We start from the raw sequence: 56,367 nt of genomic DNA, 5'->3' as shown, positions 1-56,367 counted from the left end.
GCGTCCTTGCCCTGGAACATGTCGGCGGCGGTCAGCCCGCCGGACGACATCATGAACATGAGGCGGGGGGATTGGCTGATCTCCCCCCTTGTGGGGGAGATGCCCGGCAGGGCAGAGGGGGGCGTGACAGAACGAGGCGTCGGCGGGACAGCGCCCCCCTCTGTCGGCTTCGCCGACATCTCCCCCACAAGGGGGGAGATTGGCGCCGCGCCCAACTCTCCCGCCACCCTCCGTACATATCTCGACAGGATCGGCGACAGATAGGCGTCGACCACCGTGGTGTCACCGCGGCCGACCAGCTTGATCAGCGGCGAGACCTCATGGCTGACCGAGACCTGGGCGAAACCAAGTTTGCGGCAGACTTTTGCCACCGCCTTCTCGTGGTCGGGATATTTCCAGGCATGCATGAAGACAATAGCCACGGCATCGATGCCATCGGCTTTCGCCTGTTCGATCGCCGGCCGGCAGGCGCCGATGTCGAGCAATTGTTCGACGCGGCCATCGGCGCGCACACGCTCGTTGACCTCGATGGCGCGCTCGTAGAGCTGTTCGGGAAGGATGATCTCCTTGGCGAAGATGTCCGGGCGCGCCTGATAGGCGATCTTCAGCGCATCGCGAAAACCCTTGGTGATGAGCAAAAGCACGCGGTCGCCCTTGCGCTCCAGCAGCGCATTGGTGGCGACCGTGGTGCCCATCTTGATGTCGCCGATCAGACCGGGCGGAATCGCGTCGCCGGAGGACAGGCCGAGAAGGTCGCGAATGCCCTGGATGGCGGCATCGGTATAGGCCTCGGGATTTTCGGAGAGAAGCTTGCGGGGATGCAGGCCGCCTTGCGGGTCGCGGCCGATGACATCGGTGAACGTGCCGCCGCGGTCGATCCAGAAATCCCATTTTTCAGTCATGACAGCCCTGGCACTTTTCTGCTCGATCCGTGGTTCAGCACATTCTGTTAGTTCGCCATCGCCCGGCCGGCAATCGCAAATGGACCAGACGATGTTACATGCGGAAACGCAACGTTACGAAACTCATGGCCATCTGATGCATTTCCCCTTCGACCGTTCACGGCAACGTGAGCGTGTGTTGAAGGAGAGATTAAGATGAAAAAGCTCATTCTTGCGTCCGTTTCCGCGTTGGCCTTGCTTGGCGTCGCCGCCTGCAGTGACAGCGGCACGGATAATACCACCACCCAGAGCACCAACCCACCGGCCGAACAGCCGATGAAGCCGGCCACGCCGGAAGCAACGCCGCCGGCCGCAACGCCTCCGGCTACCGACAATTCGACCACGAAGAGCATCACACCCGAGAAGCCTGCCGAGCCGGCTCCGGCAACACCAGCTCCTGCGCCCGCGCAGTAGTCAGTAACGCAGTACTTCGTGTGATGAATGAGAAAGGCCGACTCACGTCGGCCTTTTTCATACTGTCCGAGCGCCGGGGCGACATCGCGCGTCAGCGCCGGACCGATTTGTCGTGCAAAGCCTGCGGCACTGTCCCGGCTTGATAGCAGGGGGCGGTGGCACTAAGAAGCAGGCCATGTCGATTTGGGATCGCCTCGGCGAATTCATCACTCGTGTTTCATCTTCAGCCTCGTCGGGTGTCGCCGACGTCGTCGAGGCCGTGCGCACGGTTTTCTCAGGCGATGCGGATCTGCGCCGGCGTGTCGCCTTCTCGGTGGCGATGATCGCGCTGTCGGCCAAGATGGCCAAGGCCGATGGCATCGTCACCCAGGACGAGGTGCGCGCCTTCCAGCAAATCTTCGACGTGCCGCCGAAGGAGACGCGCAATGTGGCGCGGCTGTTCCATCTCGCCCAGCGCGACGTGGCCGGTTTCGAGACCTATGCCGAGCGGATGGCGCAGATGTGCGGCTCGGGGCATTCCAACTGCGCGATGCTGGAAGACATACTCGACGGCTTGTTCCACATCGCCAAGGCCGACGGGCTGGTGCATGAGCGCGAAGGCCTGTTCCTGCATCGCATCGCCGAGATTTTCCGCATCGACGAGGCACATTACGAAAGCATCATGGCGCGGCACGTCAATCTGGGCGCCGGGGATCCCTATGTCGTGCTCGGCATCGAACGCGGTAAGCCGTTCGAAGAGGTCAGGAAGCGCTATCGAAAGCTGGTTTCCGACAATCATCCGGACCGGCTGATCGCGCGCGGCCTGCCGCAGGAATTCATCAAGATCGCGACCACCAGGGTGGCGGCGATCAATGCCGCTTATGAGATGATCGAGCGGGGCCTTCGCCACGCATGAGCGGTTTCCTGCCCGACGAGCCACGTGCCGAGGTCAGGGTATCGCCGAATTTCGGTCCGCGGCGCGAGCCACTCAAGCCTGAAATGATCGTGCTGCACTACACCGGCATGGCGACCGGCATCGGGGCCGAGGCGTGGCTGTGCGACCCGGCCAGCGAGGTGTCGTCGCATTATCTCGTCCACGAGAATGGCCACATCGTGCAAATGGTCAGGGAGAGCGACCGCGCCTGGCACGCCGGCAAGAGTTCGTGGTTCGGACGCGCCGACATCAATTCCTGTTCGGTCGGCATCGAGATCGTCAATCCGGGACATTCGCTGGGCTATCCCGGTTTTCCCAAGCGGCAGATCGACGCGGTGATCGGGCTGTGCAGGGGGATCGCCGGGCGGCATTCGATTGCCGCCGGGCGGGTGCTCGCGCATTCCGACGTGGCGCCGGGACGCAAAATTGATCCGGGCGAGAAGTTCCCCTGGCGGACGCTGTTCGAGGCCGGTGTCGGCCATCTGGTGGCGGCCGCACCCATCCGTCGAGGAGCCGTGCTCAGGCTCGGCGATACCGGCGGTGATGTCGAGGCGTTGCAGTCGATGTTGGCGCTCTACGGCTATGGCGTCGAGATATCGGGCATTTTCGACCTTCAGACGGAGGTCGTCGTCGAGGCGTTTCAGAGGCATTTCCGGCCGCGTAGAGTGGACGGCATTGCCGATGGCTCGACACTGCGGACGCTGCAAAACCTGCTTGCTTCCGTGAGGCGCTGACCTCCGGCAAGCCGCTCCCAAGCAACCCCTACCAATCTTTAAATTACAAGCTGTCACTCAAAGTGACTTGCCTGGCCTTGTTTGACACCAATTCGAGCGTCAAACGGCTGACGTGCAAGTTGTCGGACCCCCAAACCCCCGGATGTTCCGATATTGATTAAGCGATGCTGCGTGAACATCTTCACGCGGTTCAGACAGAACAGGATCACATGCAGAAATCGACCGTTTTAACGGCAGCTCTTGCTGCCGGCGTAATGACCTTTGCCTTCAGCGCGGCGCATGCCGCGCCATTCAGCCCGCGGGCCGATCAAGGGTTTGCCTCGGTACCCGCAAAAAGCGGCAAGACCACCCTGGCCAAAAGCGACAAGGCAAGCCACGACGCCAAGGCAACGAAGCGGGTTTCCGCCAAAGTGGAAAAAGCAAGCTGGTCCAAGCCCAAGAAGTCCACCGCCAAAAGGACGAAGCGCGGCCGCAAGACCGTCGACATGACGACAACGGCGTCGGTTGGTGTGAGGAAGGCGGCGGCATCGACGGCCGCGGTGGCCAGCAGCGGCCAGTATTCCGCAATCGTTGCCCGCTATGCGGCGATCGAAGGCGTGCCGGTGTCGCTCGCCACGGCGGTCATCAAGATCGAAAGCAACTACCGGCCCAACATCGTCGGCAGCGCCGGCGAGATCGGCCTGATGCAGATCAAGCCGGCAACAGCGCGGATGATGGGCTATAGCGGTTCCGCCAAGGGCCTGTTCGATCCCGATACCAACATCAAATACGGCATGAAATACCTCGCCATGGCGCGGAATCTCGGCGGTGGCACGACCTGTGGTACGATTCTGAAATACAACGCCGGGCACGCCGCAACGCGAATGAACCCGGTGTCGGCCGCCTATTGCGGCAAGGTCAAGGTGCAGATGGCCGCGCTTGGATCGCCCGCATAAGTCTGCTTTTTCGTTTGCGTTTTCGGACGTGAACCCCTTTATACGCCTTGCCAGCTGGCCGGGCGGCCGCACCCGCAAACGCCGAAAGGCCGCGGGTGAGGAAAGTCCGGGCTCCATGGAAACACGGTGCCGGTTAATGGCCGGCGGGGGCGACCCCAGGGAAAGTGCCACAGAAAGCAAACCGCCACGGTTCGGCTTTGCCGGATTCGGGGCAAGGGTGAAAGGGTGGGGTAAGAGCCCACCGCGCGACTGGCAACAGGAGCGGCACGGTAAACCCCACCGGGAGCAAGACCGAATAGGGGCGGTGCGAGGGGAAACCCTCGAGGGCTGTTTCCGGCCCACCGTCCGGGTAGGTTGCGTGAGGCGCATGGCAACATGCGCCCAAGATGAATGGCCGCCACGTTCTCGCACCGAAAGGGGCGAGGGCCATACAAAACCCGGCTTACAGGCCAGCTGGCAATTCTCTCCATGATATCGAAGAGAAGTCTTTGAGATCAGCAGGTTGCGCCCTCGGGCGCGCCTGGTGATTCAGGTTTGTTCGACGATCCGCCATGCAAGCCTGGACCGGCGATTGCTTGAAATTGGTGCGATTAAATCGTACCATGGATCGGCAAAATATATCGGGAGCCATCATGGGACAGGTCGATAAACGCAGCATAACGCTGTCGCCGGAATTGGCGCAGGCGGTGGACGATGTGGTCGCCGCCGGCGAATACGCATCGGCGAGCGAGGTAATCCGTGATGCGCTCAGGCAATGGAAAGACCGGCGCGACCTGCATGGCTACACCGTCGAGGAATTGCGCAAGCTGGTGCAGGAAGGGATCGACAGCGGCCCCGGTCGATTTGCGTCGATGGATGACATCAAGGCTGAAGCGCGGAGGCGCTGGCGATCCGACGACGGAGCATGAATTTGCTCCCCATCGTCCGGAACGCGCGCGCAGAAGACGATCTGATCGCGATCTGGCTTCATGTTGCACGCGACAGCGAGGCCGCAGCCGACCGGTTGCTCGATCGCATCGAGGCACGGTGGCAGCAACTGGCCACTTATCCCTTCTCAGGTGCGCCGCGTGACGATATTGCACCCGGCATCCGTCATCTGGTCGTTGGCGACTATCTCACCTTGTATCGCGTCGGTGACGGCGCGATCGAGATCATCCGCGTGCTGCACGGCCATCGCAACATAGAAGCCGATGATCTCGGCCAGTGAACGATTCGGTCAGCCGCTGATCTTGTCCAGCGATGTCTCGATCGCCTTCCAAAGCTCTTCCACTGGCTCGCAGCCGACCGAGAGGCGCACGAAACCGGCGGAAACCGCATCGCCTCGCTTCAAGCGCCGCTCGGCGGAGGTATGGACGCCGCCGAAGGATGTCGCGGCCTGGATCAGGTCGCAATTGTTGATGAAATCCTCGGCCTTGTCCTCCGAGGCGAGTTCGAAAGAGATCAGAAAGCCGAAGCGCTCCATCTGGGCGCGCGCGAGGTTGTGCGACGGATCGCTTTCCAGTCCGGGGAACCGCAGGCCGTTGATCGCCCGGTGGCCTTTCAGCCGCCGCGCGATCACTTCCGCCGAGGAACACATGCGATCGAAGCGCACGTCCAGTGTCTCCAGGCCGCGATGCACCAGCCAGGCTTCGAACGGACCGGGAATGCTGCCGGAAACCTCGCGCCAGCCGGTCACGGCGGCAATGATTTCGGCATTGCGGCTGGCGACATGGCCGAACAGCACATCGGAATGGCCATTGGGTGCCTTGGTGTCGGCGGCAACGACGATATCGGCGCCATGGTCGAGTGGGCGCTGGCCGAAGGGTGTCATCGTCGTGTTGTCGACCACCAGCAGCGCGCCGGCTTTGTGAACAGCGCCGGCTACGGCCGCGATGTCGCAGATATCCAGCCCCGGATTGGCAGGGGTTTCGACAAAGGCAAGGCGATATCCATCGAAGCCGCCATCGAGGAAGGTCGAGGTCGGCCTGACATCGTAGGTGATGCCAAGGGGCTTCAGGAAGCGTTCGGCCAAAGCCCGTGTCGTGTGATAGCCGTCCGAAGGCAGCAGGATGCGATCGCCGGCCTTGAGCACGGCAAAAAATGCTGCCGAGATCGCCGCCATTCCCGAAGGAAAGGCGACGCAGGGCGCGTCCTCCAGATGGGCCAGTATATGTTCGACCGCATCCCAGGTCGGGTTGCTGAAGCGGCCGTACTGGTTGAAACCGGTGGCGTCGCCGGGCGCGTGAAAAATGGCGGCCATGGTCAGGGGCAGAGGGATGGAATCGCCCGTGGCAAGCCCGCTGCTACGCAGATGGGATAGTGCCGCAGCGCGACTGTTCGCTGTTTCAGACATCGATTCTCAAACCCTTTGGTGACCGACCGGATGCGGCGAAACGCTATGCCGGGTAGCGCCTCGCGGCAAGGCGCGTCCGGTTGGGCCAGGCGGCTCTAAACGCTTCGTTAGGCTTAATAGAGCATAAACACGAGACGTGCCGTCAGGGCTGCTCTCATTGGTCGCGGCGTGCGTGTTTGTGAAGCCATCCCGTTGACGCCCATAGTACCCCATGATATCCCATTTAGACATCAAAGCCTTCGTTCCGCGTCAGGGTAAAGCGTACGCCAATCGGGCAGCCGCGGCGGCTGCGCGTTTGCCGTTTCTTGCCCGCGCGAACGGGGTTGGTACGGGGCGGGGAACGCGCCGCGGCGGCGCGTGCGAGACGATGAAGAGGGGTGCGGCGGCGCAAGCGGCTGTAGCGTTTAATGGACCGGTTTCTCTCGAACACGGTGAGCAGGATCGATGCGAAGGGACGGGTATCCGTTCCGGCGCATTTCCGTGCCGTTGTGCAGAAGCGCGGCTATTCGGAACTCTATGCCCTGCGCTGCCTCGATCTGCCGGCGATGGATGTCGGCGGGCTCGACCTGCTCGACCGCTACGAGCAGCGCATCGCACTCGAAGATCCCTTCCTGCAGACGGCGGACGATATGTCGTTCTTTTGCCATGGCGACGGAACATTCTTGAAACTCGATCAGGACGGCCGCATCACGATGAGCGATTTCATTCGCGAACACACCGGCATTTCGGCGGAAGTGACCTTTGTCGGACGCGGCAATTTCTTTCAGATCTGGGAGCCGGGACGACTTGCTTCCTATGGGGCGCAGGCGCGGGCCCGGCTTTTGCAGCTTCGGCAGGGGACGAAGGCTGGGGAGCGACCGGAATGACGGTGGGCCACGGCGATGACCTTTCTCACGCCGTAGATGGGCACGCCGTTGGCGGACCGGCCCGCCACATTCCGGTCCTCCTTGGCGAAGTGCTGGAAGCGCTGGCGCCGGCGGAGGGCGACACGATCATCGACGGCACGTTCGGCGCCGGCGGCTACGCCAGGGCCATCCTGGCGACGGGCGCCTCCGTGGTGGCGATCGACCGCGATCCGGATGCCATCGCCGCCGGGCGCGATCTCGAGGCGCGGTCGGGCGGTCGGCTGCGGCTGGTGCAGGCGCCGTTCTCCACGCTGGACGAACATGTCGAGAGTGCCGACGGCGTCGTGCTCGACATTGGTGTGTCCTCAATGCAGATCGATCAGGCCGAGCGTGGGTTTTCGTTCCGCGCCGACGGGCCGCTCGACATGCGCATGGCGCAGGCCGGTTTGAGCGCCGCCGACGTCGTCAACAGCTTCAAGCCGGGCGACCTTGCCCGCATCTTCGGCTTTCTCGGCGAAGAGCGTCATGCCGGGCGCATTGCCCGCATGATCGAGGCTCGCCGCGAAAAGCGCCCGTTCGAACGGACGCTGGAACTCGCCGACGCCATCGAGACGCATATCGGTCGTGCGCCGAAGGACAAGATCCATCCGGCCACGCGCGTCTTCCAGGCGCTGCGCATCTTCGTCAATGACGAGCTTGGCGAACTGGCCAAGGCCCTGTTCGCGGCCGAACGCGCGCTGAAGCCGGGCGGACGGCTCGCCGTGGTGACGTTCCATTCGCTGGAAGACCGCATCGTCAAGCGTTTCATCGCCGACCGGGCCGACGTCGCGACCGGCTCGCGTCACCTGCCCGAGGCTCATGCGCGCACCGCGACCTTCCGCAAGGCGGGTGGCGGCGTGACCGCCGGCGACGCCGAGGTGGCGGCCAATCCGCGCGCCCGTTCGGCTAGGCTGCGCGCGGCAATCCGCACCGAGGCGCCGGCGCGCGGCAGCGACTTTTCGATTTTCGGCCTTCCAAAGCTTCCCGGCATCGACCGTCCGGGGGAGAGGTAAGCACGTGTTTCGTACCAGCGACATCGTCCTGATAGCCGTCATGGTTGCGGCGGCTGCCCTTACCTACAAGGCCAAGCGCGAGGCCGAGGAACAATTGGCTTCAGTGCAGAAGATCCATGCGCAGATCCGCTATGAGGAGGACACGATCGACCTGCTCAAGGCCGACTGGAGCCTGCTCACCCAGCCATCGCGGCTGCAGAAGCTGGCCGAACTCTACAAGTCGCAGCTCGAACTCGAGCCGGTCAGCGCTCGCCAGATCGTCGGCATCGGCGACCTGCCGGCCAAATCCCTGGACATTCAGGACATCCTGTCCGGACGCCAGGGCGGCATGGCCGACAATTCCGACCAAGTACCTCCGGGCAGCAGGGATCCCGTGGTGACCGGAGGCATCGCCCAATGATCGGCAAACTGCTGAAGCGTCACGTCAGGACGGGTGAAGACGGATCGATCGTCGTCGAGGGCGCCCGCAAGGCGACCGGCGGCAAGGGCAGGACGCGCATCGTGATGACGATGGCGGTGTTCTTCGGTATCTTCTCGACCATTTCGGGACGCCTGGTCTATCTCGGCTTCCAGACCCCTGACATGTCGGGCGGCCCGCAAAGCCGGGTGACGGCATCGCGGCCCGACATTGTCGATCGCAACGGTGAAGTGCTGGCGACGGACATCAAGACGGCGTCGCTGTTTGCCGAACCGCGCCGCATCGTCGACGCCGACGAGGCGATCGAGAAGCTGTCGACGGTGCTTCCGGACATCGACTACGAGCAGACTTATCGCAAGCTGAAGAGCGGCGCCGGCTTTGTCTGGCTGCAGCGGCAGCTGACGCCCAAGCAACAGTCCGACATCATGCAGCTCGGCATTCCCGGCTTCGGTTTCCGCACCGAGAAGCGCCGCTTCTATCCGAGCGGCGAGACCTCGTCCTACATTGTCGGGCTTACCAACATCGACAACCAGGGCATCTCCGGCATGGAGAAATATGTCGATGAGCAGGGCTTGAGCGACCTGCAGGCATCGGGCCTCGCGGTTGCCAAGGATCTCAAGCCGGTGAAACTTTCGATCGATCTGCGCGTCCAGCACGTGGTGCGCGACGAGATTGCCGCCGGCCTGGAGCGCTATCGCGCCATGGGCGCTGGCGCCGTTGTGCTCAACGTCAAGACCGGCGAAGTAGTGGCCATGGCCTCGGTGCCGGATTTTGATCCGAACAATCCTTACAATGCACAGGACAAGGACAGGCTGAATCGGATGTCGGCGGGCCTCTACGAGATGGGCTCGACCTTCAAGAGCTTCACCTCCGCCATGGCGCTCGATTCGGGCAGGGCGACGATGGCGAGCCGCTTCGATGCTTCGCATCCAATCCGGGTCGGCCATCAGGCCATTCACGATTTCCACGGCAAGAACCGTGTGCTGTCGTTGCCGGAGGTGTTCCTCTATTCGTCCAACATCGGGTCGGCCAGGGAGGCCGAAATGGTCGGCATCGCGGGGCATCGCGAATTCCTGCATCGCCTTGGAATTTTGGACAAGATGCAGACCGAACTGCCGGAAGTCGCCCGCCCGACTGAACCGAAGGTCTGGAAACAGGTCAATTCGTTCACCATCGCCTTCGGTCATGGCGTGTCGACGACGCCGCTGCAAGCGGCTGTCGGCTGCGCCGCGCTGATGAATGGCGGCTTCCTCATGAACCCCACCTTCCTGATCCGTACACAGGAAGAAGCGATGGCGGTGGCCAAGAAAGTGGTCAGCGACAAGACGGTCGACGGCATGCGCTATCTCTATACGCTCAACGCCGAGAAGGGCTCGGCCAGAAACGCCAGAGTGCCCGGCTATCGCGTTGGCGGTAAGACCGGAACGGCCGAGAAGGTCATCAATGGCCGCTACTCGAAGGAATTGAATTTCAATACATTCGTCGCCGCCTTTCCGATGGACGATCCACAATACCTGGTGTTTACGATCGCCGACGCCCCGCACCCTGAAAAGCCTGGCATGACAGACGTCGCGGCCTCGAATGCGGGCGTTATGGCGGGCAACATTATCCGGCGTGCGGCTGCCATGCTTGGCGTGAAGCCAGATTTCAGCCATGAAAATGGTGCAACGCTGGTTTCCTATCAGTGATTCTTAGGGCGCGCCGGTAACTGCGCGCTATTTTGTTGCGGTGAACGGGACTCGATGAAGCTCAGAGATCTAGCCGGTATCCTGCCAGTCGAAGGAACAACTTCCGCCGATCTGGAGGTCATCGGGATTTCGTCGGATTCCCGCCAGGTAAAACCGGGCGTTGTCTTTTTTGCGCTCGCCGGAACTAAGGCCGATGGTGCCGTTTATGCCGCCGACGCCGCCGCGCGTGGTGCGGCGGCGATCGTGACGGGCAAGGGCGCCACCATTGCCGGGCTGTCGGTTCCGGTGCTGGCGGTCGGTGATCCGCGCCTGGCGCTGGCGCTGAGTGCGGCCCGCTATTTCGGCAAGCAGCCGCAGACCATGGTCGCGGTGACCGGCACCAGCGGCAAGACGTCGGTCGCCGCCTTCACCAGGCAGATCTGGGAGCAGGCGGGTTATGCCGCCGCTTCGATCGGCACCACCGGGGTGGTGGCGCCTGGCCGCAACGACTATGGCTCGCTGACGACGCCCGATCCGGTTGCCTTGCACCAGTTGCTGCGGGAATTGGCCGATGCCGGCGTCACCCACGCCTCGATGGAAGCCTCCAGCCATGGGCTCGACCAGCGCCGCCTCGACGGCGTGAAGCTGGCGGCCGGCGGTTTCACCAATCTCGGCCGCGACCATATGGATTATCATCCGACCATCGAGGACTATCACCGCGCCAAATTGCGCCTGTTCGACACGCTGCTGCCGAAGGGCGCGCCGGCTGTGATCTTTGCCGACGATCCATGGGCGGCACCGACGATCGAGGCGGCCCGGGCCGCCGGGCTCGAGGTGCTGACGGTCGGTCGCCATGGCGATTTCCTCAGGCTGAAGCGGGTCGAGCACGAGCGCCACCGCCAGCGCGCCGAGGTCGAGGCCGACGGCGTGCTCTACGAGATCGACCTGCCGCTGGCCGGCGACTTCCAGATATCGAACGCGCTGGTTTCGGCGGGGCTTGCCATTTCCACGGGAACACCCGTCGCCAAAGTCTTGATGGCATTGGAGAAACTGAAGGGCGCGCCGGGCCGCCTCGACCTCGTTGGCACCGCTACCAATGGCGCGCCGGTCTATGTCGACTATGCCCACAAACCCGACGCGCTGGAAAACGTGCTGGCCTCGGTGCGCCCATTCACCACCGGCCGCGTCATCGTCGTGTTTGGCTGCGGCGGTGACCGAGACAGAGGAAAAAGGCCGATCATGGGCGAAATCGCGACGCGGCTTGCCGATGTCGTCATCGTCACCGACGACAATCCGCGCTCGGAAGTGCCGGAAACGATCCGCGCCGCCATTCTCGCGGCTGCTCCCGGCGCCATCGAGATCGGTGACCGGCGCCAGGCGATCCACGAGGCGGTCGCCATGCTGCATGCCGGCGACACGCTGATCGTGGCCGGCAAGGGCCATGAAGAGGGCCAGACGATCGGCTCCGAGACCTTGCATTTCTCCGATCATGAGGAAGTTCGCGCAGCACTCGCGGAGCGCGCCGCATGAGCTTGCTGTGGACCACCGAGACGCTGGTTGCCGCCATGGACGGGCGGCCGCTCGGGCCGATGCCGGACGGCATATCGGGCATTTCGATCGACAGCCGCAGCCTGCAGCCGGGCGACGCTTTCTTCGCCATCAAGGGCGAGGCGATGGACGGCCATGACTTCGCGACCGCTGCCATCAAAGCCGGCGCCGGGGTGCTGGTGGTGGCCGAAGGCAAGCTGCCGTCGCTCGGCCGGCTGACGGCGCCGATCATCGTCGTCGAGGATGTGCTGGTCGCGCTGGAAAAGCTCGGGGTTGCGTCGCGCGCCCGCTCGAGCGCGAAAATCATCGCCGTGACCGGTTCAGCCGGCAAGACCACCACCAAGGAGGCGCTGCGCCACGTGCTGCAGGCCGTCGGCAAGGTGCATGCCTCGGCGCAGTCGTTCAACAACCATTGGGGCGTGCCGCTGACATTGGCGCGCATGCCCGCCGATTGCGATTACGCCGTGTTCGAAATCGGCATGAACCATCCCGGCGAGATACGGCCGCTGGTAAAGATGGTGAGGCCGCATGTCGCCATCGTCACCATGATCGCGGCCGCCCACCTTGGCTTCTTCCGCAACCTGGACGAGATCGCCAAGGCCAAGGCCGAGATTTTCGAAGGGCTGGAGCCTGAGGGCGCCGCCATTCTCAACCGGGACGATGCGCGCTTCAAGCTTCTCGACAAGATGGCGCAAGCCGCCGGTGTCGAGCACGTCTACGGTTTCGGCGAGAATGCGCGTTCGACCTTCAAGCTGGTCAAATGCGAACTGCATGCGGATCATTCCGACATCGCCGCCAGGATCAGCGGCCATGAGGTGACGGCGCGGATCGGTGCGCCCGGCCGCCACATGGTGCAGAACGTGTTGGCGGTGCTGGGTGCGGCGCATCTGGTCGGTGCAGATCTCGACAGAGTGGCACTCGCACTGGCCGATCTCTCGGCCGAGCGCGGGCGCGGCAAGCGCCATGTGCTGCGCCATCCCGGTGGCCCGACTTCGGGCCACCCGGGAGGACCGATCACGCTGATCGACGAGAGCTATAATGCCAATCCGGCATCGATGGCTGCCGCCATGGCATTGCTCAACGCGACGCCGGTGACCGGCGAGGGCCGCCGCATCGCCGTGCTCGGAGACATGCTCGAACTCGGCGACCATTCGGCCAAGCTGCATGCGGCTCTCGCCGACCTTATCGTTGGCACCGGCACGCAGACCGTCTTTCTCGCTGGCCCGGAAATGCGGGCGCTGGCCGAGATACTGCCCGGCGAGGTCGAGACGGAATACCGCGCCGGCGTCGAGGAGTTGAAGCCGGTGCTGCTTGCAGCCCTGAAACCGGGAGACGTGGTGATGATCAAATCGTCGAAGGGCATCGGTTTTGCAAAACTGGTCGATGCGCTGCTGGGCAAATTCCCGGCTGAATCGACAACCAGAAAACAGACCTAGGTCGGGGACCAAAAGCGCATGTTTACACTGCTCGTCGATTTTGCGGACAAGGTCTCGGTCTTCAATGTCTTCCGTTACATCACCTTCCGCACCGGCGGGGCGCTGATCACGTCGGCGCTGATCGTCTTCATCTTCGGGCCGACGATCATCAATTCGCTGCGGCTGCGGCAAGGCAAGGGCCAGCCGATCCGCGCCGACGGGCCGCAGACGCATTTCAAGAAGGCAGGTACGCCGACCATGGGCGGGCTGATGATCCTGTCGGGCATCATCGGCTCATCGCTTTTGTGGGCGAACCTGTCGAGCATCTATGTCTGGGTGGTGCTGCTGGTGACGCTGGGCTTCGGCTCGATCGGCTTCTATGACGACTACCTGAAGGTGACCAAGCAGTCGCATCTCGGCTTTTCCGGCAAGGCGCGGCTGGCGCTCGAATTTGTCATCGCCGGCATCGCCGCATGGGTGATCATGCATAACGGCCAGGCGCCGTTCTCCTCGTCGCTGACATTTCCCTTCGCCAAGGAATTCATCGTCAATCTCGGCTGGTTCTTCATTCCGTTCTCCTGCTTCGTCATCGTCGGCGCCGGCAATGCTGTGAACCTGACCGATGGCCTGGACGGACTGGCGATCGTGCCGATCATGATCGCGGCGGCCTCCTTCGGCGTCATCGCCTATCTCTCCGGCAACGCCGTCTTCGCCGAATATCTGCAGATCCATTTCGTGCCCGGCACAGGCGAACTGGCTGTCGTGCTTGGCGCGGTCATCGGTGCCGGCCTCGGCTTCCTCTGGTTCAACGCGCCGCCGGCGGCGATCTTCATGGGCGACACCGGCTCGCTGGCCATGGGCGGCCTGATCGGCACGGTGGCGGTCGCCACCAAGCACGAGATCGTGCTGGTCATCGTCGGGGGATTGTTCGTCGTCGAAATCCTTTCCGTCATCATCCAGGTCGGCTATTTCAAGATGACCGGCAAGCGGGTATTCCTGATGGCGCCGATCCACCATCATTTCGAAAAGCTCGGCTGGACCGAAAGCCAGGTGGTGATCCGCTTCTGGATCATCGCCGTCATCCTGGCTCTGGTCGGCCTGTCGACCCTCAAGCTGAGATAGGAGGCCGCTTGATCCCCGCCGCATCCTTTTCAGGCAAGCGCGTTTCGCTCTTCGGGCTCGGTGGCTCGGGGATCGCGACGGCGCGCGCGCTGATTGCGGGCGGAGCGGACGTGCTGGCCTGGGACGATAATCCCGAAAGCGTCGCCAAGGCCGCCGCCGCCGGGATCGCAACCGCCGATTTGCGCGGGGCCGACTGGGCCAAGTTCTCGGCTTTCGTGCTGTCGCCGGGCGTGCCGCTGACGCATCCCAAGCCGCACTGGACGGTGGAGCTGGCGCGCGGTTCCGGTGTCGAGATCATCGGCGACATCGAACTTTTCTGCCGCGAACGGATGCTCGGCGCGCCAACGGCGCCCTTCATTGCCATCACCGGCACCAACGGCAAGTCGACGACGACCGCGCTGACCGCGCACATCCTGAAAGCAGCCGGGCGCGACACCCAGATGGGCGGCAATATCGGCCGCGCGGTGATGACACTTGATCCGCCGCGGCCCGATCGGCACTATGTGGTCGAATGCTCGTCGTATCAGATCGACCTCGCCCCCTCGATCGACCCGACGGCCGGTATCCTGCTCAACCTGACGCCCGACCATCTCGACCGCCACGGCACCATGCAGCACTACGCCGCGATCAAGGAGCGGCTGGTGGCCGGCAGCGAGACGGCGATCGTCGGCATCGACGATTCCTGGTGCGCGCAGATCGCCGAACGGCTGGAGCGAGCGGGGCGGCATGTCATCCGCATTTCCAAGCGGCTGCCGCTGACCGACGGCTATTTCGCCGACGGCGGCGATCTGATGGAGGCCGTGCACGGCCGCTACAGCCGTGTCGCATTCCTTGAAGGCATCGGCTCGCTGCGCGGCCAGCACAATGCGCAGAACGCGCTGGCTGCGGTCGCCGCCTGCCTCAAGGTCGGACTGGAGCTTGGCGAAATCCAGTCAGGGCTGGAAAGCTTTCCCGGCCTCGCGCATCGGATGGAGCAGGTCGGCCGCAAGGACCATGTGCTGTTCATCAACGATTCCAAGGCGACCAACGCCGATGCGGCGGCACCGGCTTTGTCGAGCTTTGCGCGCATCTACTGGATTGCCGGCGGCCTGCCCAAGGAAGGCGGCATCGAGCCGTTGCGCGGGTTCTTCCCGCGCATCGCCAAGGCCTATCTGATCGGCGAGGCCGCGCCTGCCTTTTCGGCGACGCTGGGTGAGGCCGTGCCCTATGAGATTTCAGGCACGCTGGCCGCGGCGGTCGAGCACGCCGCACATGATGCGGCGCAGGACGACAGCAGCGAGGCGGTGGTGCTGTTGTCGCCGGCCTGCGCGAGTTTCGACCAGTTCAAGAATTTCGAAGTCCGCGGCGAAGCCTTCAGGCAAGCTGCGAATGCTATCGAGGGTATGAAACCCATCGGAGGGGCACGATAATGCAGAGCCGTCTCGACAAAAGCCCGGTTGCGACCTGGTGGTGGACGATCGATCGCTGGTTCCTGGCAGCGTTCCTGTCGTTGATGGGGCTCGGCATCGTGCTGTCCTTCGCCGCCAGCCCGGCGGTGGCCGAACGCATCGGTCTCGACAGTTTCCACTTCGCCACCAGGCAGATCATCTTCACGGTGCCGGCGCTCGGCGTGATGCTGGCCGTGTCGTTCCTCGATTCCAGGCAGATCCGGCGCATGGCGCTGATCATGCTGTGCCTGATGCTGGTGCTGATGGTGGCGGTGCTCTACATCGGCGTCGAGGTGAAGGGGGCGCGCCGTTGGGTGTCGCTTGCCGGCCTGTCGATCCAGCCCTCGGAATTCCTCAAGCCCGCCTTCGTCATCATGTGCGCCTGGCTGTTTGCCGAGCACAAGCGCCAGCCCGACATTCCGGGCAATCTGTTCGCCATGCTGTTGCTGGTGCTAGTCGTGTCGCTGCTGGTGGCGCAACCGGACCTCGGCCAGACCATGCTGACGACCGGCACCTGGGGCATCATGTTCTTCATGGCGGGGCTGCCATGGCTGTGGATCGTCGCGCTGGGTGCCGCTGGCGTCGGCGGTGTCTTTGCCGCCTATACGGTGTTTCCGCACGTTGCCTTGCGCATCGACAAGTTCCTCACCGGCGAAGGCGACACGTTCCAGGTCGACATGGGGCGCGAGGCGCTGATCAATGGCGGCTGGTTCGGCGTCGGGCCGGGCGAGGGCACCGTCAAGCGGGTCATTCCCGACAGCCATGCCGACTTCGTCTTCTCGGTCGCCGGCGAAGAGTTCGGGCTGATCATGTGCTTCTTCATCATGTCGATCTTCGCGTTCATCGTGCTGCGCGGCCTCAACACGGCGCTGAAGGAGCATGACGATTTTACCCGCTATGCGGTCGGCGGCCTGGTCACCGTGTTCGGCCTGCAGGCTGTCATCAACATGTGCGTCAACCTGCAGCTTGTACCGGCCAAGGGCATGACGCTGCCGTTCATCTCCTATGGCGGCTCCTCGCAGATCGCCATCGCCATCTCGATGGGCATGGTTCTGGCGCTGACACGCAAGCGGCCCGAAAAGCGCAAGCAGATGGGCTTTGGCCTGTCGCAGCGCGCCGTGCCGGCGGAGTGATATGGCCAGAGGCGTCATCCTTCTCGCGGCGGGCGGAACCGGTGGGCATCTTTTCCCGGCCGAGGCGCTGGCGCATGAGCTGAACGGGCGCGGCTGGTTGGTGCATCTGGCGACCGACGACCGTGCCGAGCGGTTTGCCGGCCATTTCCCGGCGGCAGCCATCCATCCGATCCAGTCGGCAACGATGGGTTCGAAAAATCCCTTTGCCCTGCTTGGTGCCTTCTGGAAAATCTGGCGCGGCGTGCGTCAGGCTTCCGCCATCATCGCCAGGATCAAGCCGGATGCGGTGGTTGGCTTCGGCGGCTATCCGACCTTGCCGCCGCTCTACGCGGCGACACGGCGCAAGGTGCCGACCCTGATCCATGAGCAGAATGCGGTGATGGGCCGCGCCAACCGGGCGCTGGCCGGCCGTGTCGATGCGATCGCCGGCGGCTTCCTGCCGCAGGACACCAGTGCCATCGGCGCCAAGACGGTGACGACGGGCAATCCGGTCAGGCCCGCCGTGCTGGAAGCGGCCAAGACGGCTTATGCGGCGTCGGCCGGGGAACAGCCGTTCCGCCTGCTGGTGTTCGGCGGCAGCCAGGGCGCCCAGTTCTTTTCCGACGCAGTGCCGGGGGCGATCGCGCTGCTTTCCGATGCCCAGCGCAAGCGGCTTGTGATCACGCAGCAGGCGCGCGCGGACGACGTGGCGCGCGTCAAGGCCGCTTATGCCGCCCTTGGCGTCGCTGTCGAGGTCTCACCCTTCTTCACCGACATGGCGGCACGTATGGCGGCCGCGCATCTGGTGATCTCGCGCTCCGGCGCTTCGACCGTCTCCGAGATCGCCGTCATCGGCCGGCCGGCGCTGCTGGTGCCTTACCCGTACGCGCTTGATCACGACCAGGCGGCGAACGCGGCGGCCCTTGCCGCCGCCGGCGGTGGCGAGGTGCACCCGCAATCCTCGCTTTCGCCCGAACGGATCGCAGCGCTCATCGGCGGGCTGATGGACGCCCCCGAGCGGCTGGCGGCGATGGCGGCTGGCGCGAAATCGGCCGGCAGGCCGGACGCGGCACGGTTGCTCGCCGATCTCACAGAGGCTATTGCGTCCAAAAAAGCCGTTTCGGATTTCAGGGAAGGGACGCACGCATGAAGATGCCGGAGACCATCGGCCTTGTGCATTTCATCGGCATTGGCGGCATCGGCATGAGCGGCATTGCCGAAGTGCTGCACAATCTCGGCTACAAGGTGCAAGGCTCCGACCAGGCCGAGAGCGCCAATGTCCAGCGGCTGCGCGACAAGGGCATCGAATGCTTTGTCGGCCACAAGGCCGAAAATCTCGGCGATGCCGAGGTTGTGGTCGTCTCGACGGCGATCAAGAAATCCAATCCGGAACTCAAGGCCGCGCGCGAAAAGCTGCTGCCGATCGTGCGCCGGGCCGAGATGCTGGCCGAACTGATGCGCTTCCGACAGGCGGTGGCCATCGGCGGCACGCATGGCAAGACGACGACGACCTCGATGGTGGCGACCTTGCTCGATGCCGGCGGGCTCGATCCGACCGTCATCAACGGCGGCATCATCAACGCCTATGGCACCAATGCCCGCATGGGCGACGGCGAATGGATGGTGGTCGAGGCCGACGAGAGCGACGGCACCTTCCTGAAGCTGCCGGCCGAGATCGCGGTCGTCACCAACATCGATCCCGAGCATCTCGATCACTATGGCAGTTTCGACAAGGTGCGCGAGGCGTTCCGCCAGTTCGTCGAGAACGTGCCGTTCTACGGTTTTGGCGTGATGTGCACCGATCATCCCGAGGTGCAGGCGCTGGTCAGCCGCATCGAGGACCGCCGCATCGTCACCTATGGCGAGAACGCGCAAGCCGATGTGCGTTTCACCAACCACCGCATGGCGGGTGCCATTTCGGAATTCGACGTGGTGATCCGTGACCGCAAGACCGGCGGCCAGACGACCATAGCAGGCCTGCGCCTGCCGATGCCCGGCCGTCACAACGTCTCCAACGCGACCGCCGCCATCGCCGTCGCGCATGAGCTTGGCCTGTCGGCCGAGGCGATCAAGAAGGGCCTGTCGTCCTTCGCCGGCGTCAAGCGCCGCTTCACCCATACCGGCTCGTGGAACGGCGTCGATGTGTTCGACGATTACGGCCACCATCCGGTCGAGATCTCGGCGGTGCTGAAGGCGGCGCGCAGCGCCACCAAGGGTCGCGTCATCGCCATTGCGCAGCCGCATCGCTTCACCCGGCTGCATGATCTGTTCAACGAGTTTTCCGCTTGCTTCAACGACGCCGACACGGTGATGGTGGCACCGGTCTACGCGGCCGGCGAGGAGCCGATCGACGGCGTCAGCTCGGACGCGCTGGTATCGCGCATCCGCGCCGGCGGCCATCGTGACGCGCGCTACATCGAGGGGCCGGCGGCAATCGCGCCCATCATCCGCGATCTGGCCAAATCAGGCGATTTCGTCGTCTTCCTTGGCGCCGGCAACATCACCCAATGGGCCTATGCGTTGCCCAAGGAGCTTGGCGGGACGGTCTCATGATGCACGGCCAGGCCCTGATCGACAAACTTGGCGACCGGCTTGCCGGCCTGCGCGGCCGTATGACGCCGAATGCCGAGATGGACAAGATCACCTGGTTCCGTGCCGGTGGCCTGGCGGAAGCGTTGTTCCAGCCGGCCGATGAGGAGGACCTCGCCGCGTTCCTCAAAGCCGTTCCGGAGGAAATACCGCTGACCATCGTCGGCGTCGGTTCGAACCTTCTGGTCCGCGACGGCGGTATTCCGGGCTTTGTCGTCAGGCTTTCAGCCAAGGGGTTTGGTGAAGCGGAAGTCATTTCGCCGATCAGGATCAAGGCCGGCGCGGCCACGCCTGACAAGCGCGTCGCCGCGGTGGCGCTCGAGGCAGGCATTGGCGGCTTTCATTTCTACCATGGCATTCCGGGCGCCATCGGCGGCGCGCTGCGGATGAATGCCGGTGCCAATGGCGTCGAGACGCGCGAGCGCGTCGTCGAGGTACGCGCGCTCGACCGCAAGGGCAATGTGCAGACGCTGAGCAATGCCGATATGGGTTATGCCTACCGTCATTCGGCGGCACCTGCCGGGCTGATCTTCACCTCGGCCGTGTTCGAAGGCTTTGCCGAGGACAAGGCGGCGATCAAGGCGGCGATGGATGCCGTGCAGAACCACCGCGAGACCGTGCAGCCGATCCGCGAGAAGACCGGCGGCTCGACCTTCAAGAATCCGGAAGGCACATCGGCCTGGAAGGAGATCGACAAGGCTGGCTGCCGCGGCCTGATGATCGGTGGCGCGCAGATGTCGCCGATGCATTGCAACTTCATGATCAACACGGGAACCGCGACCGGCTACGACCTTGAATATCTCGGCGAGACGGTGCGCACGCGGGTGCTGGAGAATTCCGGTATCCGGCTGCATTGGGAAATCCAGCGCATCGGCAATTTCCGGCCGGGACATGCCGTCCAGGAGTTTCTCGGGCAGCTTCTCTAGCCCGCCTTGAAGTTCATGTGATGCATGAACTTCAAAAGGTTCGAAACGGCTCGCGGCCGTTGCCGCAAAGACTCAACGACACGCTTTTCGCATCCATTTTCTCAGAAAGTGAATCTCTCGGAATCGTAAGCACTTGCCAGTGAATCAACTCTCTGATTCTCTGCTCGAAAGCGTTTCCTGATTTGAGTCGTTCGACGCGTTACCCGCGTTTTTCCGTCTGGGGGGCAACCTGCCGGGAGACTCGGACTCAATGTTGCGGAAAATCTTGGTTTTTGGTCCGCCGTGAGAGGGGATACCGGGGAATGAAAAGCAAGCATGTGGCTGTCCTGCTGGGTGGTTTTTCGTCCGAGCGGCCCGTGTCTTTGTCTTCGGGGAAGGCTTGCGCCGATGCGCTCGATCAGGAGGGCTACCAGGTCACCCGCGTCGATGTCGGGCGCGATGTCGGCTCCGTGCTTGCCGAACTCAAGCCCGATGTCGTCTTCAACGCGCTGCATGGCCCTTTTGGCGAGGACGGTACCGTCCAGGGCATCCTCGAGTATCTCGGCATTCCCTACACCCATTCCGGCGTGCTCGCCTCGGCTTTGGCCATGAACAAGGAGCAGGCCAAGCGGGTTGCCAAATCGGTCGGTGTTCCGGTCGCCGAATCGAAGGTTGCCAGCCGCTTCGCCATTCAGAACAAGCACCCGATGAAGCCGCCCTATGTGGTCAAGCCGGTCAATGAGGGTTCGAGCTTCGGCGTCGTCATCGTGCATGAAGGCCAGTCGCATCCGCCGCAGGTGATCGGCTCGTCCGAATGGAAATATGGCGATACCGTCATGGTCGAGCGCTACGTCCATGGCCGTGAGCTGACCTGCGCGGTGATGGGCGATGTGGCGCTGGGGGTCTGCGAAATCATCCCGACCGGCCATTCCTTCTACGACTATGATTCAAAATATGTCGCTGGGGGATCAAAGCACGAATGCCCCGCAAAAGTTTCACCGAATATTTACCAAAAAATACAAACACTGGCGCTCAAGGCTCACCAAGCGATCGGCTGTCGGGGCGTTTCCCGGTCGGACTTCCGTTATGACGATCGGCATTCCGAAAACGGCGAGATTGTATGGCTCGAGGTCAACACCCAGCCGGGTATGACGCCGACGTCCTTGGTGCCTGAAATCGCCGCCCAGGCCGGGCACTCGTTTGGCGATTTGTTGAGTTGGATGGTGGAGGACGCTTCGTGTCTGCGTTGAAATGGGGACAAGGTAAGGAGAGGGGCGCGGCCGAGCCGACGCTGTTCGGCCTGCCGTTGTCATCAGGCCATTTCGTGCTGCCGCGCGTGCTTCGCCGTCCGGTGCGCATTCTGGCGCGCCTCGGTGTCGGGGAGTTCCAGGCGCCGCGCTTTTCCGCTGCCATGATGTCGGCCGTGCTGATCGCCTCGAGCGGAGCCTATGGCGCCTATCTCGGCGGCCATATCGACGGCATCGTCCAGAGCATCACTGCCCGTACTGGCTTTGCCGTCGATCAGGTCAAGGTGGTCGGCAACCGCCAGACCTCGGAGATCGATATCCTCGACAGGCTCGAACTCGACGGCTGGACATCCCTGATCGGCTTCGACGCCGAGGCCGCGCGGGAGCGCATCGACACCCTGCCGTGGATCGAGGTCGCGGCGGTGCGCAAGGTTTATCCGCACACGCTGGAAGTGCGTGTCGAGGAGCGCGCCGCCTTCGCGCTCTGGCAGCAGGGTGATGAGCTGTCCGTCATCGAGAAGGATGGCGCCGTGATCGCGCCGTTCTCGGGCGGCAAGCAGGTGCTGCTGCCGCTGCTGATCGGCACTGGCGCGCCTGCGAGCGCGCCTGACTTCCTGGCCAAGATCGAAAAATATCCAGATCTCGCGGATCGGATCAAAGGCTATATCCGCGTGGGTGAGCGGCGTTGGGACCTGAAGCTGGACAATGGCATCACCATTAAGCTTCCCGAGGACGGCGAGGATCAGGCGCTCGCCGAACTCGTCAAGATGGACCATGACATGGGCCTGTTGTCGCGCGATATCGCCGCCGTCGACATGCGCCTGACCGACCGGCTGGTCGTGCAGTTGACGCCCGAGGCGGCGACGCAGCGCGAAGCCGCACTCAACGAAAAACCCAAGAGCCTGAAGCGCAAGCCGGAGACGAAGATATGAGCTGGCTTGGCGGTCATGGCGATGCCTCGTCACGCCGGTCCGGCACCTTGACGGTGCTGGATGTCGGTTCGAGCAAGGTCTGCTGCATGGTGGCCAAGCTGAAGCCGAGCGATGACGGCAAGCTGCTGCGTGGCCGTTCGCACCGGATCCAGGTGATCGGCATCGGCCATCAGAAGTCACAAGGCGTGAAGTCGGGCGTCGTCGTCGATCTCGACCGCGCCGAGCATGCCATCCGCCTTTCCGTCGACGCGGCCGAGCGCATGGCCGGGCTGACCGTCGATTCGCTGATCGTCAACATGACAGCCGGCCGGCTGAAGAGCGAAGCCTTCTCGGCAACCATCAACCTTGGCGGCCACGAGGCCGACGAGGCCGACATCAAGCGCGTTCTCGGCGCCGGCGCCAAGCAGGCGCTGAAGGCCGAGCGCGAGGTGATCCATTCGCTTCCGGTCGGCTTCTCGCTGGATGCCGAACGCGGCGTGCGCGATCCGCGCGGCATGGTCGGCGACGCACTCGGCGTCGACATGCATGTGCTGACCGGCGACGCCGCTCCGATGCGCAACCTGGAGCTTTCCATCAACCGTTCGCATCTGTCGGTCGAGCGCATGGTGGCGACGCCCTATGCCAGCGGGCTGGCGGCCCTGGTCGACGACGAACTGGAAATGGGCGCGGCCTGCATCGACATGGGCGGCGGCACGACGACGATCTCGGTGTTTTCGGAAGGCAAGTTCGTCCATGGCGATGCCATCGCCATCGGCGGCAATCACGTCACGCTTGACATGGCCAAGGGGCTTTCGACCTCGCTCGATGCCGCCGAGCGGCTGAAGGTGATGCATGGCTCGGCGCTGCCGGGTAGCGCCGACGACCGCGACCTGATCTCGATCCAGCCGATCGGCGACGATGGCGACGTGCCTTTGCAGATCCCGCGCTCGGTGATGACGCGCATCGTGCGCGCCCGTATCGACGAGACGCTGGAACTGCTGCGCGACCGGCTGAACAAGTCCGGCTACGGCAATGCGGTGGGCAAGCGTGTCGTTCTGACCGGCGGCGCCAGCCAGCTTGCCGGCCTGCCGGAGGCGGCGCGCCGCATTCTGGGACGCAATGTGCGCATCGGCCGTCCGCTCGGCGTGGCCGGCCTGCCGGAAGCGGCGAAGGGGCCGGCCTTCTCGGCCGCGGTGGGGCTTCTGATCTATCCGCAGATGGCGAGCTTCGAGAGCCATCCGGCGAAAGGAATTTCCGGTCTCAGAATGACCGGAACGGGCGGAAAACTGCATCGCATGAGTCAGTGGTTGAGAGACAGTTTCTAATTGACGGGGACAGCCCCATAGGCGGCCGCGGCGGCGAAGCGGCGTGAAAGGCAAAGGACGGAGACAATGACCATCAATCTGCAAAAGCCGGACATCACCGAGCTAAAGCCACGCATCACCGTGTTCGGTGTCGGCGGCGGCGGCGGCAATGCCGTCAACAACATGATCACCGCCGGTTTGCGCGGTGTCGAGTTCGTGGTGGCCAACACCGACGCGCAGGCGCTGACCATGTCGAAGGCAGGCCGCCTGATCCAGCTTGGGGCGCATGTCACCGAAGGCCTCGGCGCCGGCTCGCAGCCGGAAGTCGGCCGTGCGGCGGCGGAAGAGTGCATCGATGAGATCCTCGATCACTTGACCAACACCCATATGTGCTTCGTCACCGCCGGGATGGGCGGCGGCACCGGTACGGGTGCTGCTCCGGTCGTTGCCCGCGCCGCGCGCGAAAAGGGCATCCTCACCGTCGGCGTCGTCACCAAGCCGTTCCATTTCGAAGGCCAGCGCCGCATGAAGACCGCGGACTTCGGCATCGAGGAACTGCAGAAATGCGTCGATACGCTGATCGTCATCCCTAACCAGAACCTGTTCCGGCTGGCCAATGACAAGACCACCTTCGCCGACGCCTTCGCCATGGCCGACCAGGTGCTCTATTCCGGTGTTGCCTGCATCACCGACCTGATGGTCAAGGAAGGCCTGATCAATCTCGACTTCGCCGACGTCCGTTCCGTCATGCGCGAGATGGGCAAGGCGATGATGGGGACCGGCGAAGCTTCGGGCGAGGGCCGCGCGATGGCCGCCGCTGAGGCGGCGATTGCCAACCCGCTGCTCGACGAGACCTCTATGAAGGGCGCCAAGGGCCTGCTGATCTCGATCACCGGCGGCCGCGACCTGACGCTGTTCGAGGTCGACGAAGCGGCAACCCGTATCCGCGAGGAGGTCGATCAGGACGCCAACATCATCCTGGGCGCCACCTTCGACGAGGAACTCGAAGGCGTCATCCGCGTCTCGGTGGTTGCCACCGGTATCGACAAGTCGGCGGCGGAAATCGCCGCCGCGCCGATCTCGATCCGCACGGTGCCTCCGAAGCCAGCCAGCCGCCCGGCCGTTGCCGCGGTGGAAAACCGCCCGGCGCCGGTCCAGCAGACCGCCTACGAACCGCGTGCCATCGACCCGGTCGCCGAAGCCATCCAGCTGGCTGAAGCCAATGCCGCGGCCATGGCACAGGCGCGCCCGGCTCCGGCTCACGCTGAAGACTTCCGCCCGCAGAGCAAGATCTTCCAGGCGCCGCCAGCTCAGCCGATGCCGCAGCCCGTGGTCCAGCAGACGCAGCCGGCTCCGCAGCCGCGCGAGATGCTGCGCGAAGCCCCGCAGCCGGTTGCCATGGCGCCGCAGCGTATGCCGCGCGTCGAGGACTTTCCGCCCGTCGTCAAGGCCGAGGTGGATGCCAAGAGCCGCCCGGCCGACCACGAGAACAACAGCGGACCGATGGGCCTGCTGAAGCGCCTGACCAACGGATTGACCCGCCGCGAAGAAGAGCCTGCGCGGCTGCAGCCGGCGCAGCCGCGCGAACCCAAGCTGCGCCAGGCCGCACCCGAAGTGCGCCGTCTTGCCAGCCAGGACGCGCAGCTCTACGCACCGCGCCGTGGCCAGCTCGACGACCACGGCCGTCTTACACCGCAGGTGAGGGCGACTCAGGAAGACGATCAGCTGGAGATTCCGGCGTTCCTGCGCCGCCAGGCCAACTGACTGGTAAACGGACTGTAACGATTGTTAACAGGCAAGCGAGGAATCGCTTGCCTGTTAACGTTTTAAGTTGTGTGATTTCAATCACTTACAAAGTCGTGCCTGCTTCAGTTCGCGGTTACACGGAGTAAGAAACCGTGATTTGGAGTCTCCCTGACGGGACATTATCTTCGCTGCCTACCATCGTCGGTTTGCCGGGATTTCGGGGGAAGTGACCCTGCCTGCCGATTCACACAAGAGCCGCGCCCTCGGGCTGGAGAAGCGGACCTAGGCATTACGGGCTTATGGGGATTGTCTTGCACGACTATCAGACGACATTGAAGACGCGCGCGTCGCTTACCGGCACCGGCGTCCACAGCGGCAAGGAAGTGTCCATCAGCTTCGTGCCGGCGGATGCCGACACCGGCGTCGTTTTCCAGCTTTTCGACGGTGCAGAGCAGGGCCGCGAGTTCCGCGCCCTGGTCTCGGAAGTCGGCGCCACCGACCTATGCACGATGCTTGGTGATCCCGCTGGCGAACACATCGCCACGGTCGAGCACATCATGGCGGCGCTGTTCGGGGTCGGCATCGACAATGTCGCCATCGAGATCGATGGTTCCGAGGTTCCGATCTTCGACGGCAGCGCCATGGCGTTCGTCGAAGCGATCGACCAGGCCGGCATCGAGACGCTGTCGGTCAAGCGCCGCTATATCAGGGTCATCAAGCCGGTCCGCATCGAGAACGGCGCCTCCTGGGCGGAATTCAGACCCTATGACGGCACCCGTTTCGAGATCGAGATCGACTTCGAAAGCCCGGCTATCGGCCGTCAGCTGTTTGCGTCCGACCTCAATGCCGATATCTTCCGCCGCGACATCGCGCGCGCCCGCACCTTCGGCTTCATGAAGGATGTCGAGCGGCTGTGGGCCGCCGGCTACGCGCTCGGCTCCTCGCTGGAGAATTCGCTGGTGATCGGTGACGACAACCGCGTCATCAACATGGGCGGCCTGCGCTATCCCAACGAATTCGTGCGCCACAAGACGCTGGACGCCATGGGCGACCTAGCGCTGGCCGGCGCCCGCTTCATCGGCTGCTTCCGTTCCTATCGCGGCGGTCACAGGATGAATGCCGCGGCTCTGCGCCGGCTGCTGTCCGACCGCACCGCGTTCGAAATCGTCGAGACGACACGTCGCGAGCGCGGCCGCAGCGCCGAGATGAACGCCGTCAACGCACCGCTCTACGCGCCCTGGATGATCTGATTTTTTTCATTTCTAGGGTTCCGTGGCGAGCGGCCGGTGTTGCACGAATGCACCACCTGTCGGTGAAATTGCACCGATATTCAAGCTGTGTCCGGCCGCCATAAAAATGCGCGATTGGCCGGAGATAGCGTTGCCGGGCAAGGCGGTAATGGTTTATGGCTGCTGCCGTCGATTAGTGCATGGCGCTCAAAAGTGGGGACCAGTTTTGAGACAACGGCGTGCAGCGGACATTAAAATAACGCCGAAAGGGCGGAATCCAATCATGTTCTTCAAGCGAGTCGGTCAATTGAAAGCGCCGCGGAGGGCTGTTTTCCTGGCGCTTTCGGTGGTTGTTCCATCGCTCTTCCTGTCGGCCTGCATGTCGTCGGAGAAAGATATCGACCTGTCGACCTATGTCGACCAGACCGAGCCGGCCGATGTTCTCTACAATCAGGGCCTCGCCAATCTCAACGCCGGACGCCTGCAAGAGGCTAGCCGCAAGTTCGACGCTGTCGACCGCCAGCACCCCTATTCGGAGTGGGCCCGCAAATCGATGGTGATGGGCGCTTTCGCCGACTATCGCCAGGGCAATTACGACGAGGCGATCGGCTCGGCCAAGCGCTATCTCACGCTCTATCCGTCGACCGATGACGCCGCTTACGCGCAGTACATCATCGGCTTGAGCTATTACCGCCAGATCAAGGACGTGACGCAGGACCAGAAAGAAGCGCGTCAGACCGTTCAGACGATGCAGGATCTGGTGACGCGCTGGCCGACATCGGAATATGTCGACGACGCCAAGGAAAAGATCCGCTTCGCCAACGATCAGCTGGCCGGCAAGGAAATGCAGATCGGCCGCTACTATCTCGAGCGCCGCGAATACATCGCCGCCGTCAAGCGCTTCCGCACCGTGGTGGAGACCTATTCCAACACGCGCCATGTCGAGGAGGCGCTTGCCCGCCTGACCGAAAGCTATTACGCGATGGGCCTGACCTCCGAGGCGCAGACCGCCGCCGCAGTGCTCGGCACCAATTATCCTGACAGCCAGTGGTACAAGGATTCCTACAAGCTCCTGCAGAGCAATGGGCTTGCACCGCGCGAAAATGCCGGGTCGTGGATATCCAAGGCCGGGAAGATGATCACCGGCGCCTGACCCCAAGCAAGCTCGCGGGCTTCGCCAACGCGCCGTCTGCTTGGTTTTTCTTTGTTTGTCGGACCGAAGCGCACGAAGCGCTTTTTCGGATTGATCCGATGCTCAAACAAAAAGATAGTGCGGCGCTGCGGCTGCAAATGGTCGCGTGCCGTTCTAGATTCGGGTTCTGATGCTTTCCAGACTGTCGATCCGCGATATCGTCCTGATCGAGAAGCTGGATATCGACTTCCAGCCGGGTCTTTCGGTGCTGACCGGCGAAACCGGCGCCGGCAAATCCATCCTGCTCGATGCCTTGTCGCTGGCGCTCGGCGCGCGCGGCGACGCATCGCTGGTGCGCCATGGGGCGGCGCAAGGCCAGGTCATCGCGGTCTTCGACGTGCCGCGCAACCATCCGGCCCGCACGCTGCTTGCCGACAACGCCATCGAGGATGACGGCGACATCATCCTGCGCCGCTTGCAGACGGCGGATGGCCGCACCCGCGTTTTCGTCAACGATCAGCCTTCGAGCGTGACCTTGATGCGTGATGTCGGCCGTGCACTGGTCGAGATCCATGGCCAGCACGATGAACGCGCTTTGGTCGATCCCGGCGCGCACCGCGAGGTGCTCGACGCTTTCGGCGGTCATCTCGGCGCCGTCCGCTCGACGGGCGAGGCATGGCGGCACTGGCGTGCCTGCGAGCAGGAGCTGTCGCGACACCGCGCCAAGGTGGCGGCGGCCGCGCGCGAGGCCGACTATTTGCGGGCTGCGGTGGCGGAACTGACGAAGCTCGATCCGCAGCCGGGTGAGGAGACGGACCTTGCCGAATTGCGCGCGTCGATGATGCGGGTGGAGAAGATCGCCTCGGAAATCCATGATGCGCAGGATGTGCTGTCCGGTCCGTCCTCGCCTTTGCCGCAACTGGCGAGCCTGCTGAGGCGGTTGCAGCGCAAGGTGACGGAGGCGCCGGGCTTGCTCGATGAAGTGGTCAAGTCACTGGACGAGGCGATGCTGTCGCTCGACGCGGCGCAATCGGGCGTCGAGGCCGCGCTGCGCGCCACCGAATATGATCCGCAGCGGCTTGAGAAGGCGGAAGAGCGGCTGTTTTCGCTGCGCGCCGCCTCGCGCAAGCATAGCGTCGCCGTCGACGACCTGGCGCAGCTGCGCGACACGATGGTTGCCGATCTTGCCGATCTCGACGCCGGCGAGGAGCGCCTGCACGGGTTGGAAAAGCAGGCCGGAGCGGCGCGCGAGACATACGACATCGCCGCCGCGCAGCTGTCCTCGCTTCGTCATGCGGCGGCGGTCGGCTTGACCAAGGCGGTTATGGCGGAATTGCCGGCGCTGAAGCTCGAACGCGCCGCCTTTATCGTGGAAATGAAGAGCGAGGCCGAGAGCCGCATGGAAGAGGGCATCGACCAGATCGAGTTCTGGGTGCGCACCAATCCAGGCACGCGGCCGGGCCCGATGATGAAGGTCGCGTCCGGCGGCGAGCTGTCGCGCTTCCTGCTGGCGCTGAAGGTGGCGCTGGCCGATCGTGGCTCGGCGCCGACGCTGGTCTTCGATGAAATCGACACCGGCGTGGGCGGCGCCGTGGCGGATGCCATCGGCCAGCGGCTGGCGCGATTGTCGAAGCGCGTCCAGGTGCTGTCGGTGACGCACGCGCCACAGGTGGCAGCGCGCGCGGCGACGCATTTCCTGATCTCCAAATCCGGTACCACAGACCGTGTCGCCACCGGCATTGCCGAGATGGACCGGCCGGCGCGGCAGGAGGAGATCGCGCGCATGCTGGCCGGCGCCACCATCACCGACGAGGCCCGCGCCGCCGCCGAGCGGCTGCTGCGTGAGAACACCGGCGCTTCCTGACGGCGCTACTTCTCGATCGGGCTGCTTCTGGTCGGTGAAATTCGGCGTCCGAACAGAGTCAGCATATGGCTCCATCCCGCTGTTTCAGCGTGGTTTTGTCAGAATTCAGCTCCCTTCCATCCGAATCCTGATCTATTGTCCCGGGCCAACAGCAGCCAGGTGCAAATCATGTCCGAAAAACCAGTCGATGCCCTGACCGAAATCGAGGCCGAAGCCGAGCTGAAGCGCCTGGCGGAACAGATCGCCGAGCACGACCGGCGCTACCATACCGAAGACGCGCCTGTTATCACCGACGCCGAGTATGATGCGCTGGCGCGGCGCAATCTCGCCATCGAGGAGCGCTTTCCGGCGCTGGTGCGCGAGGATTCGCCGTCGCGCAGGGTCGGTGCGGCACCTGCGGAAGGCTTTACCAAGGTGCGCCATGCGGTGCCGATGCTCAGTCTTGCCAAGGCCTATACCGACCAGGATGTCATCGATTTCATCGAGCGCGGCCGGCGGTTCTTCGACCGCGACAAGGATCTCGATATCGCCTTCACGGCCGAGCCGAAGATCGACGGGCTGTCGGCTTCGCTGCGCTACGAGAAGGGCGTGTTCGTGCAGGGTGCGACGCGCGGCGACGGTGCCGTCGGCGAGGATATCACCGCCAATTTGAGGACCATCGCCGACATTCCTTCGAAGCTGAGAGGCTCGGGCTGGCCCGAAATCATCGAGATCCGCGGCGAGGTCTACATGACCTATGCGGAATTCGAAGCGCTGAAGCAACGCTCGGCGGCGGTCGGCGGCCAGGACTACGTCAATCCCCGCAACACGGCGGCCGGGTCGCTGCGCCAGAAGGATCCGTCCGTTACCGCCAGCCGCAACCTCAAATTCTTCGCCTATGCCTGGGGCTACACGACAGCGGATCCGGCCCCGACCCAGTATGATTCGGTGCAGAAGTTCGCGGAGTGGGGATTCAAGGTCAGTCCTCTGATGGTACGGGCGAAATCGGCCGATGACCTGATCGCGCATTATCACCGGATCGAGGAGCAGCGCTCGGCGCTGGGCTACGACATCGACGGCGTCGTCTACAAGGTCGACCAGCTGGAGCTGCAGCGCAGATGGGGGTTCGTCACCGGCGAGCCGCGCTGGGCCGTCGCGCACAAGTTTCCGGCCGAACAGGCGATGACGACGGTGCTCAAGATCGATATCCAGGTCGGCCGCACGGGCACGCTGGCGCCGGTTGCGCGGCTGGCTCCGGTCACGGTCGGCGGTGTCGTGGTCGAGAACGTGACGCTGCACAATGAGGACTACATCAAGGGCCTGGACAGCACCGGCCAGCCGATCCGCGACGGCATCGACGTGCGCATCGGCGACACGGTCGTGATCCAGCGGGCAGGCGATGTCATTCCGCAGATCGTCAGCGTCGTCATCGACAAGCGGCCGCCCGATGCCGTGCCATACGAGTTCCCGCACACCTGTCCGATCTGCGGCTCGCCGGCGACGCGCGAGATCAACGAGAAGACCGGCAAGGAAGATTCCCGCCGCCGCTGTACCGGCGAACTGATCTGCCCTGCCCAGGCGGTGGAAGGATTGCGCCACTTCGTGTCACGCGGCGCCTTGGACATCGAAGGCCTGGGGGCGGAGAACATAGACACCTTCTTCAATGCGGGATTGATCAAGACCGCCGCCGATATCTTCACGCTCAGGGATCGCCGTCCGGCCGTCACCAGGGCACTGGCCGAGCGCCGCGAGGAGCAGGCCAGGCAGCGCGAGGCCGCATCGGGCAAGACGCGTAGGAATGTGCGCAGCGTCGAGGATCGCAATTACGAAGGGCTCGACAAGCTGTTCGCGGCCATCGATTCGCGCCGCGAGCCGGAGCTCGACCGTTTCATCTTCGCGCTCGGCATCCGCCATATCGGCGAAACGACGGCCGCGGTGCTCGCCCGGACCTTCTCGACCATCGAGGAGCTGATCCGCGTCGGCAAGGAGACGGCGGCCGCTGCCGATCCGCACTCGGTTTTCCCATCGGTCAACGGCATCGGCGACACGGTGATCGATGCGCTGCGCGATTTCTTCGGCAATCAACGCAATGACGACGTGCTCGACGCGCTGCTCAAGCAGGTCAAGCCGAAGCCCTATATCGTCAACGTCTCTGCCGACAGCGAGGTCGCCGGCAAGACGATCGTGTTCACAGGCTCGCTGGAGAAGATGACACGCTCCGAAGCCAAGGCGATGGCGGAGCGCCTCGGCGCCAAGGTCGCGGGCTCGGTTTCGGCGAAGACCGATCTTGTCGTGGCCGGGCCGGGTGCCGGCTCCAAGCTGAAGCTCGCCAGCGAACACGGCATTGAGGTGATCGACGAGGACGCCTGGCTGGCGCGGATCGGCAAGGCATGACTGGATCGTTCACCGGCTTCGGCGCCAAAGCCATTCCGTTTCTTAAGGCGCTGGATTTCCACCAGAGCCGCGAGTGGTTCCTGGAGAATCGCGACCTCTTCGAAAAGGATTTGCGCGATCCCTTCGGCGATCTCGTCGACACGCTGACCGAGCGCTTCGCGAAGGCAGGCCTCGGCCTGCGCGGCGACCGCAAGAAGTCGCTTTTCCGGATCAATCGCGACGTGCGCTTCGCCAAGGACAAGCGGCCCTACAACCGGCATCTGTCGGCCATCCTGTCGCCCGACGGCACCAAGATGGAGCAGGGGGTGTTCTACGTGCATATCGGGCTCGAGCGCTGCTTCGCCGACATTGCCTGGTGGCAGCCGGAGCCGGCACTGTTGCTGGCGATGCGCAATGCCATCGCGACCTGGCCGGACAGGTTTCGTGCCCTGGTGATGGCGTTGAAGAAGAACCGTCTTGAACTGCAGACGGAAGGCCGCATGAAGCGCACGCCACGCGGCTTCGAGCATATCAGCGATGCAGATCTGGTCGCCGCCATCCGCAACCGGCATTTTGTCGTCCAGCATGTCATCGATCCGGCGGGAATCCATACGGCTGATCTGGTCGACGAACTCGTCGATTTCACCTTGCGCGCCAAGCCGCTGCTCGATTGGGGCAGGGCGATCGAGGGCAAGGTTTCGGAGCATTCGGCCATCCCGTAGCCGTTTCGGATTTCAAGTCGAGGCGCCGGCCGATGCACGGCCTGGTTGCGTTATGAGGGCAGTTATGCTATCCATATAACCATGGTGCTGATTTGCGCCAACGACCCGCCGCAGAGGCGGGTTTTGCGTTTCGGGCCCTGGCGTCATCCTGCGCAGCCGATGAAGTACAGGCATGTGCGCCTCCAGGGAGCCAACTGAATCAGGGGATCCCGAAGGGCGCGTATCGCGGCCTTGCTCGATCCAGGACATATCAGTTTCGCTGATTTGTTGGCTCAAGCGAATTCGTCTGACTTTTCAACCGCGCACCCCTAAATACCGGCGCGACGTTAGGAATGTGACATGTCGGCTGAGACTTTGACCGCGAATTCCGTGAGCAGCGATTTCTGGCAAGGCGTGCGGCTCTCGATGCCTGTCGTTGTGGCGTCGGCGCCGTTCGCGGTGCTGTTCGGCGCACTCGCCGTCGACAACGGCTTCTCAGTCCTGGAAGCCTTCCTGATGAGCGCGCTGGTCTATGGCGGCGCCAGCCAGATGGTCGGCATCCAGCTGTTCGGCCAGCATGTGGCGCCGTGGCTGGTCGTGCTGTCGATCTTCGCCGTCAATTTTCGTCATGTGCTCTATTCCGCCGGCATTGGCCGGCGCATCGCGCACTGGCCTGTCATCCAGCAGGCGCTCGGCTATTTCATCCTCACCGACCCCCAATTCGCGGTGGCCGAGGCGCGGGCGCAATCCGGCCAGACGGTCGGCTTTGCCTGGTATCTAGGGCTCGGCCTGCCGGTCTATCTGTTCTGGATCGTCGAAAGCGCGCTCGGCGCGGTGTTCGGCAAGCTTATCCCCGACACGCATGCGCTGGGCATCGATTTCCTGCTGCCGATCTATTTTCTTGGTCTTGTGCTGGGCTTCCGCAAGCGGCCGCTGTGGCTGCCGGTGGTCATTGCCAGCGGTGCCGCCTCGATCATCGCCTACAAGACGGTGGGCTCGCCCTGGCATGTCTCGATCGGCGCGATTGCCGGTGTGCTGCTGGCTGTTATCCTGCCACCCCACCACAGCGGCGTGAAGGCACGGCCATGAGCACGACATTCTGGATCATCATCGCCGGTGCGATCGCCACCTATCTCACCCGGGTCGGCGGGCATCTGGTCATCTCCCGTTTCGACACCATCCATCCGCGCGTCGAGGCAGGGCTCAATGCCGTGCCGGCGGCGGTGCTGACGACACTGGTGGCGCCCGAGCTGCTGAACGCCGGACCGGCGGAATGGGCGGCATTGGTCGTCACATCAGTCGTGTCACTGCGCGGAGGGCTGATGGCGATGTTCTTGGCCGGGGCGGCGGCGTTGATCGTTGCCAGGCAGTTCGCCGGCTGACTTTTTGTCCCAGTCAGTCCATGTATGCTCACGGACCCAGCGCCGACACGCGTAATGATCGAGGCAATAATTCCTGTCAGGCGCTTCTTGAAAATCGAAGCGATCCACACCGCGCTCAGCCGAATTGCCTCCGATCTCTCCTGATGGGCGCGACGCACAACGTCGGTGTAAAGGGCGTTGCGCTGCATCGGAGTCAATGCGCCAAGATCGATCGGCCAGCGGCCGGCAGGTTCAGGTGACATTTCCATCTCCCGTGTTTGACCGCCCGAATCGGCGTCAATAACAGGCGGTTTACGCGCCGTTGATCATCAGATAAAATGAATTATTAAGATCATTTTATTCTCCGGGAGAGATGGATGGATTTGACCGACCTTCGCATCTTTCGCATGGTGGTGCGCGAGGGCGGTATCACCAAGGCGGCGGAAAAGCTGTTTCGCGTGCAGTCCAACGTGACCACTCGCATCCGGCAGCTTGAAGAGGATCTGGGCGTGCGGCTCTTTATCCGCGAAGGCAAGCGGCTGCAGGTTTCGGCCGCCGGCCAAAGGTTGATTGTCTACGCGGACCGGTTGCTGGCGCTTGCCGAGGAAGCGCGAACGGCGGTCCTCGATCCGCGCCCACGCGGTAAGCTGCGGCTTGGCGCTATGGAGAGCACCGCCGCGGCTCGGCTTCCTGGCCTGCTCGCCGAGTACCACGCTCGCTATCCCGAGGTGGAGATCCAACTGCGCACCGGCAACCCGCAGGTTCTCGCGGCCGCCATGCTCGCCGGCGAACTCGACGCCGCGCTCGCGGCCGAGCCGATCGCAGACGCTCCCTTCGAGAAGCAGGCTGCATTTCGCGAGGAGTTGGTCATTGTCTCGGCGGCATCGCGCGGTTCGATCGAGGACCGCAGCGACATGCCCAAAACCATGATAGCCTTCGAGCATGGCTGTCCACATCGCAGGCGGCTGGAAGAATGGTATGCGCGCCGAGGCTTCATGGCCGAGCAAATCGTCGAGCTTGGTTCATATCATGCGATGCTCGGTTGCGTGGCGGCCGGCATGGGCATAGCGCTGATGCCAAAAAGCGTGCTCAAGGGCTTCCCTGAAAGTGGCAGGCTGCAGGAGCATGAACTGCCTTCGGACGAGGACAGTGCCCTGACGGTATTGTTTTGGCGCAAGGGAGCAGGCTCTCCCAATGTCCAGGCTTTGCGGGAGCTGCTTGTGGAGCAAGGCTCCCCAATACCGAGCAAGGTTGCCGCCGCGACTATTGCTTGAGATCGTGCGGCAATGGCGCGGTGGCCTTTCCTAGCCAGGCCAGCGTTTCGCCATCGAGCATCGGCCCAATCTCGGCCAGCACGCGGGCATGGTATGTGTCGAGCCAGTGCAGTTCGTCACGCGTCAGGAGATCGGTGCGCACCAAGCGGGTGTCGATCGGCGCCAGCGTCAATGTCTCGAAGCCGTGCATGGCGATGTCGCCGCCCTCGATCTCCTCCGCCGGCGTCACCAGGATGAGGTTCTCGATGCGGATGCCGTAGGCGCCTTCCTTGTAGTAGCCGGGCTCGTTGGACAGCATCATGCCTTCGAGCAGCTTTTCGGTGCCGGTGCGGGCAATGCGCTGCGGCCCTTCATGCACCGCCAGATACGAGCCGACGCCATGGCCGGTGCCGTGGGCGAAGTCGCAGCCGTGCTTCCATAGCGCCATGCGGGCGACGGCATCGATTTCCGAACCGCGCGTGCCGGCGGGAAAGCGCAGCGTCGAAATGCCGATCATGCCTTTCAGCACCAGTGTGAAGCGCTCGCGCATCTCCTCGGTCGGCTGGCCGATCGGCACGGTGCGCGTGATGTCGGTGGTGCCATCCTGATACTGCGCGCCGGAATCAAGCAGGAACAGTTCGCCGGCCTGCAGCTTGCGGCTGGTGGCGCGCGACACGCGGTAATGCATGATGGCGCCGTTCGGGCCGGCGCCGGAAATGGTGTCGAAGGAGACGTCGCGCAGCGGCATCTGCGTTTCCTCGCCTGTCCGCCGGCGCGACTCCTCCAGCCTGGCGACGACCGATATTTCGTCGAGCGAGCCAGGTTTTTGCCGCTCCAGCCAGCACAAAAGCTTCGCCACGGCGGCGCCGTCGCGGCGATGCGCGGCGCGCGAGCCGTTGATCTCGGCCTGGTTCTTGGTGGCGCGCGGGATGCGGGCGGGGTCGGGCGCCGCAACCACCGTGCCGCCGTTGCTCTCCACCAGCATGCGCAGCCTGTCGGCCGCCAGCACTGGGTCGAGCGCGATTTTCGAGCCGCCCTTGGCGAGGGTCACGATCGCCGCTTCGAATTCACCGGGCTCATGCGGTTCGGCGAGTTGAGTGAGATAAGCCGCGACCTGGCGCGAGAACTTGCGCCTGTCCATGAAAAGCTGGTGCGACCCGTCGGCGGCGAGGATGGCGAAGCCGAGCGCCAGCGGCGTGTGCGGCACGTCGCCGCCACGGATGTTGAAGGCCCAGGCGATGGAGGAGGGGTCGGTGAGCACCGCATGGGTGCCGCCGTCCTTGCCAATGGCGGCTGCCAGCCGCGCCAGCTTGTCCTTGGCGAGTTCGCCGGCAAAGCCGATTGGGTGAAGCTCGACAGGCGCCACCGGCGCGTCGGGCTGATCCTTCCAGATGATGTCGATCGGATTCCTGTCGAGCGGCACCAGCACCGCGCCCGACTTGTCGGCAGAGGCCTGCAGCGCCTTGACCTCGCTGATCGTGTGGAGCCATGGATCAAAGCCGAGCCGCGCGCCCTTGCCGATGTTGTCCTTGAGCCAGACGGCGGGCGGGTTGTCGACCAGGCTTTCGATCGAAAAGACGTCGAGATCGACCTCGCCCCGCACCTGCAGCGTGTAGCGCCCGTCGACAAAGACGAAGGCGCGGTCGCGCAGGACGATGGCGACGCCGGCCGAACCGCTGAAGCCGGTCAGCCATTTCAGCCGCGCCGAACGGTCCGCGACATATTCACCCTGATGCTCGTCGGCGCGAGGCACGATGAAGCCATCCAGTCCGTTGGCAGCCAGCCATTGGCGCAGTAGCGCCACGCGCGGTTTGCCGACGGCCGGGTCGCCCGCGGAATCGAAGGTCTGGAACATGGTTGCCTCCTGCAGTCAGCACAACCGTAGCGTACGGTCGCGAAAACCGGAATCGATTTCCGGCAACGGCAAATTGCTACGGCATCAATTGACTGACAACCGCCGGGCCTTGGTCCAAGCTCGTTCTCGGCTTCAACGTTTGAGGTGGATCGTCACCCAGCCTTCGCGGTGCAAGGTTCTGACATGGCGGAAGTTCTGGCCGACATAGGCCGAGACGACGGCGTCGCGCTGGCGCTCGAGGATGCCTGACAGCACGATCGAGCCGCCGAGGGCGATGTGATCGGCCATTTGCGGCGCCAGCCGCATGAGCGGCCGTGCCAGTATGTTGGCGACGATCAGATCGAAAGGCGCGCGCTTGCCGAAGATCGGGTGGTGAAAGCCCGGCGCGGTCACTGTTTCCACCAACGCCTTGACGTGGTTGAGCCGCGCATTGGCGGCGGCCACCCACACCGCCACCGGATCGATATCGGTTGCCAGCACTGGAATATGCGCCAGCCTGGCGACGGCAATGGCCAGCACGGCACTACCCGTGCCGAGGTCGAGCGCGTTACGCGGGCGTTCGCGCCGCACCACCTTTTCCAGCATTTCCAGGCAGCCGGCCGTGGTGCCGTGATGGCCGGTGCCGAAGGCGAGGCCGGCCTCGATCTCGATGGCGAGTTCGCCGCTGTGGCGTTTTCTGCGGTCATGCGCGCCGTGGACGAAGAAACGGCCGGCGCGCACCGGCTTCAGCCCCTCCAGCGAGCGCGCCACCCAGTCGATGTCGGGCAGGCTCTCGCGCTCGATCGGCTTCGACAGGGAAAGCCCTGCAAGGATGTCCTTCAAGCGGGTCTCGACCGCATCGACGTCGTCATCGGCGTAGAGCGACACTTCGTGGATGTCCTTGTCCTCGTCGACCTCCAGCAGGGCGATCGGCAGGCCTTCATCCTCGAAAGCCGCTTCGAGCGCTGCGAAAATGCTGACGGATTCGGTCTTTCCGGTGGTGAAATAGAGGCGCGTCTGGGTCATGAAATGTGTTTCTTTTTGAGCATGATCTCAGGACAAACGAGGTTTCCGTTTGTCCGAGAAAACCGGGTCCCGCTTTTCGGGATCAAGCTCTAGCTTTTCGCCGCCAGCCGCTTCAGTTTGGCGACGGCCGTTTCCGAACTTTCGCCATAGGCGATGGTGCCGGCAAAGTCACCCTTGGCGTTGAGCAGCAGCACCGAGGCGGTGTGATCCATCGTGTAGTCGCCGTCGCCGGTGTCGACCTTCTTCCAGTAGATGCCGAACGACTTGGCCATCGCATGGACCTTATCCGGATCGCCTGTGATGCCGGTGATCCGGTCGGAGAAATTGCTGACATAGGCGTTCATGACATCGGGCGTGTCGCGCTCCGGATCGACCGAGACGAAATAGGCGTGCAGGTTCTTGCCGTCGTCGCCGAGCGTCTTCAGCCAGCCGGCCAGCTCGAACAGCGTGGTCGGGCAGACCTCGGGGCAATGGGTGAAGCCGAAGAAGACGACGCTGGGCTGGCCCCTGAAGGCAGCCTCGGTGATCGGCGCGCCCTTCTGGTCGACCAGCGTAAAGGCGGCGCCGAAAGGTTCGCCGCCATAGTGGCCGCGGTACCAGTCGAAGGTCAGCCAGCCGATGCCAGCCGCCATCAGGACGAGAATGCCGACCAGGATAGAACGCATCATCAATAAGGTCCGTCTTGCAATTTCTTCGGCGTGCCGGCCAAGGCCACAGGCAAGCCTTTGGTTCGGCGAACAGTCTTAGCGGTTTGACCGGGTACACGCAAAGGTGCCGCGTTGACGCAACCGGCCATGGCGGATGCGGCGGTTTCATCCGGTGCCGCCGCTTGCAATGCCGTGCTCTTCGCCCCACCTGAGACCGGCAACTCGAACCGCAGGAGGCTAGTTTGCGACGACTGACTGGGCGACGACTGATTGGGCGAAAACTGATCGGCTGCGCGTTGGCCGCGTGCGTTGTCCTTGGCGCTGGTGCCGCCGTAGCCGAGGAAGTCGGCAAGGTCGGCGTCGACTGGCTCGGCAACGACATCATCGTCGAGGCGATCAAGGATCCGAAGGTGGAGGGCGTGACCTGCCACGTCTCCTATTTCGACCGAGGCATCATCGACCGCCTGCACAAGGGCAACTGGTTCGAGGACCCTTCCGATTCCTCGATCTCGTGCCGCCAGACCGGCCCGATCAGCATCGGCGACATCGACACGAGCGAGAGTGGCGAGGAAGTGTTCAAGCAAGGCATCAGCCTGATCTGGAAGAAGCAGGTGGTGAACCGCATCTACGACAAGGCCAACGAGACGCTGATCTATCTCTCGCATTCGCGCCAGGTGCAGAACGGCTCGGCCAAAATGTCGGTCACCACCGTGCCGCTCTACGGCCAGAACGTGGTGTGGAGCAACGGCAAGCCGAAATAGGCGGGTCGAACTCCTTCGCGGAACCGGCATGACGGACGATTGGTCCCGCTTGCGGGACCAATCGCTCTGACGTAAAGCCGCCGGCATGGACCGTTCCGAAAATCTCGTCCCGAAGGACTCCGAGCCGCGCATCCATCCGACCGCGGATCTGAAGGCGTGCAAGCTCGGCCGCTATGCCTCGATCGGTGAGCGGGCGGTGCTGCGCGAGGTCACTGTCGGCGACTTCTCCTATTTCGAACGCCACTGCGAAGCGATCTACACGACGATAGGCAAATTCTGTTCGATCGCCGCCAACAGCCGCATCAATGCGCTGGAGCACCCCATCGAGCGGCTGACCCAGCACAAGGTCAGCTATCGGCCGAACGAGTATTTTCGCTGGCTGGGCGTCGACGCCGAATTCCGCGCGCGGCGGCAGGCGAAAGCGGTGACCATCGGCCACGATGTCTGGATTGGCCACGGCGCGGTGATCATGCCCGGGATCACGATCGGCAATGGCGCGGTGATCGGCGCCAATGCGGTGGTGACACAGGACGTGCCGTCCTACACGATCGTCGCAGGCGTGCCCGCCAGACCCCTCAGGCCACGGTTCCCGGCCACTGTCGCGGCACGCATCGAGCGTCTCGCCTGGTGGGACTGGCCGGTCGAAAAGCTCGCCAGAGCGGTTCCCGACATGCAGGCAATGCCGATCGGAGCCTTCCTCGATCGCTGGGAAAACGACGTCAGCTGACCTGAAGCGGGCTGCGTTTCCGGGCTGAAACCCCTTCCGCCATGCGGGGGTGGCGCAGCGGAAGGGGCTGGAGGTAAACCGCTGTGAAGCGGAAGGGAACAGGCACTCTTGCCTGCACGGTTACTGTGACATTAAACCCATAAAGCGTGTTTTTCGCTCTATTCTCCCCATGCGTGTATTCAATTGTAGCTGACGTATTTGTTTGCGCCGGGAACCTGGAGCGGTCGCCGGTTGTTTCTCATCGCGCCGCGGCATTGAGGAATTTGGATAGATGGAAAAGCTTTTCACCAAGATAGCCAACTGGGTCGCCCATGTAACCGGCCTGCCGCTGACATTTGCCGTCTGCTGCCTGATCGTCGTCGTCTGGGCAGTGACAGGTCCGTTCTTCGGCTTTTCGGATACCTGGCAACTGGTGATCAATACCGGCACAACCATCATCACCTTCCTGATGGTGTTTCTCATCCAGAACACCCAGAACCGCGACGGCGCGGCGATCCAGGCCAAGCTCGACGAACTGATCCGGGTCGGCAAGGGCCAAAACCACTTCATCGGCATCGAACACCTGACCGAATCCGAAGTCGAGGAGATCCGCGAAAAATGCGAGCGTGCGGCGAAGCGGCATGACGAGAATATCGCCGCCATGGCCGCCAAGAAGGCCGTGGCGCAGAAGCGCGGGCCGAAAAAGCACGCGGCCTGAAGATCAGCCTTTCATGAACGCCGCGAAAGGCTCCTTGTAGTCCGGATGCCAGCGCGACAAAGCAGGGCGGTTTTCGATGATGTCGCCGATCGCCCAGGCCATGCGCTTTTCATCCAACGGCCGCGCCGCCTCATTGTCCGGGCACAAGATGTAGAAATCGCCCCTGGTCAGGGATTCCAGCATGAAATCAACGACCTGTCCGCCGGTCCAGGCGCCGGCCGGTTTTTCCGTCGCGCCTTCGGTCAGGCCGGTAAAGGTGAAGCCGGGGATCAGCAGATGGGCTGCGACATGGGCGCCGGCTTCGTTGCGTAGTGCATGCGCCAGGCCTTCGGTGTAGGTCTTCACCGCGGCCTTGGAGACATTGTAGGCGAGGTTGCCGGGCGGCGTGGTGATGCCTTGCTTGGAGCCGGTGTTGACGATCAGGCCCGGCTTGGCCGAGGCCAGCATACGCGGCGCGAAGGCTTCGACGCCATGCACGATGCCCCAGAAATTGATGTCCAGCAGCCGTTTCCAGGCATCGCGGTTTTCCCAGGGCTTTCCGGGATTGTCGCCGACGCCGGCATTGTTCATCAGCAGCGACACATCGCCGAAGGCGCCGAACGCCCTTTCGGCGAGGCGGTCCACCTCATCCGCCTTCGAAACGTCGGCGGCAACGGCAAGCACGGCATCGTCGCCGGCAATCGCGGCGACGGCGCGCGAGGCGTCGTCAAGGCGCGCGCCGCCAATGTCGGCCAACACGATCTTCATGCCCATCGATGCAAGCCGCTTGGCGGCCGCAAGACCGATGCCGCTGGCGGCGCCGGTGATGACGGCGGCGTTGCCCCGGCCAAGCGCGGGCAGGACGGTCTGGATCTCGGCGTCGGTGGTCATGGCTGGGTCCTTCTTTCGATGGCGTCGAACTTAGCGCCCGAACGGGCTTGCGCAAGCCTCTGCTCGCCTTGTCGGGTTGACCAGTCCGGTAGAGGCTGCGCATGTTGCCCCCGGCAAAAGGAGACTTTTGCCGGGGCAAAATGGAGATTTCCTGATTGACGGACTGGGTCGCAATTCTGAAGGAACAGACCGCCATCGGCGATCAGATGGGTCGCGAGGTGCCGCAGATGCTGGCCAACCCCGACATCAGCGAAGCGCAGGTGAAGACGCTGTTTTCCGCTTTGGAGAAACAAGCAGAGTTCGTCGAGAAACTGCGCATGGCGCTGGAAAAGTTTGGCCATGATTTCTCGATTATCAAGGCGGCGGAACGGCTGGAGGAGCGCTATGCCGACCTTGCCGCGTCGGTGGCGGAAAAACTGAAAGCGATGCGAAAGTAGGGTGGTTTCTCAGTCCAGGCGCGCCGCTCTGGCGTCATGGCGGCGCGCTTCTTGCCTTTGGCTAGGTTGGCATGAGTTAGCTTTTCGAGCCGGCTGGGGCGATTGCGCCAGGAACAATATCAGTGTTCTGAGCCACCTTGATACGCCATCCCGACGGCCCTTCTTGGGCAATCAGAAGCAATATGCCTTTCCTGAGCCCTGCCGGGGACCCGTCCGGGGCAGATGCTCCCGTTAGGGTCCAAGTGTAATGAACGGAAGCAAGCCCCGGAGCCAATTCCACGACCGACGAGACATCGCCTTCCAATCGGCTATCCCGAAACATGGTGTCATGGGTGGCTCGGTGCGCCGCTTCGATTTCGGATCGGTTCTTCCACCAAATACCTACGACGTTGACGAAATTGGCATCAGGAGCGAACAGAGATGCAAACTCATCCATATCATGCCGGTTCCAAGCGTTCGCAAAAGCGGTAGCGACATGCTCAGGCTTGCTAGTCGTCACGCCCATGACCCTGCGTCTCCTAGATACTTTCCGCTAAGCGTATAGGAGTCGGGGGCCGGATGCGACAGCGGCAAGGTCAAATTTCAAACCGAGACACTACCGCAATAGCGGCTATTTTTCGAGCACTCGCGCAAAACGCGTATCCGGCACGAGCCATACCGTTGCGACCAGCACGTACAGCGCGACGCCGATCCACTGGCTGACGAAGGTCAGCGCGACGGCTGCGATGTAGATAGCCAGCGAGATCTTTCCCTTGCGATCGTTGCCCAGGGCCTTGGCAAAGGCGGTGTCATTGCCGTGCAGGCGATGCAACGCGGCGGCCAGTATCGCATAGGCGATGGCGCATAGTGCGAGGTCGGCGCCATAGACGGCGACCGGCACTGGCGCAAAGTGGTTCTCGCCCATGAAGGCTGTCGTCACCGGCATCAGCGACAGCCAGAACAGCAGATTGAGGTTCGCCCACAGCACGCGGCCGTCGACGCGCTGCACGGTGTGGAACATGTTGTGCAGGTTGTTCCAGTAGATGCCGACATTGATGAAGGACAGCACGTAGCTAAAGAAGACCGGCCACAATGGCACCAAGGCGGAGACATCCTCGCCATGCGGCACTTTCAGCTCAAGCACCATGATGGTGATGATGATGGCCACGACGCCATCGGTGAACGCCTCGACCCGGTTTTTGCCCATAAATCCTCCCTTCTGCCGGCACAGGTTACGGTACGAAATCCAAAGACGCCATCTCTCGAATTGAGTGCTCAACAACGAGCTTGTCGCTCCGGCAACGCCCACCGTGCCGTCAGGAGGCCTGCCTGCCGGCCGGAACGTCGCGGATGAACGTGCGTTAAGTCGCGATCCCCGAAACCGGTAATGAGGTTGGCCATGGCCATTCGCGATTTGGCGCGTACGCCCAACGAAACTCGCGGCGATGCTCTTGCAATCACGGCCGTCGCCGCGATGATCGCGGTGCTGTTTGCCGGCAGCACCGTGCTGACGCCGCTCTACATCATCTACAAGCAGCAATTCGGCTTTTCACAAATCACGCTGACGCTGATCTACGCGGTGTATGTCGTCGGCAATCTGGCGGCACTGTTGATGCTGGGCGGTATCTCGGACGTTGTCGGGCGCCGGCCCGCGAGCCTGGCGGCCATGCTTGTCGCCATCGTCAGCGCGCTTGTCTTCCTGTTTGCCGGAAACGTCGTGTCGCTCGACGTCGCCCGCATTCTGAGCGGGCTCGGCATCGGCGTTGGCGCGGGGACGGGAACCGCATGGATTGCCGAGCTTCTTCCCGGTGCGGACAAGTCGCGCGCCAGCGTCATCGCCACCAGCACCAATTTCCTCGGCCTCGGTTTTGGCGCCTTGATCTCAGGACTTCTGGCCGAGTACGAGCCCTGGCGGTTGCGGCTGGTCTTCATCGTCTACCTGGCGGCACTCGCGGTGGTGACGATCCTGGTCTGGCGCACCCGTGAAACGGTGGCGAAGCCACGTGGCCTCAAATATGTTTCCATCCGGCCGCAACTCTCCGTGCCGGAGGATATCCGCGCGCGTTTCGTCGCGCCGGCGGTCACCGGCTTTGGCGCGATGGCGCTGGTCGGCTTTTATGCCGTCGTGGCGCCGAGCATCCTTGCGCAGCAGCTGCATGAGGCCAACCACGCCGTCGCCGGCGCGCTGTTCTTCGAACTGGCGATCGTCACCGCGCTCAGCATCGTGGTTCTGATGCACATGAAGAGCAACAAAGCCATGCTGGCCGCGCTGGCATTGATGATCCCAAGCGTTTTGTTGGTGGTGGCGGCGCAAATGATGGCTTCGCTGGCGTTGATGATCGCGGCGACAGCCTGCTGCGGCGTGGTGGCGGCGCTCGGCTACCGTGGTGGCCTGCAGGTGGTGAACGAGATCGCGCCGCGGGATCGCCGCGCGGAGGTGGTGTCCAGCTTCTTCATCTGCTGCTTTGTCGGCAATGCCTTGCCCGTCATCGGCATCGGCATCGTTTCGACCTATGCCAATTCTATCGCCGCAAGCCTGGCCTTTGCGGGCATGATTATCATATTTGCGGTGGTGGCGCTGGCCTTCGGGCTGAAACACAGGCGTTGAGACGAGGCGCCGCTCGGGCTCAGCCGCTCGGCATTTCGGGCGCCATGTTGGCGCGCTGGCGCGGCACGCCAAGCCCGGTATCCGGTGGTTCGCCGGCGGCCGGCCTGTTCTCGATCATGTGCAAGGTCCGCCAGCCGCCGAAGCGGTAGTAGGCCGCCGCCAGAACCAGCGACGTGATCGAGCCGGCTGGAAAACTCCACCACAGCGCCTCCTCACCGAGCACGCCGCGCATGAAATAGGCAAAGCCGGTGCGCACGACCAGCACCGAGATCACCAGGATGACCAGCGGCGGCATCACGGCGCCCGTGGCGCGCACCGTGGCAAACAGCACGATGGTGATACCGAACAGGATGAACGACCACGACGCGATGGTGTTGACGTGGATAGCGATGTCGATCGCGGCACTATCGCCGCTCAGGAACAGGCTCAGCACGGGGCGGTCGAAAACGGAAAGCATGGCAACCAGTGCGCCCGTCAGGACCATGTTGAATCCGACCCCGGACGCCGCGATGCGGCCGATCCGATCCCAGCGCCCGGCGCCGACATTCTGCGCCGCCATCGAGGAAACCGCGGCGCCGATGGCGAGCGCCGGCATCTGGATGTAGGTCCATAGCTGCGCGGCGATGCCGTAGGCGGCGGCGACTTGCGAACCGTAGGAATTGACCATGCCCATCACCGTCAGTGCTGCTGCCGAGATGACGATCATCTGCAACCCCATCGGCACGCCCTTGAAGACGACGATGCGCAGCAAGGAGGGGTCGGGCCGCAGCAAAGCGAGATCGGCGCCGGCCAGCCGCAGCGGATGCTTGCGCATATAGAGCACGATGAGGATGGCGATCACGCTCACGGTCTGGCCGATCAGCGTGGACGTAGCGGAGCCGGCGATGCCGAGTTCGGGAAACGGCCCGATGCCGCGGATGAGCAGCGGGTTGAGGACGATGTCGAGGACGACGGCCAGCGCCATGAAGAAGAAGGGCGTGCGTGAATCGCCGGCACCGCGCAGCACGGTCATGACGAAGGACAGAAGGTTCATCATCGGCACGGCGATGAAGATGATGCGCAGGTAGGAGCGGGCCAGCGGCAGGGCGTCGGCCGGCGTGCCCAGCGCGCCCAGGATGGCGTCGACCCAGATCCAGCCGCAGACCGCGAACACCACCGAGACGAGGAAGAAGAAGGTGGCGCTTGTGCCGACGATGCGGCGCGCCTCCGGCAGGTCGCGGGCTCCGACCGACTGGGCCACCAGGATGGTCGCCGCCATGCCGATGCCGAACACCGTGCCGAGGATCAGGAACAGGACGAGGTTGGCGTTGGAGGTGGCGGTCAGTGCCGATTCGCCGAGGAAACGGCCAACCCAGACCGCGTTGATCGACCCGTTGAGCGACTGCAGCACGTTGGAGCCGAGCACCGACAGTGCGAACAGCAGAAGCGTGCGCGGAATCGGCCCGCTGGTCAGGTCGCCGGTGCGGCGGCGCGAGGGCATTTTTTCGTCCATGGCTGGCAACTCGGCGAAGGTTTGTCTCAAGTCCGGTCCACGATGATCGCCGATTCCACGGGACAGGTCTGCCTTGATCTAATCATGTTCTCAAAACTTCAGGAATGGGATATTGATCCTTGATGCGTGGGGCCGCATTCCTACTAGATCTTGGATAGACCGGGGGGTTCATGTCCGATATTCCGCTGTTTTCCGAGCGCCTGAGCCGGCGCGCGTTTCTCGGTGCATCCGCCTTGGGCGCGGCCTCGATTGCGCTTTCGGCGTGCACCACGACGGACGTGGCGCCGCCGCCGGTGGCGGCACCCCCAAGCGATCCGGCTTTCGGCGATGCCGCAAGCATGTATGCGGCGCGCACCGACGAGGGCTATCAATTGCCGGCAATCCCGGTGGCCAAGCTCGATCCGAAATTCGTGCGCCAGATCGTGTCCGACCCGACCGGAGAGAAACCCGGCACGATCGTCGTCGATACGTCCGAGCACTTCCTCTATCTGGTGGGCGATGGCGGCAAGGCTATCCGCTACGGCGTCAGCCTCGGCAAGGCCGGTTTCGGATGGACCGGCAGCGCGGTGGTTCAGGCGAGGAAGAAATGGCCGGTCTGGACACCGCCGCCGGAAATGATCCAGCGCCGGCCGGAACTGGCGAAATACAAGGACGGCATGCCGCCCGGCCCGCAGAGCCCGCTTGGCGCCCGCGCGCTGTATCTCTTCCGCGACGGCAAGGACACGATGTACCGGCTGCACGGCACGTCGGAGTGGGATTCCATCGGCAAGAACGCATCGTCGGGCTGTGTGCGCTTCATGAACCAGGACATCATCGACCTCTACAGCCGGGTCAACGGCGTCGCGCCGGTCTTCGTGCGCCCCAATCTGTCGGCCGCCGGCAAGATCACCGCCGTGTCGAACAGGACTGCCGAGCCGATCGATGCCGGCGTGCCAAGGGATGCGGAGATGCTGAACTAAGCCTTCACGATCTGCTCAGGCGGACGCGCTCGGCGCGCCCGCCTGGGCAGTGGTCGTTACTTCTTGGCCAGGCCCGGCAGCGTGACCTGGTAGACCAGGAACATGGTGTCGACATCGGCGCCGTCGTCGGCCTTGTAGGGCGCGCCGACCTGGAAGCCGTCCTGGGCGAGGAAGTCGTTATCGTTGGCGACGAACAGGAAATAGTCGTCGGGCAGCTTCGGATCGAGCACGCTGGCGAGCGACATCGCCTCCCACTTCTCCGACAGGTTGTTCCTGTCGTTCGGCGCGCCGTTGTGCAGGCCGAAGCGGCCGAGCTCGGCATTGTCGTTGATGTCGATGAACGGCGTCAGCTTGGCCGGCGTCACCGATGGGTCGAGCACGCCCTTGGGCGCCAGCGGCTTGCCGGCGGCATCGAACGCGCCGCCGGCGATGTCCGTCGCGGCCGAGACGTCGACGACGAAGATCTGGCGCACCAGCGAGGTGTCGCCCTTCACGCCCTGGCCGTTGCCGCTGTCGCGCGCCAGCATCAGGAACGTCTGATCCGACAACGCCACGATCTCGCTTTGCGCGGCGATCTTGGTCTTGCCCTTGGCATCCGTGAACACCGGCAGCGGCACGACATACTCATGCGCCAGCTTGAGATGGGCGCGGTCGGATGCGTCATAGACCAGCGCCCTGGTGTTCTGGCGCGTCGCGGGCGAATCGCCGCCATCCTGCCTGGGTGCCGACTGCAGCACGGCGATCAGGAACTTGCCGTCGGGCGTCATCGCCATGCCTTCGAGGCCCTGGTTGTTCTGGCGGCCGCTATCGGGATCCTTCGGATCGGGCTCGGCGGCACCCGGGCCGGGATTGTCCGAGGCGAAGTTCGGCGCGCCGCGGCGCATCGGCACCAGCGCCGCCGGCGGCTGGGTCGCCGACAACAGATGTCCGTCGGCGGAGAAGCGGTAGATGTTGGGGCCGTATTCGTCGGAGATGAACATGGTGCCGTCGGGCAGGCGCGCGATCGCCTCGTTGTCGAGCGCCAGCTTGCCGTTGGCTTCGGGCAGGATCGGCATGTCGCCGCTTGCCGCGCGCACGCCGTTGAGCGGATCGAGGCCGGTGGCATCGGCGCCCTTGTCGTCGGTGAGAAGCATGGTCTCGATAAGCGTCGCCGTGATGCCCGTCTGCTCCTGGCCGGCGGCGGGTGCCGCACCTGGTGTGACCGGGGTAAACTCGATGCCGATCGTGTTGAGGCGCGGCCGGTAGTCGGTGGTGCCGACGACATTGTAGCCTCGGTCCGGAAGCAGCCAGAGCGAACCCTTGTAGCCGCTCGCGTCATGCGTCCAGCTGGCGGTGTCGATCGACATGCCGGAGCCCGAGCCGAACGTCTCGCCGAACTTGTCACGCAGAGCGGCCGGGATGCGGCCGACGCCGACCAGTCCCTTGTTGACGAGGCCGCCGATCGTCGCGGTGCTGTCGGCGAGCGCCGGCGTCAAGGCGGTGAACAAGGCCAGCGCGATGCCGAGCGACGCGGTTCGGTACAGGTGTTTCATGGATAGTCCTCTTTGTGACAGATGTGCCGGAGCGGCCGCGGGACGAAAAGCTGAAGAGGTGCGACAACGATGATGCAGCTAGCACCTCCCGAAGCGCGGTCTACGGCGCGAACATGATGCTTGCGTGACAGCGCATGATGCATGCCAGGTTCGTGTTCGCGCGCGCGGCACACCGCAAATCGAGGACGGCTTCGAGATGCTGCAGCTGGCGCGCGGCTTGTCGCAGGAGGAGTTTCTGGCAGGCGCCCATTGTTACACCGTCATCAACACCAACTCGCCGCGCCGACATTCCGATGGCGCAAGGCATCATCGATTTTGCACATGCGGGCCAAGTCTCGGTGATCACGCCGTTCTGCCTGGCGGGCGCCATGGCGCCGATTACCGTTGCCGGCGCGCTGACGCTGCAGCATGCCGAAGCGCTGGCCGGGCTGACGCTGGCGCAGCTCGTGCGGCCCGGTGCGCCGGTCGTCTACGGCTCCTTCTCCTCCAATGTCGACATGAAGTCGGGTGCACCGGCATTCGGCACGCGAACGGCGGAGGGTGGAGCGGCGCCGGTGTCGTGAGACAGCGCCGCTACGGGCGTTTGATTTCTTGCTCCTGCCGAATTGCGGCCACGCCGCGGAACCAGCGGCGTCCCAAGACATTCAGGGTTACGGCCGGTGCCTTGTCGCATTTGCCAGCCATTGTGGGAGGACGACATGGGATTCGACCAGTATCACGAACCGCCCGAAGAATTGACGCAGGAGGTGCGGACCTTTGCCCGCATGATCACCTCGCTGATCGAGGAGGCGGAAGCGATCAGCTGGTACGAACAGCGCATGTCGGTGGAAAAAGACGCGCAAGCGCGGGCCATCATGAAGAACGCGCAAGGCGAGGAGTTCAAGCATTTCGGCATGGATCTCGAATTCCTGCTGCGCCAGAAGGAGGACTGGCGGGCGGAACTGAAGGAAATCCTGTTCACCACCGGTGACATCGTCAAGGCCGGCGAGAAGGGCGAGGAGAAGGTGGATTGAGCGTCTTTGCCGGCCTCGCCCACGATCAATCGCTGTCGCGCGCGATCAGCTCCAGCGGCCAGACCTCGCGCATGACCCGCGGACCTTCCGGGCCGGCGAAGGCCGGCATTGACGCCAGCAGCATTTCGGCGAGCCGCTGTCCCATCGGCTCCAGCGCCGGGCGGAAGGCGGTCAGCGCCGGCGAGAAGTAGCGGCAGAGCGGTGTGTCGACGATGACGGTCACCGCCATGTCGTGACCCGGCCTGATGCCCATCTCGGCCAGCGCCTTGCAGCCACCAAGCGCCATCGCGTCATTGTTGAAGATGATGGCGGTTGGCGGGTCTTTCGAGCGCATCACCCGCGGCGTCACCTCGTAGCCGCCGGCCTCGTTGATGAAGCCGGACGCAATCAACTCGGGGTCGACCTCGATGCCGTGCCGCCGCAGGGCCTTGCGGTAGCCGGCCAGGAACAGGTAGACGAAGTTGAGATCGAGCGACGGGCGGACGGCGGCGATGCGGCGGTGGCCGCGCGCGACGAGGCGGTCGACCGCATCGGCTCCGGCTTTTTCGAAATCGAGGTCGAGGGAAGGGTAGGACTTGGCCCCGGAACGGCTGCGCCCGAGCGTGGCGAACGGAAAACCGGTCTGGGTGAGATAGTCGATGCGCTCGTCCTCGCGCCGGGTCCAGGCCAGCAGCACCGCATCGGCGCGGCGCGTCTCGACGACACGGCGCAGCCGCTCCTGCTGGTAGTCGCCGGGCGCACCCATGACCACGATCAGGTCGAGTCCGCTTTCGGCGAGCCTGGCCTGCAGCCCGATCAGGAACGGAATGAAGAACGGCTCGCCATATTGCTGGTCGCCTGGATGCGGCTGCAGCATGAAGGCGATCGAATGGGTGGCGCCTTGCCTGAGACTGCGGCCGGACTGGTTCGGCGAATAGTTGAGCGTCCTGGCTGCCTCGAGCACGCGTTGGCGCGTGTCGGCATTGACATCGGCGCGGCCGTTGAGGGCGCGCGACACCGTGCCGATCGAAATGTTCAGGTGACGGGCAAGGTCGTGAATGCTGGATGCCAAGTGACTGTTCTCCCCCTTGCTTGGCTAGCACCGGCAGCCGCCCAGGCCAAGGCGACAAGACGATTTTCGCGAGCGGCCAATTGACATTCTACGCCTTCGGGTGTGTTCTCGTAAACGTTTACGGAAAACCGTTTACGGCCTTGCCGTGAATGCCGTGACGATCGGTCTGGAGGGACCGAGAGGGAGGAGTGCTGGATGATCAATGTCGTCCTGGTCGGCTGCGGAGCGATGAGCAAAGCCTGGCTCGATGCCGTGCGGCAGATCAACGGGCTTGCCATTGTCGGCCTTGTCGACCTCGACGCCGACAGGGCGCGGGCGAGGGCGCGCGAATACGACCTCACCAATGCCGTCATCGGCAGCGACCTCGACGCCGTGCTCGGCCAGACCCGGCCTGACGCGGTCTTCGATGTGGTGGTTCCCGCCGCCCGGCGCGAAGTCGCGCTTTCCGCTTTTGCCCATCATTGCCATCTCTTGACGGAAAAACCGCTCGCCGACAGTCCGGAGAATGCGCGGGCCATCGTCGAGGCGGCCCGCCAGGCCGGGCGTGTCCATGCCGTCGTCCAGAACCGTCGCTATGTCGCCAATGTCAGGCGCATCCGGAGATTTCTGGACTCCGGCGCCATCGGCGCGCCGACCAGCATCCACGCCGACTTCTTCGTCGCGCCGCATTTCGGCGGCTTTCGCGAAGAGATGGCGCATGTGCTGCTGCTCGACATGGCGATCCACACATTCGACGCCGCCCGCTACATGGTCGCCGGCGAGCCGGCCGGCGTCTATTGCCAGGAATGGGAGCCGGCCAATTCGTGGTACCGGCAGGGATCGTCGGCCAGCGCCGTCTTCGATCTCGGTGGGGGCAAGGTCTTCACCTATGCCGGTTCCTGGTGCGCCGACGGCTTCCGCACCAGCTGGGAGGGCAGCTGGCGCATCGTCGCCGAGCGCGGCAGCCTGGTCTGGGACGGCCACGACGGGCTGAAGGCAGAAGTGGTGGTGCCGGGCCGCGACGGCCTGATTGACAAGACCCAGCCGATCGAAGTGCCACCGCTCGATCCGGCCGATCGCATCGATGGCCATCTCGGCATTATCAGGGATTTCATCCGCGCCATCGAGACCGGCACCGAGCCGGAGACGCACGGCGCTGATAACATCAAGAGCCTGGCCATGGTTTTTGGCGCGATCGAAAGCGCCGAGACCGGCCGCCGGGTGACGATCGCAGAGGACGCACAATGACGCCAAACCCGCTTCTCGACATCCGGATCGGCACCATGGTGCGGGCCAATCTCGACGACCCGGCGGCCTACATCAAGGCGATCCTGCCGCTCGGCTTCGAGAGCATCCAGCCCTTCTTCTGGCAGACGCTGGGCGGCAAGGACCTGCCGCGGCTCGCCGGCCAGATCCGTGAGGCGATCGGCGATGCCGATGTCGCGGTGTCTTCGCTCGGCGTGTTCGGCAACCCGCTGGAGAGCGGCGATGTCGACCGCGGCGTGCTCCAGGCCTGGGAAACGGTGATCGACAATGCGCATCTGTTCGGCACCTCGATGGTCAGCGGCTTCACTGGGCGCCTGCGTGGCAAGCCGCTGACCGACAGCCTGCCGCGCTTCAAGGAGGTCTGGGGGCCGCTGGCCAGGCGCGCCGCCGACAAGGGCGTGCGCATCGCCTTCGAGAATTGCGCCATGGACGGCAACTGGGCTCTAGGAGACTGGAACATCGCCCACAATCCGGACGCCTGGGAGCTGATGTTCAACGAAGTGCCCGACGACAATCTGGGTCTCGAATGGGAGCCCTGCCACCAGCTCGTCTATTTGATCGATCCGATGCCGCAGATCCGCAAATGGGCGCCGCGCATCTTCCACGTCCACGGCAAGGACGCGACGGTACGCTGGGACGTGATCCGCGAGCATGGCGTGTTCGGTCGGCTGCCTTTCGTGCAGATGCGCACGCCGGGCTTCGGCGACAGCGACTGGACGCGGGTGATCAGCGAATTGCGGCTGGCCGGCTACAAGGGCGCCATCGACATCGAGGGCTGGCACGATCCGGTCTATCGCGGCGATCTGGAAATCACAGGCCAGGCACGGGCCCTGGAATATCTGAAGCAATGCCGGGGAGGCGCCAGCTACCTGCCAAACCCGGTGTGAGAGCAGACCGGCGGGGGGAGCCAGCCGGAAGTCCGCGGCGCACTGCCGAAGCGAATGTTGAAAGCCCTCGGATTGCGAGGACAAAAGGGAGGATAAGTGCATGAGCATCGCGAAGAGAACGACACTTCTGCGCTCGACCGTCGTGGCCGCCGCCACGGCGCTCTGCGCCACAATTTCCACCTTGCCCGCGCAGGCGCTCGACGCCCAATGGTGCAAGGACGTCCATATCCGTTTTTTCGTCGGGGGCGCCGAGGGCGACGCTTTCGGTACCATCGTTTACAATGGCGCCAAGCAGGCGGCGGCCGATCTCGGACCGAAGGTCGACTACATCTTCTCCCAATGGGACGTTGAAAAGATGGTGCAGCAATTGCGAGAGGCGGTCGCGGTCAAGCCCAACGGCATCGCCATGATGGGCCATCCCGGCGACGGCGCGATCATGCCGCTGGCCGAGCAGGCGCACAAGGATGGCATCAAGATGATGTACCAGAACGTGCCGGTGCCGAAGGTGGTGGAAGCGTTCGGCGGCGGCTATGTCGGCGCCCAGCAGGAGCAGCAGGGCCGCGCGCTCGGTGCCGAGGCGTTCAAGCTCGGCAAGCTCAAGGCCGGCGACAAGGCGATCATGATCGGCCCGTTCGAGAACGAGGCCCGTGGCGCGCGCGAGCGCGGCACGGTGGCGGCGCTCAAGGAGGCCGGCGTCGAAGTCATCCAGCTGTCGTCGCCGCCAAGTGGCGAATGGGCGTCCGATCCCAATCTGGCGATTCCGGTGATCACCGCGGCACTGCTCAACAATCCCGACGTCAAGGCGGTCGGTTATCCCGGCGGGCAGATGCTCGGCAATGTTCCCACCTACATGCAGGCGGCGGGACGCAAGGCGGGCGAGATCTTCAACTTCGGCTTCGACACCAGCCCTCAGATCGTCGAGGGTTTCAAGGGCGGCTGGGTGCAGCTGACGGCCGACCAGCAGCCGTTCCTGCAAGGCTATCTGCCGATCCTCAGCCTCTGCCAGCAGGTGGTGCTCGGCCTGGCGCCGATGAATGTCGACACCGGCGCCGGTTTCGTCACGCCCGACAATTACGAGATCGTCGCCGAGCTTGCCAAGCAGGCGCTGCGCTGACCTCCCAAGCCGTCGGCCGGGGTTCAGGCCCGGCCGGCGGAACCGCCGGCGAGAAGCCGGCACGAGACAATCAAGCGAGGACCGCCATGGCCGAACGTCTCATCGAACTGCGCGATATCAGCAAGTCCTATGGCCACGTCTATGCACTGGGCGGGGTCAATCTCAGCGTCGACCGCGGCGAGGTGGTCGGCTTGATCGGCGACAATGGCGCCGGCAAGTCGACGCTGATCAAGATCCTGTCCGGCGTGGTCAAGCCGACCAGCGGCGAGATCCTGGTGCGCGGCAAGCCGGTTACCGGATGGAGCGCGGCACGCTCGCGCGACGCCGGCATCGAGACGGTGTTTCAGGATCGGGCGCTGGCCGTGCAGCAGACCATCGTGCGCAACATCTTCATGGGCCGCGAACTCACCGGCTTCATGGGCTTTCTGAGGGTCAACAAGGAGATCGAGGAGGCGAGCCGGCTGATGCGCGAGATCGGTTTCACCTCGAAAGTGTTCACGCCGCATTCGATCGTCGGCCAGCTGTCCGGCGGCGAGCGCCAGGGCGTGGCGATCGCGCGCGCCATCTACAAGCAGGCGGAGCTGATCGTCCTCGACGAACCGACGACCGCGCTGTCGCTGACCGAGACCGCCAAGGTCTTCCATTTCGTGCGCCAGGTGCGGGCGAGCGGCCGCTCGATCCTGTTCATCGGGCACAACATCCACCATGTCTTCGACATCGCCGATCGCTTCGTCGTGCTGGATCGCGGCAAGGTCGCACTGACGACCGACCGCAGCCAGGTCAAGTCGGCCGAAGACCTCATCAATTTCATGGAAGACGTCGCGCACCCGGGCGGGTTGGCCGGACTGCATGACACCGGCGATACGGAGCAGGCAACGCGATGAGCAAGACCATGGAGCCCGATCTGCACGAGCCGTCCGCCGGCATTTCCCGGCAAGGTAGCCCTCAGAAGGAATGGAAACACCCATCCGATCACTGGATGCGCGGCTTCATCCTCGACAACCGCGCCTCGCTCGGCACGCTCGGCGTGTTCATCATCATGATGGCGGTGTTCATCATCGCCAACCCGACGGTCTTCACCACCTGGTACCTCTACCGCTCGGTGCTGACCACGCTGCCGGTGGCGCTGTTCGTGGTGGTGCCGCTGGTCTTCGTCGTCACCTGCGGCGAGATCGACCTGTCGTTTCCGGCGACGATGGGTTTTGCCTCATGGGTCTTCGCGCTGGTCGTGCAGGCCGGCTATGATCCGTTCCTCGGCATAGTCGCAGCGCTGATCACCGGCATGCTGCTCGGTTTCCTCGTCGGGTCGCTGGTGGTCTATGGCGGGCTATCGTCGCTGATCGCGACGCTCGGCATGAATTTCCTGCTGCGGGGCCTGATCCAGATCATCAACGAGGGCAAGTCGATGGCGCTGACCAGCCTTGCCGACAGCTGGGCCTACACGATCTTCTCCGGTCAGCTCATGGGCATCCCGGTGCAGGTCTTCTGGGCTATCGCCTTTGTCGTGCTGTCGGCGATGCTCTACAACCGCCATCGCTTCGGTGCGCAGGTGAGGGTGGTCGGCGATAACCCCGACAGCGCCCAGCAGATGGGTATCGACGTCAAGCGTGTGCGGGTGAAGGTGTTCGTCTTCGTCGGCATCGGAGCGGCGATCGCCGGCACCTTCTCGGTGATGATCAACTTCACCTGGTGGCCGACAGCCGGCGACGGCTATCTGCTGCCGGTGCTGGCATCGGTGTTCGTCGGCGGCACCCCGACCTGGGGCGGCATCGGCACCGTCGTCGGCGGCGCTATCGGCGCCGTCACCGTGTCGTTCATCCAGACCGGCGTCGTAGCGGCGGGCCTGAGCGGCTTCTACGTGCAGTTCTTCAACGGGCTGATCATCATCCTGTCGCTGCTGGGGCATAAGTGGAACCAGGCGCGGTATCGGTAGCTCAGCCGCATTTAGCGCCAGTCGAATAGTGGTGTTTCACCCAATGGTTTCTCTTCAACAACCGGAGCCTCGGCCTGTTCTTTCCG

The 56,367-nt window shown here is 63.8% G+C and carries 54 protein-coding genes, 1 other RNA gene and 1 pseudogene (2 of these 56 running past the window's edge); 44 read left to right on the top strand and 12 right to left on the bottom strand.

All coding sequences use genetic code 11. The annotated features are described in order from the left end of the window. Positions 1-902 carry the 5' end (the start) of a hydantoinase B/oxoprolinase family protein gene (locus NKH19_RS07510; RefSeq protein WP_352865357.1) on the bottom strand. 2,965 nt of this gene lie to the left of the window's left edge, so 902 of the gene's 3,867 nt are visible here — the first part of the coding sequence; it begins with the start codon at positions 900-902; the stop codon falls past the left edge of the window. 195 nt (positions 903-1,097) lie between these two features. On the opposite strand from NKH19_RS07510, the gene NKH19_RS07505 reads away from it, so the two are divergent. The 7 genes from NKH19_RS07505 (at position 1,098) to NKH19_RS07475 (ending at position 5,144) form a co-directional block, all read left to right on the top strand. After that, positions 1,098-1,355 carry a hypothetical protein gene (locus tag NKH19_RS07505; RefSeq protein WP_352865355.1) on the top strand — a complete coding sequence of 86 codons (258 nt, stop codon included), beginning with the start codon at positions 1,098-1,100 and terminating at the stop codon, positions 1,353-1,355. 175 nt (positions 1,356-1,530) lie between these two features. Further along, the gene (locus NKH19_RS07500) at positions 1,531-2,250 is read left to right on the top strand and encodes a TerB family tellurite resistance protein (RefSeq protein WP_352865353.1); all 720 of its coding nucleotides are present in this window, start codon (positions 1,531-1,533) and stop codon (positions 2,248-2,250) included. Continuing rightward, positions 2,247-3,002 carry an N-acetylmuramoyl-L-alanine amidase gene (locus tag NKH19_RS07495; protein WP_352982079.1) on the top strand — a complete coding sequence of 252 codons (756 nt, stop codon included), beginning with the start codon at positions 2,247-2,249 and terminating at the stop codon, positions 3,000-3,002. Before NKH19_RS07500 ends, NKH19_RS07495 begins: the two co-directional genes overlap by 4 nt. A 209-nt stretch (positions 3,003-3,211) precedes the next feature. Continuing rightward, positions 3,212-3,937 (top strand): lytic transglycosylase domain-containing protein, encoded by a 726-nt coding sequence (locus tag NKH19_RS07490; protein ID WP_352865348.1) that lies wholly within the window; start codon positions 3,212-3,214, stop codon positions 3,935-3,937. A 50-nt stretch (positions 3,938-3,987) separates the two neighbouring features. After that, positions 3,988-4,398, top strand: an RNA gene (gene rnpB, locus NKH19_RS07485) — RNase P RNA component class A. Between the two features lie 171 nt (positions 4,399-4,569). Beyond that, the gene (locus NKH19_RS07480; protein WP_352865603.1) at positions 4,570-4,845 is read left to right on the top strand and encodes a type II toxin-antitoxin system ParD family antitoxin; all 276 of its coding nucleotides are present in this window, start codon (positions 4,570-4,572) and stop codon (positions 4,843-4,845) included. Beyond that, complete coding sequence (locus NKH19_RS07475; RefSeq protein WP_352865346.1) at positions 4,842-5,144, top strand: type II toxin-antitoxin system RelE/ParE family toxin; 303 nt, start codon at positions 4,842-4,844, stop codon at positions 5,142-5,144. The genes NKH19_RS07480 and NKH19_RS07475 overlap by 4 nt, the downstream gene beginning before the upstream one ends. Before the next feature lie 9 nt (positions 5,145-5,153). Here the strand turns inward: NKH19_RS07475 and NKH19_RS07470 are convergent, their stop codons facing one another. Further along, positions 5,154-6,269, bottom strand: a complete 1,116-nt coding sequence (locus NKH19_RS07470) for a cystathionine gamma-lyase (RefSeq protein ID WP_352865343.1) — start codon at positions 6,267-6,269, stop codon at positions 5,154-5,156. A gap of 407 nt (positions 6,270-6,676) precedes the next feature. On the opposite strand from NKH19_RS07470, the gene mraZ reads away from it, so the two are divergent. The 24 genes from mraZ to NKH19_RS07350 all read left to right on the top strand — a co-directional run bounded on the left by mraZ (position 6,677) and on the right by NKH19_RS07350 (position 35,490). Next, positions 6,677-7,135 carry a division/cell wall cluster transcriptional repressor MraZ gene (gene mraZ, locus NKH19_RS07465; protein ID WP_352865341.1) on the top strand — a complete coding sequence of 153 codons (459 nt, stop codon included), beginning with the start codon at positions 6,677-6,679 and terminating at the stop codon, positions 7,133-7,135. Then, positions 7,132-8,166, top strand: coding sequence for a 16S rRNA (cytosine(1402)-N(4))-methyltransferase RsmH (rsmH, locus tag NKH19_RS07460; protein WP_352865339.1), 1,035 nt, complete (start codon positions 7,132-7,134; stop codon positions 8,164-8,166). The genes mraZ and rsmH overlap by 4 nt, the downstream gene beginning before the upstream one ends. Positions 8,167-8,170: 4 nt before the next feature. Beyond that, positions 8,171-8,566, top strand: a complete 396-nt coding sequence (gene ftsL, locus NKH19_RS07455; RefSeq protein ID WP_352865337.1) for a cell division protein FtsL — start codon at positions 8,171-8,173, stop codon at positions 8,564-8,566. Beyond that, entirely contained in the window at positions 8,563-10,272 is a 1,710-nt protein-coding gene (locus NKH19_RS07450; protein WP_352865335.1) for a peptidoglycan D,D-transpeptidase FtsI family protein, read from the top strand. The genes ftsL and NKH19_RS07450 overlap by 4 nt, the downstream gene beginning before the upstream one ends. 54 nt (positions 10,273-10,326) lie before the next feature. Beyond that, complete coding sequence (locus tag NKH19_RS07445; RefSeq protein WP_352865333.1) at positions 10,327-11,781, top strand: UDP-N-acetylmuramoyl-L-alanyl-D-glutamate--2,6-diaminopimelate ligase; 1,455 nt, start codon at positions 10,327-10,329, stop codon at positions 11,779-11,781. Next, the gene (locus tag NKH19_RS07440) at positions 11,778-13,235 is read left to right on the top strand and encodes a UDP-N-acetylmuramoylalanyl-D-glutamyl-2,6-diaminopimelate--D-alanyl-D-alanine ligase (RefSeq protein WP_352865331.1); all 1,458 of its coding nucleotides are present in this window, start codon (positions 11,778-11,780) and stop codon (positions 13,233-13,235) included. Before NKH19_RS07445 ends, NKH19_RS07440 begins: the two co-directional genes overlap by 4 nt. Before the next feature lie 18 nt (positions 13,236-13,253). Continuing rightward, a complete protein-coding gene (gene mraY, locus NKH19_RS07435) occupies positions 13,254-14,336 on the top strand; it encodes a phospho-N-acetylmuramoyl-pentapeptide-transferase (RefSeq protein ID WP_013530954.1) in 1,083 nt (360 codons plus the stop codon). 8 nt (positions 14,337-14,344) lie between these two features. Continuing rightward, positions 14,345-15,745, top strand: a complete 1,401-nt coding sequence (gene murD, locus NKH19_RS07430; RefSeq protein WP_352865328.1) for a UDP-N-acetylmuramoyl-L-alanine--D-glutamate ligase — start codon at positions 14,345-14,347, stop codon at positions 15,743-15,745. Continuing rightward, a complete protein-coding gene (ftsW, locus tag NKH19_RS07425) occupies positions 15,745-16,896 on the top strand; it encodes a putative lipid II flippase FtsW (RefSeq protein WP_027034940.1) in 1,152 nt (383 codons plus the stop codon). Before murD ends, ftsW begins: the two co-directional genes overlap by 1 nt. A 1-nt stretch (position 16,897) precedes the next feature. Beyond that, complete coding sequence (murG, locus tag NKH19_RS07420) at positions 16,898-18,025, top strand: undecaprenyldiphospho-muramoylpentapeptide beta-N-acetylglucosaminyltransferase (protein ID WP_352982078.1); 1,128 nt, start codon at positions 16,898-16,900, stop codon at positions 18,023-18,025. Next, a complete protein-coding gene (gene murC, locus NKH19_RS07415; RefSeq protein WP_352865325.1) occupies positions 18,022-19,428 on the top strand; it encodes a UDP-N-acetylmuramate--L-alanine ligase in 1,407 nt (468 codons plus the stop codon). Before murG ends, murC begins: the two co-directional genes overlap by 4 nt. Next, complete coding sequence (gene murB / locus NKH19_RS07410) at positions 19,425-20,390, top strand: UDP-N-acetylmuramate dehydrogenase (protein WP_352865322.1); 966 nt, start codon at positions 19,425-19,427, stop codon at positions 20,388-20,390. Before murC ends, murB begins: the two co-directional genes overlap by 4 nt. 302 nt (positions 20,391-20,692) lie before the next feature. Further along, a complete protein-coding gene (locus NKH19_RS07405; RefSeq protein ID WP_352865321.1) occupies positions 20,693-21,619 on the top strand; it encodes a D-alanine--D-alanine ligase in 927 nt (308 codons plus the stop codon). Next, positions 21,607-22,548: a cell division protein FtsQ/DivIB gene (locus NKH19_RS07400; protein WP_352865319.1), complete on the top strand. Its 942-nt coding sequence runs from the start codon at positions 21,607-21,609 to the stop codon at positions 22,546-22,548. The genes NKH19_RS07405 and NKH19_RS07400 overlap by 13 nt, the downstream gene beginning before the upstream one ends. Then, on the top strand, positions 22,545-23,852 hold the full coding sequence (gene ftsA / locus NKH19_RS07395; protein WP_352865317.1) for a cell division protein FtsA: 1,308 nt from the start codon (positions 22,545-22,547) through the stop codon (positions 23,850-23,852). Before NKH19_RS07400 ends, ftsA begins: the two co-directional genes overlap by 4 nt. 66 nt (positions 23,853-23,918) lie before the next feature. Next, on the top strand, positions 23,919-25,595 hold the full coding sequence (ftsZ, locus tag NKH19_RS07390) for a cell division protein FtsZ (RefSeq protein WP_352865315.1): 1,677 nt from the start codon (positions 23,919-23,921) through the stop codon (positions 25,593-25,595). A 281-nt stretch (positions 25,596-25,876) separates the two neighbouring features. Next, positions 25,877-26,827 carry a UDP-3-O-acyl-N-acetylglucosamine deacetylase gene (gene lpxC / locus NKH19_RS07385; protein WP_352865313.1) on the top strand — a complete coding sequence of 317 codons (951 nt, stop codon included), beginning with the start codon at positions 25,877-25,879 and terminating at the stop codon, positions 26,825-26,827. 262 nt (positions 26,828-27,089) lie between these two features. Beyond that, positions 27,090-27,959 (top strand): outer membrane protein assembly factor BamD, encoded by an 870-nt coding sequence (locus tag NKH19_RS07380; protein ID WP_352865311.1) that lies wholly within the window; start codon positions 27,090-27,092, stop codon positions 27,957-27,959. A gap of 169 nt (positions 27,960-28,128) precedes the next feature. Continuing rightward, a complete protein-coding gene (recN, locus tag NKH19_RS07375; RefSeq protein WP_352865309.1) occupies positions 28,129-29,802 on the top strand; it encodes a DNA repair protein RecN in 1,674 nt (557 codons plus the stop codon). A gap of 168 nt (positions 29,803-29,970) precedes the next feature. After that, entirely contained in the window at positions 29,971-32,175 is a 2,205-nt protein-coding gene (ligA, locus tag NKH19_RS07370) for an NAD-dependent DNA ligase LigA (RefSeq protein WP_352865307.1), read from the top strand. Further along, on the top strand, positions 32,172-32,876 hold the full coding sequence (locus NKH19_RS07365) for a DUF2461 domain-containing protein (RefSeq protein WP_352865306.1): 705 nt from the start codon (positions 32,172-32,174) through the stop codon (positions 32,874-32,876). The genes ligA and NKH19_RS07365 overlap by 4 nt, the downstream gene beginning before the upstream one ends. Positions 32,877-33,215: 339 nt before the next feature. Further along, a complete protein-coding gene (locus NKH19_RS07360; protein WP_352865304.1) occupies positions 33,216-33,944 on the top strand; it encodes an AzlC family ABC transporter permease in 729 nt (242 codons plus the stop codon). Then, positions 33,941-34,237 carry an AzlD family protein gene (locus tag NKH19_RS07355; RefSeq protein WP_352865302.1) on the top strand — a complete coding sequence of 99 codons (297 nt, stop codon included), beginning with the start codon at positions 33,941-33,943 and terminating at the stop codon, positions 34,235-34,237. Before NKH19_RS07360 ends, NKH19_RS07355 begins: the two co-directional genes overlap by 4 nt. 356 nt (positions 34,238-34,593) lie before the next feature. Next, on the top strand, positions 34,594-35,490 hold the full coding sequence (locus NKH19_RS07350) for a LysR family transcriptional regulator (protein ID WP_352865300.1): 897 nt from the start codon (positions 34,594-34,596) through the stop codon (positions 35,488-35,490). Here NKH19_RS07350 and NKH19_RS07345 read toward each other — a convergent pair. From NKH19_RS07345 to NKH19_RS07335, 3 genes are all read right to left on the bottom strand, one after another. Next, positions 35,480-37,324, bottom strand: a complete 1,845-nt coding sequence (locus tag NKH19_RS07345) for an aminopeptidase P family protein (RefSeq protein ID WP_352865298.1) — start codon at positions 37,322-37,324, stop codon at positions 35,480-35,482. The two genes, NKH19_RS07350 and NKH19_RS07345, sit on opposite strands and share 11 nt — an antisense overlap. Positions 37,325-37,456: 132 nt before the next feature. Continuing rightward, positions 37,457-38,329, bottom strand: coding sequence for a 50S ribosomal protein L11 methyltransferase (locus tag NKH19_RS07340; protein ID WP_352865296.1), 873 nt, complete (start codon positions 38,327-38,329; stop codon positions 37,457-37,459). A gap of 89 nt (positions 38,330-38,418) precedes the next feature. Continuing rightward, a complete protein-coding gene (locus tag NKH19_RS07335) occupies positions 38,419-38,997 on the bottom strand; it encodes an SCO family protein (protein WP_352865294.1) in 579 nt (192 codons plus the stop codon). 221 nt (positions 38,998-39,218) lie between these two features. Between NKH19_RS07335 and NKH19_RS07330 the strand changes: the two genes are divergently transcribed. The 3 genes from NKH19_RS07330 to NKH19_RS07320 all read left to right on the top strand — a co-directional run bounded on the left by NKH19_RS07330 (position 39,219) and on the right by NKH19_RS07320 (position 41,161). Then, the gene (locus NKH19_RS07330; RefSeq protein WP_352865292.1) at positions 39,219-39,737 is read left to right on the top strand and encodes a CreA family protein; all 519 of its coding nucleotides are present in this window, start codon (positions 39,219-39,221) and stop codon (positions 39,735-39,737) included. Between the two features lie 85 nt (positions 39,738-39,822). Further along, entirely contained in the window at positions 39,823-40,464 is a 642-nt protein-coding gene (locus NKH19_RS07325; protein ID WP_352865289.1) for a transferase hexapeptide repeat family protein, read from the top strand. 271 nt (positions 40,465-40,735) lie between these two features. Beyond that, positions 40,736-41,161, top strand: a complete 426-nt coding sequence (locus NKH19_RS07320; RefSeq protein ID WP_352865287.1) for a low affinity iron permease family protein — start codon at positions 40,736-40,738, stop codon at positions 41,159-41,161. 3 nt (positions 41,162-41,164) lie between these two features. Here the strand turns inward: NKH19_RS07320 and NKH19_RS07315 are convergent, their stop codons facing one another. Beyond that, on the bottom strand, positions 41,165-42,031 hold the full coding sequence (locus NKH19_RS07315; RefSeq protein ID WP_352865285.1) for an SDR family NAD(P)-dependent oxidoreductase: 867 nt from the start codon (positions 42,029-42,031) through the stop codon (positions 41,165-41,167). 155 nt (positions 42,032-42,186) lie between these two features. Between NKH19_RS07315 and NKH19_RS07310 the strand changes: the two genes are divergently transcribed. Further along, a complete protein-coding gene (locus NKH19_RS07310; protein ID WP_352633593.1) occupies positions 42,187-42,468 on the top strand; it encodes a hypothetical protein in 282 nt (93 codons plus the stop codon). Positions 42,469-42,544: 76 nt separating this feature from the next. Here NKH19_RS07310 and NKH19_RS07305 read toward each other — a convergent pair whose 3' ends face one another. Continuing rightward, complete coding sequence (locus tag NKH19_RS07305) at positions 42,545-42,973, bottom strand: SgcJ/EcaC family oxidoreductase (protein ID WP_352865283.1); 429 nt, start codon at positions 42,971-42,973, stop codon at positions 42,545-42,547. A gap of 105 nt (positions 42,974-43,078) precedes the next feature. Beyond that, positions 43,079-43,654, bottom strand: a complete 576-nt coding sequence (locus NKH19_RS07300; protein WP_352865281.1) for a TMEM175 family protein — start codon at positions 43,652-43,654, stop codon at positions 43,079-43,081. A gap of 192 nt (positions 43,655-43,846) precedes the next feature. Here NKH19_RS07300 and NKH19_RS07295 point away from each other — a divergent pair, with 192 nt between their 5' ends. Beyond that, complete coding sequence (locus tag NKH19_RS07295) at positions 43,847-45,055, top strand: MFS transporter (RefSeq protein WP_352865279.1); 1,209 nt, start codon at positions 43,847-43,849, stop codon at positions 45,053-45,055. Positions 45,056-45,074: 19 nt separating this feature from the next. Here the strand turns inward: NKH19_RS07295 and NKH19_RS07290 are convergent, their stop codons facing one another. Beyond that, positions 45,075-46,547: an MATE family efflux transporter gene (locus tag NKH19_RS07290; protein WP_352982077.1), complete on the bottom strand. Its 1,473-nt coding sequence runs from the start codon at positions 46,545-46,547 to the stop codon at positions 45,075-45,077. 170 nt (positions 46,548-46,717) lie between these two features. On the opposite strand from NKH19_RS07290, the gene NKH19_RS07285 reads away from it, so the two are divergent. Continuing rightward, positions 46,718-47,506, top strand: coding sequence for a L,D-transpeptidase (locus NKH19_RS07285; protein WP_352865275.1), 789 nt, complete (start codon positions 46,718-46,720; stop codon positions 47,504-47,506). Between the two features lie 56 nt (positions 47,507-47,562). Here the strand turns inward: NKH19_RS07285 and NKH19_RS07280 are convergent, their stop codons facing one another. Continuing rightward, on the bottom strand, positions 47,563-49,038 hold the full coding sequence (locus NKH19_RS07280) for an esterase-like activity of phytase family protein (RefSeq protein ID WP_352865273.1): 1,476 nt from the start codon (positions 49,036-49,038) through the stop codon (positions 47,563-47,565). 160 nt (positions 49,039-49,198) lie between these two features. Between NKH19_RS07280 and NKH19_RS07275 the strand changes: the two are divergent. Both NKH19_RS07275 and NKH19_RS07270 read left to right on the top strand, forming a co-directional pair. Further along, positions 49,199-49,565, top strand: a pseudogene (locus NKH19_RS07275) (trimethylamine methyltransferase family protein); the annotation flags it as partial. 171 nt (positions 49,566-49,736) lie between these two features. Beyond that, positions 49,737-50,051 (top strand): ferritin family protein, encoded by a 315-nt coding sequence (locus tag NKH19_RS07270; RefSeq protein WP_352865271.1) that lies wholly within the window; start codon positions 49,737-49,739, stop codon positions 50,049-50,051. A 25-nt stretch (positions 50,052-50,076) separates the two neighbouring features. On the opposite strand, the gene NKH19_RS07265 is transcribed toward NKH19_RS07270, so the two are convergent. Then, entirely contained in the window at positions 50,077-51,102 is a 1,026-nt protein-coding gene (locus tag NKH19_RS07265) for a LacI family DNA-binding transcriptional regulator (RefSeq protein ID WP_352865269.1), read from the bottom strand. 195 nt (positions 51,103-51,297) lie between these two features. Here NKH19_RS07265 and NKH19_RS07260 point away from each other — a divergent pair, with 195 nt between their 5' ends. The 5 genes from NKH19_RS07260 to NKH19_RS07240 all read left to right on the top strand — a co-directional run bounded on the left by NKH19_RS07260 (position 51,298) and on the right by NKH19_RS07240 (position 56,281). Then, positions 51,298-52,329: a Gfo/Idh/MocA family protein gene (locus NKH19_RS07260; RefSeq protein WP_352865267.1), complete on the top strand. Its 1,032-nt coding sequence runs from the start codon at positions 51,298-51,300 to the stop codon at positions 52,327-52,329. Then, positions 52,326-53,234 carry a sugar phosphate isomerase/epimerase family protein gene (locus NKH19_RS07255; RefSeq protein ID WP_352865264.1) on the top strand — a complete coding sequence of 303 codons (909 nt, stop codon included), beginning with the start codon at positions 52,326-52,328 and terminating at the stop codon, positions 53,232-53,234. The genes NKH19_RS07260 and NKH19_RS07255 overlap by 4 nt, the downstream gene beginning before the upstream one ends. Before the next feature lie 100 nt (positions 53,235-53,334). Then, positions 53,335-54,348 carry a substrate-binding domain-containing protein gene (locus NKH19_RS07250; protein WP_023757039.1) on the top strand — a complete coding sequence of 338 codons (1,014 nt, stop codon included), beginning with the start codon at positions 53,335-53,337 and terminating at the stop codon, positions 54,346-54,348. Between the two features lie 86 nt (positions 54,349-54,434). Beyond that, complete coding sequence (locus tag NKH19_RS07245) at positions 54,435-55,232, top strand: ATP-binding cassette domain-containing protein (RefSeq protein ID WP_352865262.1); 798 nt, start codon at positions 54,435-54,437, stop codon at positions 55,230-55,232. Then, positions 55,229-56,281, top strand: coding sequence for an ABC transporter permease (locus tag NKH19_RS07240; protein ID WP_352865260.1), 1,053 nt, complete (start codon positions 55,229-55,231; stop codon positions 56,279-56,281). Before NKH19_RS07245 ends, NKH19_RS07240 begins: the two co-directional genes overlap by 4 nt. An 11-nt stretch (positions 56,282-56,292) precedes the next feature. On the opposite strand, the gene NKH19_RS07235 is transcribed toward NKH19_RS07240, so the two are convergent. Further along, on the bottom strand, positions 56,293-56,367 hold the final stretch of the coding sequence (locus NKH19_RS07235; RefSeq protein WP_352865257.1) for a hypothetical protein. 576 nt of this gene lie beyond the right edge of the window; 75 of the gene's 651 nt are visible here — the last part of the coding sequence; its start codon lies beyond the right edge, outside the window — the gene reads right to left on this strand; its stop codon occupies positions 56,293-56,295.

The organism is Mesorhizobium sp. M1338, assembly GCF_040318045.1.
Classification (GTDB): Bacteria; Pseudomonadota; Alphaproteobacteria; order Rhizobiales; family Rhizobiaceae; genus Mesorhizobium.
Note: the sequence above shows the minus strand (reverse complement) of the source record. Positions and strands in the feature narration are given on the sequence as shown.

Excerpts from the sequence above, each read along its gene's own strand:
- NKH19_RS07250 (WP_023757039.1), top strand. The coding sequence starts at position 53,335 with ATGAGCATCGCGAAGAGAACGACACTTCTGCGCTCGACCGTCGTGGCC.
- NKH19_RS07495 (WP_352982079.1), top strand. The coding sequence starts at position 2,247 with ATGAGCGGTTTCCTGCCCGACGAGCCACGTGCCGAGGTCAGGGTATCG.
- NKH19_RS07475 (WP_352865346.1), top strand. The coding sequence starts at position 4,842 with ATGAATTTGCTCCCCATCGTCCGGAACGCGCGCGCAGAAGACGATCTG.
- NKH19_RS07445 (WP_352865333.1), top strand. The coding sequence starts at position 10,327 with ATGAAGCTCAGAGATCTAGCCGGTATCCTGCCAGTCGAAGGAACAACT.
- NKH19_RS07245 (WP_352865262.1), top strand. The coding sequence starts at position 54,435 with ATGGCCGAACGTCTCATCGAACTGCGCGATATCAGCAAGTCCTATGGC.
- NKH19_RS07270 (WP_352865271.1), top strand. The coding sequence starts at position 49,737 with ATGGGATTCGACCAGTATCACGAACCGCCCGAAGAATTGACGCAGGAG.
- NKH19_RS07405 (WP_352865321.1), top strand. The coding sequence starts at position 20,693 with ATGAAAAGCAAGCATGTGGCTGTCCTGCTGGGTGGTTTTTCGTCCGAG.
- NKH19_RS07320 (WP_352865287.1), top strand. The coding sequence starts at position 40,736 with ATGGAAAAGCTTTTCACCAAGATAGCCAACTGGGTCGCCCATGTAACC.
- NKH19_RS07255 (WP_352865264.1), top strand. The coding sequence starts at position 52,326 with ATGACGCCAAACCCGCTTCTCGACATCCGGATCGGCACCATGGTGCGG.
- mraY (WP_013530954.1), top strand. The coding sequence starts at position 13,254 with ATGTTTACACTGCTCGTCGATTTTGCGGACAAGGTCTCGGTCTTCAAT.
- ftsW (WP_027034940.1), top strand. The coding sequence starts at position 15,745 with ATGCAGAGCCGTCTCGACAAAAGCCCGGTTGCGACCTGGTGGTGGACG.
- NKH19_RS07290 (WP_352982077.1), bottom strand. The coding sequence starts at position 46,547 with ATGGACGAAAAAATGCCCTCGCGCCGCCGCACCGGCGACCTGACCAGC.
- NKH19_RS07360 (WP_352865304.1), top strand. The coding sequence starts at position 33,216 with ATGTCGGCTGAGACTTTGACCGCGAATTCCGTGAGCAGCGATTTCTGG.
- NKH19_RS07305 (WP_352865283.1), bottom strand. The coding sequence starts at position 42,973 with ATGGGCGTGACGACTAGCAAGCCTGAGCATGTCGCTACCGCTTTTGCG.
- NKH19_RS07340 (WP_352865296.1), bottom strand. The coding sequence starts at position 38,329 with ATGACCCAGACGCGCCTCTATTTCACCACCGGAAAGACCGAATCCGTC.
- NKH19_RS07500 (WP_352865353.1), top strand. The coding sequence starts at position 1,531 with ATGTCGATTTGGGATCGCCTCGGCGAATTCATCACTCGTGTTTCATCT.
- NKH19_RS07260 (WP_352865267.1), top strand. The coding sequence starts at position 51,298 with ATGATCAATGTCGTCCTGGTCGGCTGCGGAGCGATGAGCAAAGCCTGG.
- NKH19_RS07285 (WP_352865275.1), top strand. The coding sequence starts at position 46,718 with ATGTCCGATATTCCGCTGTTTTCCGAGCGCCTGAGCCGGCGCGCGTTT.
- mraZ (WP_352865341.1), top strand. The coding sequence starts at position 6,677 with ATGGACCGGTTTCTCTCGAACACGGTGAGCAGGATCGATGCGAAGGGA.
- NKH19_RS07380 (WP_352865311.1), top strand. The coding sequence starts at position 27,090 with ATGTTCTTCAAGCGAGTCGGTCAATTGAAAGCGCCGCGGAGGGCTGTT.
- NKH19_RS07505 (WP_352865355.1), top strand. The coding sequence starts at position 1,098 with ATGAAAAAGCTCATTCTTGCGTCCGTTTCCGCGTTGGCCTTGCTTGGC.
- recN (WP_352865309.1), top strand. The coding sequence starts at position 28,129 with ATGCTTTCCAGACTGTCGATCCGCGATATCGTCCTGATCGAGAAGCTG.
- NKH19_RS07295 (WP_352865279.1), top strand. The coding sequence starts at position 43,847 with ATGGCCATTCGCGATTTGGCGCGTACGCCCAACGAAACTCGCGGCGAT.
- murB (WP_352865322.1), top strand. The coding sequence starts at position 19,425 with ATGATGCACGGCCAGGCCCTGATCGACAAACTTGGCGACCGGCTTGCC.
- ftsA (WP_352865317.1), top strand. The coding sequence starts at position 22,545 with ATGAGCTGGCTTGGCGGTCATGGCGATGCCTCGTCACGCCGGTCCGGC.
- ligA (WP_352865307.1), top strand. The coding sequence starts at position 29,971 with ATGTCCGAAAAACCAGTCGATGCCCTGACCGAAATCGAGGCCGAAGCC.
- NKH19_RS07365 (WP_352865306.1), top strand. The coding sequence starts at position 32,172 with ATGACTGGATCGTTCACCGGCTTCGGCGCCAAAGCCATTCCGTTTCTT.
- NKH19_RS07350 (WP_352865300.1), top strand. The coding sequence starts at position 34,594 with ATGGATTTGACCGACCTTCGCATCTTTCGCATGGTGGTGCGCGAGGGC.
- NKH19_RS07440 (WP_352865331.1), top strand. The coding sequence starts at position 11,778 with ATGAGCTTGCTGTGGACCACCGAGACGCTGGTTGCCGCCATGGACGGG.
- NKH19_RS07490 (WP_352865348.1), top strand. The coding sequence starts at position 3,212 with ATGCAGAAATCGACCGTTTTAACGGCAGCTCTTGCTGCCGGCGTAATG.
- NKH19_RS07280 (WP_352865273.1), bottom strand. The coding sequence starts at position 49,038 with ATGAAACACCTGTACCGAACCGCGTCGCTCGGCATCGCGCTGGCCTTG.
- murG (WP_352982078.1), top strand. The coding sequence starts at position 16,898 with ATGGCCAGAGGCGTCATCCTTCTCGCGGCGGGCGGAACCGGTGGGCAT.
- NKH19_RS07480 (WP_352865603.1), top strand. The coding sequence starts at position 4,570 with ATGGGACAGGTCGATAAACGCAGCATAACGCTGTCGCCGGAATTGGCG.
- NKH19_RS07335 (WP_352865294.1), bottom strand. The coding sequence starts at position 38,997 with ATGATGCGTTCTATCCTGGTCGGCATTCTCGTCCTGATGGCGGCTGGC.
- NKH19_RS07345 (WP_352865298.1), bottom strand. The coding sequence starts at position 37,324 with ATGTTCCAGACCTTCGATTCCGCGGGCGACCCGGCCGTCGGCAAACCG.
- murC (WP_352865325.1), top strand. The coding sequence starts at position 18,022 with ATGAAGATGCCGGAGACCATCGGCCTTGTGCATTTCATCGGCATTGGC.
- lpxC (WP_352865313.1), top strand. The coding sequence starts at position 25,877 with ATGGGGATTGTCTTGCACGACTATCAGACGACATTGAAGACGCGCGCG.
- NKH19_RS07240 (WP_352865260.1), top strand. The coding sequence starts at position 55,229 with ATGAGCAAGACCATGGAGCCCGATCTGCACGAGCCGTCCGCCGGCATT.
- NKH19_RS07325 (WP_352865289.1), top strand. The coding sequence starts at position 39,823 with ATGGACCGTTCCGAAAATCTCGTCCCGAAGGACTCCGAGCCGCGCATC.
- rsmH (WP_352865339.1), top strand. The coding sequence starts at position 7,132 with ATGACGGTGGGCCACGGCGATGACCTTTCTCACGCCGTAGATGGGCAC.
- ftsZ (WP_352865315.1), top strand. The coding sequence starts at position 23,919 with ATGACCATCAATCTGCAAAAGCCGGACATCACCGAGCTAAAGCCACGC.
- NKH19_RS07315 (WP_352865285.1), bottom strand. The coding sequence starts at position 42,031 with ATGACCACCGACGCCGAGATCCAGACCGTCCTGCCCGCGCTTGGCCGG.
- NKH19_RS07300 (WP_352865281.1), bottom strand. The coding sequence starts at position 43,654 with ATGGGCAAAAACCGGGTCGAGGCGTTCACCGATGGCGTCGTGGCCATC.
- NKH19_RS07450 (WP_352865335.1), top strand. The coding sequence starts at position 8,563 with ATGATCGGCAAACTGCTGAAGCGTCACGTCAGGACGGGTGAAGACGGA.
- NKH19_RS07470 (WP_352865343.1), bottom strand. The coding sequence starts at position 6,269 with ATGTCTGAAACAGCGAACAGTCGCGCTGCGGCACTATCCCATCTGCGT.
- NKH19_RS07355 (WP_352865302.1), top strand. The coding sequence starts at position 33,941 with ATGAGCACGACATTCTGGATCATCATCGCCGGTGCGATCGCCACCTAT.